The sequence below is a fragment of the Clostridium sp. BL-8 genome (genome assembly GCF_002006495.1).
In the GTDB taxonomy this organism is placed as follows: domain Bacteria; phylum Bacillota; class Clostridia; order Clostridiales; family Clostridiaceae; genus Clostridium.
In genome coordinates, this window is the sequence record NZ_LZZL01000025.1 from 1 (window position 1) to 57,671 (window position 57,671).

At 29.5% G+C, this 57,671-nt stretch carries 42 protein-coding genes, 4 pseudogenes and 1 riboswitch (1 of these 47 running past the window's edge); of the genes and pseudogenes, 9 read left to right on the forward strand and 37 right to left on the reverse strand.

The annotated features are described in order from the left end of the window. Positions 1-109: 109 nt before the first annotated feature. A complete protein-coding gene (locus tag CLOBL_RS10390) occupies positions 110-709 on the reverse strand; it encodes a tyrosine-type recombinase/integrase (RefSeq protein WP_077858966.1) in 600 nt (199 codons plus the stop codon). 407 nt (positions 710-1,116) lie between these two features. On the opposite strand from CLOBL_RS10390, the gene CLOBL_RS10395 reads away from it, so the two are divergent. Further along, positions 1,117-2,832, forward strand: a complete 1,716-nt coding sequence (locus CLOBL_RS10395; protein WP_077858967.1) for a methyl-accepting chemotaxis protein — start codon at positions 1,117-1,119, stop codon at positions 2,830-2,832. 51 nt (positions 2,833-2,883) lie between these two features. Here the strand turns inward: CLOBL_RS10395 and CLOBL_RS10400 are convergent, their stop codons facing one another. From CLOBL_RS10400 to CLOBL_RS10440, 9 genes and pseudogenes are all read right to left on the reverse strand, one after another. Continuing rightward, positions 2,884-3,183, reverse strand: a complete 300-nt coding sequence (locus CLOBL_RS10400) for a SoxR reducing system RseC family protein (RefSeq protein ID WP_077858968.1) — start codon at positions 3,181-3,183, stop codon at positions 2,884-2,886. Between the two features lie 163 nt (positions 3,184-3,346). After that, entirely contained in the window at positions 3,347-3,817 is a 471-nt protein-coding gene (locus tag CLOBL_RS10405; RefSeq protein ID WP_077858969.1) for a hypothetical protein, read from the reverse strand. A 101-nt stretch (positions 3,818-3,918) separates the two neighbouring features. Beyond that, entirely contained in the window at positions 3,919-4,530 is a 612-nt protein-coding gene (locus CLOBL_RS10410) for a sugar O-acetyltransferase (protein ID WP_077858970.1), read from the reverse strand. Between the two features lie 186 nt (positions 4,531-4,716). Next, on the reverse strand, positions 4,717-5,829 hold the full coding sequence (locus CLOBL_RS10415) for a tetratricopeptide repeat protein (RefSeq protein ID WP_077858971.1): 1,113 nt from the start codon (positions 5,827-5,829) through the stop codon (positions 4,717-4,719). Between the two features lie 288 nt (positions 5,830-6,117). Further along, positions 6,118-6,501, reverse strand: a pseudogene (locus CLOBL_RS10420) (MBL fold metallo-hydrolase); the annotation flags it as partial. A gap of 116 nt (positions 6,502-6,617) precedes the next feature. Then, entirely contained in the window at positions 6,618-7,223 is a 606-nt protein-coding gene (locus CLOBL_RS10425) for an HD domain-containing protein (protein WP_077858972.1), read from the reverse strand. Next, positions 7,223-8,887, reverse strand: coding sequence for an iron ABC transporter permease (locus CLOBL_RS10430; protein WP_077858973.1), 1,665 nt, complete (start codon positions 8,885-8,887; stop codon positions 7,223-7,225). The genes CLOBL_RS10425 and CLOBL_RS10430 overlap by 1 nt, the downstream gene beginning before the upstream one ends. Positions 8,888-8,910: 23 nt before the next feature. After that, positions 8,911-9,948 carry an ABC transporter substrate-binding protein gene (locus CLOBL_RS10435; protein WP_077858974.1) on the reverse strand — a complete coding sequence of 346 codons (1,038 nt, stop codon included), beginning with the start codon at positions 9,946-9,948 and terminating at the stop codon, positions 8,911-8,913. Between the two features lie 87 nt (positions 9,949-10,035). Beyond that, complete coding sequence (locus CLOBL_RS10440) at positions 10,036-11,010, reverse strand: ABC transporter ATP-binding protein (RefSeq protein ID WP_077858975.1); 975 nt, start codon at positions 11,008-11,010, stop codon at positions 10,036-10,038. A gap of 180 nt (positions 11,011-11,190) precedes the next feature. Between CLOBL_RS10440 and CLOBL_RS10445 the strand changes: the two genes are divergently transcribed. Then, entirely contained in the window at positions 11,191-12,096 is a 906-nt protein-coding gene (locus CLOBL_RS10445) for a LysR family transcriptional regulator (protein ID WP_077858976.1), read from the forward strand. 195 nt (positions 12,097-12,291) lie between these two features. Continuing rightward, positions 12,292-14,034, forward strand: a complete 1,743-nt coding sequence (locus CLOBL_RS10450) for an FtsH/Yme1/Tma family ATP-dependent metallopeptidase (RefSeq protein ID WP_077858977.1) — start codon at positions 12,292-12,294, stop codon at positions 14,032-14,034. Positions 14,035-14,182: 148 nt separating this feature from the next. Here CLOBL_RS10450 and CLOBL_RS10455 read toward each other — a convergent pair whose 3' ends face one another. The 5 genes and pseudogenes from CLOBL_RS10455 to CLOBL_RS10475 form a co-directional block, all read right to left on the reverse strand. Then, entirely contained in the window at positions 14,183-15,943 is a 1,761-nt protein-coding gene (locus CLOBL_RS10455; RefSeq protein WP_077858978.1) for an HD domain-containing phosphohydrolase, read from the reverse strand. Between the two features lie 216 nt (positions 15,944-16,159). Further along, positions 16,160-17,923 carry an arginine--tRNA ligase gene (gene argS, locus CLOBL_RS10460; RefSeq protein ID WP_077858979.1) on the reverse strand — a complete coding sequence of 588 codons (1,764 nt, stop codon included), beginning with the start codon at positions 17,921-17,923 and terminating at the stop codon, positions 16,160-16,162. Between the two features lie 523 nt (positions 17,924-18,446). Beyond that, positions 18,447-19,255 (reverse strand): annotated as a pseudogene (locus CLOBL_RS10465) (DUF2935 domain-containing protein). Between the two features lie 89 nt (positions 19,256-19,344). After that, entirely contained in the window at positions 19,345-20,202 is an 858-nt protein-coding gene (locus CLOBL_RS10470) for a 4Fe-4S binding protein (protein ID WP_077859010.1), read from the reverse strand. A 241-nt stretch (positions 20,203-20,443) separates the two neighbouring features. Then, positions 20,444-21,574, reverse strand: a complete 1,131-nt coding sequence (locus CLOBL_RS10475; protein WP_077858980.1) for an SGNH/GDSL hydrolase family protein — start codon at positions 21,572-21,574, stop codon at positions 20,444-20,446. 471 nt (positions 21,575-22,045) lie between these two features. Between CLOBL_RS10475 and nrdJ the strand changes: the two genes are divergently transcribed. Next, positions 22,046-24,139, forward strand: coding sequence for a ribonucleoside-triphosphate reductase, adenosylcobalamin-dependent (nrdJ, locus tag CLOBL_RS10480; protein WP_077858981.1), 2,094 nt, complete (start codon positions 22,046-22,048; stop codon positions 24,137-24,139). Between the two features lie 164 nt (positions 24,140-24,303). Here nrdJ and CLOBL_RS10485 read toward each other — a convergent pair whose 3' ends face one another. From CLOBL_RS10485 to CLOBL_RS10490, 3 genes and pseudogenes are all read right to left on the reverse strand, one after another. Continuing rightward, positions 24,304-24,855, reverse strand: coding sequence for a 3D domain-containing protein (locus CLOBL_RS10485; protein WP_077858982.1), 552 nt, complete (start codon positions 24,853-24,855; stop codon positions 24,304-24,306). A gap of 277 nt (positions 24,856-25,132) precedes the next feature. After that, a complete protein-coding gene (locus CLOBL_RS27955) occupies positions 25,133-25,297 on the reverse strand; it encodes a hypothetical protein (protein ID WP_179117731.1) in 165 nt (54 codons plus the stop codon). A gap of 120 nt (positions 25,298-25,417) precedes the next feature. Then, positions 25,418-25,981 (reverse strand): annotated as a pseudogene (locus CLOBL_RS10490) (spore coat protein). Between the two features lie 214 nt (positions 25,982-26,195). Here CLOBL_RS10490 and pknB point away from each other — a divergent pair. Continuing rightward, complete coding sequence (gene pknB, locus CLOBL_RS10495; RefSeq protein ID WP_077858983.1) at positions 26,196-27,683, forward strand: Stk1 family PASTA domain-containing Ser/Thr kinase; 1,488 nt, start codon at positions 26,196-26,198, stop codon at positions 27,681-27,683. A 481-nt stretch (positions 27,684-28,164) separates the two neighbouring features. Then, positions 28,165-28,800, forward strand: a complete 636-nt coding sequence (locus CLOBL_RS10500; protein WP_179117732.1) for an aldehyde dehydrogenase family protein — start codon at positions 28,165-28,167, stop codon at positions 28,798-28,800. A 279-nt stretch (positions 28,801-29,079) separates the two neighbouring features. On the opposite strand, the gene CLOBL_RS10505 is transcribed toward CLOBL_RS10500, so the two are convergent. The 3 genes from CLOBL_RS10505 to CLOBL_RS10515 all read right to left on the reverse strand — a co-directional run bounded on the left by CLOBL_RS10505 (position 29,080) and on the right by CLOBL_RS10515 (position 33,431). Next, complete coding sequence (locus CLOBL_RS10505) at positions 29,080-29,442, reverse strand: response regulator (RefSeq protein ID WP_077858984.1); 363 nt, start codon at positions 29,440-29,442, stop codon at positions 29,080-29,082. A gap of 63 nt (positions 29,443-29,505) precedes the next feature. Next, entirely contained in the window at positions 29,506-32,328 is a 2,823-nt protein-coding gene (locus tag CLOBL_RS10510) for a response regulator (protein ID WP_242953817.1), read from the reverse strand. Between the two features lie 32 nt (positions 32,329-32,360). Next, the gene (locus CLOBL_RS10515) at positions 32,361-33,431 is read right to left on the reverse strand and encodes an HD domain-containing phosphohydrolase (protein WP_077858986.1); all 1,071 of its coding nucleotides are present in this window, start codon (positions 33,429-33,431) and stop codon (positions 32,361-32,363) included. A 603-nt stretch (positions 33,432-34,034) separates the two neighbouring features. On the opposite strand from CLOBL_RS10515, the gene CLOBL_RS10520 reads away from it, so the two are divergent. Further along, positions 34,035-36,377 (forward strand): ATP-binding protein, encoded by a 2,343-nt coding sequence (locus tag CLOBL_RS10520; RefSeq protein WP_077858987.1) that lies wholly within the window; start codon positions 34,035-34,037, stop codon positions 36,375-36,377. Positions 36,378-36,469: 92 nt separating this feature from the next. On the opposite strand, the pseudogene CLOBL_RS10525 reads toward CLOBL_RS10520, so the two are convergent. From CLOBL_RS10525 to CLOBL_RS28935, 4 genes and pseudogenes are all read right to left on the reverse strand, one after another. After that, positions 36,470-38,349: pseudogene (locus CLOBL_RS10525) on the reverse strand (glycosyltransferase family 39 protein). A 224-nt stretch (positions 38,350-38,573) separates the two neighbouring features. Next, the gene (locus CLOBL_RS10535) at positions 38,574-39,500 is read right to left on the reverse strand and encodes an exonuclease domain-containing protein (protein WP_077858989.1); all 927 of its coding nucleotides are present in this window, start codon (positions 39,498-39,500) and stop codon (positions 38,574-38,576) included. Between the two features lie 71 nt (positions 39,501-39,571). After that, complete coding sequence (locus CLOBL_RS10540) at positions 39,572-40,258, reverse strand: YukJ family protein (RefSeq protein ID WP_077858990.1); 687 nt, start codon at positions 40,256-40,258, stop codon at positions 39,572-39,574. A 121-nt stretch (positions 40,259-40,379) separates the two neighbouring features. Further along, complete coding sequence (locus tag CLOBL_RS28935; protein WP_278281328.1) at positions 40,380-40,508, reverse strand: hypothetical protein; 129 nt, start codon at positions 40,506-40,508, stop codon at positions 40,380-40,382. A gap of 250 nt (positions 40,509-40,758) precedes the next feature. On the opposite strand from CLOBL_RS28935, the gene CLOBL_RS10545 reads away from it, so the two are divergent. Both CLOBL_RS10545 and CLOBL_RS10550 read left to right on the forward strand, forming a co-directional pair. Further along, entirely contained in the window at positions 40,759-42,342 is a 1,584-nt protein-coding gene (locus tag CLOBL_RS10545) for a glycosyltransferase family 39 protein (protein WP_077858991.1), read from the forward strand. 4 nt (positions 42,343-42,346) lie between these two features. After that, positions 42,347-42,637 carry a hypothetical protein gene (locus CLOBL_RS10550; protein WP_077858992.1) on the forward strand — a complete coding sequence of 97 codons (291 nt, stop codon included), beginning with the start codon at positions 42,347-42,349 and terminating at the stop codon, positions 42,635-42,637. A 67-nt stretch (positions 42,638-42,704) separates the two neighbouring features. On the opposite strand, the gene CLOBL_RS10555 is transcribed toward CLOBL_RS10550, so the two are convergent. From CLOBL_RS10555 to CLOBL_RS10610, 12 genes are all read right to left on the reverse strand, one after another. After that, a complete protein-coding gene (locus CLOBL_RS10555) occupies positions 42,705-44,537 on the reverse strand; it encodes a HAMP domain-containing methyl-accepting chemotaxis protein (RefSeq protein WP_077858993.1) in 1,833 nt (610 codons plus the stop codon). Between the two features lie 36 nt (positions 44,538-44,573). Then, complete coding sequence (locus tag CLOBL_RS10560) at positions 44,574-45,068, reverse strand: chemotaxis protein CheW (protein ID WP_077858994.1); 495 nt, start codon at positions 45,066-45,068, stop codon at positions 44,574-44,576. A 21-nt stretch (positions 45,069-45,089) separates the two neighbouring features. Continuing rightward, a complete protein-coding gene (locus CLOBL_RS10565) occupies positions 45,090-47,243 on the reverse strand; it encodes a chemotaxis protein CheA (protein WP_077858995.1) in 2,154 nt (717 codons plus the stop codon). 29 nt (positions 47,244-47,272) lie between these two features. Further along, a complete protein-coding gene (locus tag CLOBL_RS10570; RefSeq protein ID WP_077858996.1) occupies positions 47,273-47,635 on the reverse strand; it encodes a response regulator in 363 nt (120 codons plus the stop codon). Positions 47,636-47,711: 76 nt separating this feature from the next. Continuing rightward, positions 47,712-47,800, reverse strand: a riboswitch (cyclic di-GMP riboswitch). A 318-nt stretch (positions 47,801-48,118) separates the two neighbouring features. Next, positions 48,119-49,561 carry a HAMP domain-containing sensor histidine kinase gene (locus tag CLOBL_RS10575; RefSeq protein WP_077858997.1) on the reverse strand — a complete coding sequence of 481 codons (1,443 nt, stop codon included), beginning with the start codon at positions 49,559-49,561 and terminating at the stop codon, positions 48,119-48,121. Positions 49,562-49,882: 321 nt separating this feature from the next. Then, positions 49,883-50,134, reverse strand: a complete 252-nt coding sequence (locus CLOBL_RS10580) for a hypothetical protein (protein ID WP_077858998.1) — start codon at positions 50,132-50,134, stop codon at positions 49,883-49,885. A gap of 40 nt (positions 50,135-50,174) precedes the next feature. Beyond that, positions 50,175-50,936: an EFR1 family ferrodoxin gene (locus CLOBL_RS10585; protein WP_077858999.1), complete on the reverse strand. Its 762-nt coding sequence runs from the start codon at positions 50,934-50,936 to the stop codon at positions 50,175-50,177. A 132-nt stretch (positions 50,937-51,068) separates the two neighbouring features. After that, positions 51,069-51,251 carry a hypothetical protein gene (locus CLOBL_RS10590; RefSeq protein WP_242953818.1) on the reverse strand — a complete coding sequence of 61 codons (183 nt, stop codon included), beginning with the start codon at positions 51,249-51,251 and terminating at the stop codon, positions 51,069-51,071. Positions 51,252-51,255: 4 nt separating this feature from the next. Further along, complete coding sequence (locus tag CLOBL_RS10595; protein ID WP_077859000.1) at positions 51,256-52,893, reverse strand: thiamine pyrophosphate-binding protein; 1,638 nt, start codon at positions 52,891-52,893, stop codon at positions 51,256-51,258. 80 nt (positions 52,894-52,973) lie between these two features. Continuing rightward, positions 52,974-54,419, reverse strand: a complete 1,446-nt coding sequence (locus CLOBL_RS10600; protein ID WP_077859001.1) for an ATP-binding protein — start codon at positions 54,417-54,419, stop codon at positions 52,974-52,976. 359 nt (positions 54,420-54,778) lie between these two features. Beyond that, the gene (locus CLOBL_RS10605) at positions 54,779-55,336 is read right to left on the reverse strand and encodes a hypothetical protein (RefSeq protein ID WP_077859002.1); all 558 of its coding nucleotides are present in this window, start codon (positions 55,334-55,336) and stop codon (positions 54,779-54,781) included. 145 nt (positions 55,337-55,481) lie between these two features. After that, on the reverse strand, positions 55,482-57,671 hold the 3' portion of the coding sequence (locus CLOBL_RS10610) for an EAL domain-containing protein (RefSeq protein WP_278281329.1). 252 nt of this gene lie beyond the right edge of the window; the window shows 2,190 of its 2,442 coding nt (coding positions 253-2,442); its start codon lies beyond the right edge, outside the window — the gene reads right to left on this strand; the stop codon is at positions 55,482-55,484.

Genomic DNA, 57,671 nt, shown 5'->3' on the forward strand with positions numbered 1-57,671 from the left:
TGATGAAAAATATTCAAGGCAACCTTGGACCTGTTATTTATTTTCATGTGCCTAAACATCAATATCTATTTAAACTTTTAATATAAATACTACATTGGTAAACTTTTACTTAAACCATTTCACTTTTATGAGAAAGCTTTAGATACATTCTTTCCTGCTGCTTTGTAGTAAATTGAAAGTATATTTCAGTATTAGTAACAGATTTATGTCCAAGCCACCACTGTAATTCTTTAATATCCATATCAGATTCTGCTAAATGTACAGCTGTAGTATGTTTAATCGCATGAAAGTGATGCTTACTCTTATCAGCAATATTAGCAATTTCACAGTATTTTTTTATTAAATAATCAAGTGTCTGCCTGGAAATCGGATTATTTTTTTGACTTTTAAATATAGATTCATTATCAACTATTATATTACTTTCTTCAATATACTTATCTAATACAAATTTTGTTTTATCATCAAGTCTTATTGTATTATTTTTACTGCCCTTTAATCTTTTACAATATATTTCACCTTTAGCCTTGTTATAATCTTGTAATGTTATTAATGCAATTTCTGATGCTCTTAAACCACATCTATATGCAACTCTAAAAATTGCCAAATCCCTAACTATATGTATACTCTTTAAACTTTCTATAGCGTCAAAAAGTCTTTTAGTCTCTTGTTGAGTGAAATATTTAATTTTAGTATCATCATTTCTCACAATAATATTCTCCTTCGTAAAAATTAGACAATATAAATATTTTGTTTAATTTATTATAGCATAATAGTATATGGATTCCAACATTTGATATTTTTTTGCATATTATAGGATAATAATTTGTGACTTTTTAGGTTTGATTTCCTTGATGTGGATTTTTTTATTAAAATTATTGATTTAAATTTAAGATACATGCTATCTAATAAGACAAAATATTTATATTGTCCATATACATGATACATTCAATCAAAATAACTGTCAAAGAGAATATATGCCATTATAATTCTTAACTTAAAATGAACTTTTCCATTATAACTTGGAAGGAGGTGGAAACAAATTCAACTTACATATATTACAATATAAATATTTACTAAAATAAGGCTTACATAATATGAATTTAAGGAGTAAAATTTATGAAATGGTTTAAAGATCTAAAAATAGCCCCTAAATTAATATCATCTTTCATCTTAGTTGCATTATTGATATGCTTAGTTGGAGTTAACGGACTTCGTAACATGAATACAATAAACTCCAATGCTGGCAGCATGCATGATTATAATTTAGAATCAATTAAAGCATTAAATACCATAAAGTTAAATTTCGGAGATATTCGTTCAGATTTATTAAAGCTTGTTTATCAACAGAATAAAAATAATCAAAATGAAAGCATAAAAAAAGAGATATCTCAGTTACTTAATGAAAATAATGACCTAATTAGTAAATATGAGACTTCTCTACTTTCAAAATCAGAAGAATCTGCCTTTTCGGACTTAAAATTAAATAGAGATTCATATTCTTCTAACATAAATACAATAGTATCATTAATCGATAAAAATGATTATGAGGCAGCAGATGCAAATTTTGATAAAATTACTGAGATAAGAAAAAAAATATATGATGACATGGATAAATTAATACAGAATAATGTCTCTCAGTCAGATGATGCTTACAATAAAAATAATTTAACATATAAAAATTCTTTTATTAGTATAACTTTGATAATAATAATAGGTTTAGTTCTTGCAATTGTATTAGGTTTATTAATATCATTGATGATTTCTAAGCAGGTAAATAAAGTCCTCTTATTTGCTGAAGCGCTTGGACAAGGTGATTTAACTAAATCGATAGCTATTGATACTAAAGATGAAATAGGAAATCTTTCAAAAGCACTAAATTCAGCAAAGGAAAATATCCAAAAATTAATTTTGGAAATAATGAATAGCTCAAGTGACATAAGCGCAACCAGTGAAGAACTTTCCGCTACCACTGAAGAAATTTCTTCAAAAATGGAAGTAGTAAGCGAATCTACAGAACAAATATCTAAAGGTGTTCAAGATCTAAGTGCGACCTCCGAAGAAGTAACTGCCTCAACCGAGGAAATAACTTCTACTACCAGCATATTAGCTAAAGAAGCTGATAAGGCAATAACATCTATAACTGAGATAAAGAATCGTGCCATTGATATAAAAATGAAAGCATCACAAAATATTAAGCAAGGTAATTCAATTTATGAAGAAAATCGTTCAAATATTTTAAATGCTATAAAAGACGCCAAAGTAGTTGAAGAGGTTAAGACTATGGCTGACTCCATTGGAAGTATTGCAGAACAAACTAACCTATTAGCTTTAAATGCAGCTATAGAAGCTGCAAGAGCTGGAGAACAAGGCAAAGGTTTTGCAGTTGTTGCAGATGAAGTTAGAAAACTCGCCGAGCAATCTTCTGAAGCTGTAAGTAGCATTCAAAATATGGTATCACAAGTCCAAGCAGCTTTCGAAAGACTTTCGAAAAGTGGACAAGATGTTCTTGAATTTATGTCTAATAATGTAAAGCCTAATTATGAACTTCTTATGAATACCGGACTGCAATATGAAAAAGATTCCGAGTTTATGAATGATATTATAAAAAACTTTGCCTCATCTTCCAAACAAATAGATGAATTAATCATGCAGGTAAGTAGTGCAGTACAAAATGTATCAGCTGTAGCTCAAGAATCCGCAAGTGGTACTGAAGAAATTTCTAGCAGCGTTAATGAAGTGACTGTTGCTGTAAGTGATGTTGCAAAATCATCTCAAAGTCAGGCTGAACTTTCGCAAAAACTTAGTGAAATGATTCAAAAATTTAAAATATAGTTTTCTAAAAAACAGCTGCCCTATACTTAATTTTGAGGCAGCCTGTTTCTTTTATAAATCATCCCAATGAATCTTTTCAGCATTTTTATCTATTTTAGAAGATTTGTCAAATATCTTTATTATAATTCCGGCTATTATAAGACCTACTACTCCACCAATAATTTTGAAGCTCATAATTGGCCCATTAACAGCCTCCCCTATACTTTCTCCTATAAATACTCCAACAAATATGATTATTATAGGCAAAATAAAAATCATAAATGCAGCTAATATCATGTTGCTATTCTTTTTACTCTGCACGATTCTTTCATTATTTTTACTGTTAATTTCTTTTTGCTGCACTGCCTTCATACCGATCACCTTCCTAAAAATAATTATTTTAAGATCTAATAAATATTTTATTTTCATCTCATCCTTTAATTTACATTATAACATATAATTCCAATTGCTTTAAGTAAACAGCAATTAATTATCTTTCTATAAAACTGCAAATATACAGTATCAAAAGACTTTATCATTTACTTAAATTTACGTTAAAATTATACTTTTTCATCAATGCACTTATGCTGATTACCCTTTCCACCCCAAAAATATGAATTGCAGCATTAAATAAATATTTATCTTCTGTTACAAGTATAAGATCATCATATATATTGCAAGTATAAAGAAGTATTAAATCATTTTCCGACAGCTTTTCCGTATCATTGTAATATGCATTTCCCTTTTTAGAATACTTTATATTTAGCGATACATAGAATTCTTTAATATCTTTCTTATCTACCTTTATAATCAAAGGCAACAACTTGCAGAATCTTTCTGACAATACACGTTGTCCATTATATTCTTGTATTTCTTTTAAAGCCAATTCTTGACTAACTTCCTCTAATATTTTAATCTTAGTATCTTGTATCAATTTGTTAATCATGCTTGGGCAATACTTCCAAAGGTATATTACTACATTAGTATCCATTAAATAGCTATCCATAATTAATACTCCTACAATATTTATACTATTTCTTACTTCGTTTATATTATACTTTCTAAAAAACAAATAAATATACAAAAATAATATTGGAGTTTATTTAACTATTTGTAATCGTCAACATCAAAAATATTATTTTTATAGTAATATTTCCGGTCTTCTTCTGTAATTTCACGAATAATTTTGCATGGATTGCCAGCTGCAATCATGTTGTCAGGTATATCTTTAGTAACTACACTTCCTGAACCAATAACTACATTATTACCAATATGCACTCCTGGATTAACTATAACATTTCCTCCAAGCCAAACATTATTACCAATAGTTATACTTATTCCATACTCGTATCCAGAATTTCTTGAGTCAGGATGAATTGGATGTCCTGCAGTATATAATGCTACATTAGGTGCAAATTGCACATTATCTCCTATGATTACCTTCCCCACATCTAAAATAGTGCAGTTATAGTTTGCAAAGAAATTGTCTCCAATTTGAATATTTTTACCATAATCACAGTGAAATGGTGCTTCAATATTAACATTAGACCCCACCTTATATAAAATTTCTCTTGTCAACTTTTCTATTTTTTCTTTTTCATTTGGTCTGCACAAGTTAAACTCATATATCTTCTGCTTATTTTCCATTCGTTCTTCTATCAATCCATCTAACCATGCTTTATATGGAAGTCCCGATAACATTCTTTCTTTTTGATTCATAATAAAGTTCCCTTCTTCATATATTTTCAATTTAAAGATTTTTATTATAATCCTTATCTTAAATTTATATCTTATACTATTTTTACCATTAACTGACTATAAAATCAATTATTAATATTATGCCATAAGCAGAAGAGACAGCATTTATCTGCTGTCTCTTCTACTTATTGTTCATTTACAATTAATCTAATTCCCTATTTGACTTATCATCATTTTAGCATTTGAAACATATGTTGATTTAGGATAGTTATCTATTACTTTATGAAAATATATAAGAGCATTCCCATAATCTTTAGTTTCCTTATAACACATTCCCACTTGGAAAGTGGCCCAAGGTATAATATCTAAATCAGGATTGATTTCAGAAGCTATTTTAATTTTAGGTAATGCCTCCTCATAATTCCCTTTCTTATATAGTTGATTTCCATCATTATATATACTCCATACCTTACTAGTACTTATATCCTGCCATAATCTATCAAACTTTAATTTTGTTTCATTATCTAAATTCATATTTCTAATGCTTATTAATATATTAGCTGATTTTTCATAATCTCCGTCATTAAAATATGTCTCCGCTTCACTTATCATATTGATAGTGTTATTTTCATCCTTATTACCATTTACATTAGACTTTGTACTATCCAAATCTTTTGTAGGGATTTCATTTTTTTCATAAGTAGAATCTTTTTTTTCTGATTCAGGTGAACTATTATTTTCATCTAAGTTTTCATTATCTTTTTCATCAGAAGAGATTGCTTCATTTCCATATTGAAATTTTCCTAAAGCTTCTTTAATATTTAATGGATTAAAATAATCAATATAAACTCCTGCTATAGCAATCACAATAATTGATAATGCAAGAATGATACCTTTTATTGGTGTGCTCTTTTTATTAATTGCTTCATTATAGATATGATTAACTTCTACTATATCTCCTGAAGTTTTAGATACAATTTGTTTAAATTCTATATTCTCTAGGTATTCTTTTGCTAGCTCTTTAAACATCTCATTTTTAGCTAACTTTTTAAATATCTTTTTAGCCTTTCTGTATTCTCCAATATTAATATAACATAATCCAATAAATTTGCTTGCTTCAAAAAAACTTTTATTATATGATAAAGCTTTTTTCAAATCATCTATTGCTAAATTTAACTTATTTTTTTTCATCTCTCCAATTGCCGTATTATATAAAATAATAGACTTTTTAATCTTTTCATCTATTTTATATGAAGTAAATTCAAAATTTTTTATATTGATTGGCTGCATCTTTTCAATTTCTAGATCAAAATCAAGCAAGTAGTTTCCCCCTTAAAAGCTTATATAAAAAATATTAATTTATACACACACCGTATAAATGATAATTGAATGTTAATTAATATTTACATAAAATTATTTTGAAGTATATACTCATACTAGCAAATTGTGACATAAAATTCAACATAAAGTCATATTGTTAAAATTATTATTAAACTTACAGTTTATTCTTAATGGTATGATGAATCTATAATTTTACATATTTTTCACGTAAAGAAACGGCTAAAAATTCTATCTTTAGCCGTTCTTGCCTTGCTACATTTATATTGCTTAATTTTCTTTTTTAATAGTTTTTTTATCTTGGCTTCCTAGTACATCTGAATTTTTTTCTACTGGATTGACATTAAACTTTATATCCTTACCATTTGAAGTTACTACTATTGTTCCTTCCAAATCAGTTCTAAATACGTTAATATTTTTTGCATTAAGTTTATCTAAAGTTTCCTTGTGAGGATGTCCATAGTCATTTGCTTTCCCACAGCTTATTACAGCATACTTTGGATTTACCTTATCTAAAAATGCCTTTGTAGTTGAGGAACTACTGCCGTGATGCCCACTTTCAAAACATCGGCTTGAATATCAAGCTGTTTTTTTAAGTATTTCACTTTCACTTATATCTTCAGCATCTCCCATAAATATAAAACTTGTATTTCCATTATTGCATATTTTCCCTATATTTTGTCAATGATAGAATATGGAAAACTCCTCAACCACAAATAGAGATAGTCTTAGTTTTTATATACTATCTCTATTTCTTATTATAGTTTACTTTAAAAAGTCTCAAATGTATTTTGGACTATATTAGGAAGCAGCTTATAAATTGAGCATCCAATTTCATCTTCAAAATATTTTTTTATATCCATAACCGCACTCCATTTATATACAATCAAATTATTAATTCCAGATCTCAAAGCAGTATTCACAAATCTTTTTTCAATTAATACAAACCCAGCAGGCATCGAAAGTGAATCACATAATTGTATTAGAAGATCATAATCATCATATTCAATACCTTTAATATATTTTTCTACGATTTCTGCTTCTTCCCTTTGGTAACCCCAATCACCATAAATTGCATTCACATCTTTATACGGAAATGTATGCGTCATGCAAATTCTTGCAATCTCTTCATGACCCTTTTCCTTCATAAAAGCATGACCATGTAACACGTGCTCCATCCCACTTATGCATTTCCGTCTTCCTATATCATGTAATAATCCTAATATATAAGCTTTTTCACTATTTAGCACCTGGTCTTTATCTGCTATTAATCTTGCAGCTAGCGCAACATTTTTCGAATGTTCTATCCATGACCCAGGATTTAATCCTTCAGCTTCTCTTAAAATTTCTTCTGCTTCTTTTATTCCTAATTTCATTAAATTGTTCCTCCAAGCTTTAGCATGTAGCTTACCTTATTTATTGCTATTAACATGATTAAGGTGATTATGACACAGATCACAGCCATAGCCATTCCCAAAGATAGGTTTCCCTGCTCAAACTGTGCATATATATAAGTTGAGGCTGTAGCCATTGAAGGAGGCAATATCATTAAAGGTGCCACTAATTCCCTAATTGAAATCATGAATGTCATCATCCAGCCCGCTAGAATTCCTGGTATCAATAAGGGCGCAGTAATTCTCCTTAAAACATAAATTCTACTACCTCCTAATACTTTTCCTGCATTAAACAGACTCTCATCAAGCTGTACATAACTCGCTTTAACATATTGAACTGTATATGGAAGGAATAATACTACATAGGTCAATATCACCATTCCATAAGTGTTATAAATAGGTATTGCCATCCAAGAGGCATTCCAAAATAATATTAATCCGACTACCATGACTATTCCAGGTATTGTATTTGGAAGAATGGTAAATAAGTCTATTATTTTTTCTGAAAGCTTTTTAGACTTATTAATAGAAATCGCAAGAACTGTCCCTAAAATAGCACAAATGCAAGTCGCTGCAATAGACAAAACAAGAGTATTTAAAAGGGCTTCCATACCTTGAGAGCCAAAACTTAAAAGTTTTGTATAATACTCAAAGGTAAAATTACTTATGGAAAGTCCTCCACTTCTAAGCTTCATAATAGATGCAGCTAAGATAGAAAAGTATGGAACTCCTATGGATATAACTAAAATTCCTATTACATATGACCAAGCCAATAAGTTCTGCCAAAATTTCAGCTTATATATTTTTTCCCGCATTCCCTTTCCACTAACTAAATTATAGGAATACTTTCTATTAACTAAAGAGCTTACATACCAGATACCAAGGCAAATTGTTAAAAGCATTGAGGCAACAGAAGTAGCCTTAGAAAAATCAATTGGCCAGCTTGATATATATTGATGTATTTCTGTAGTTAAAACAAAAAATCCGATTTTTCTGCCAAAGGTAGCAGGTGTTCCAAACTCAGCTATAGCTTTTATAAAAACTAATAATGCTCCTAAGGCATAACTTGAAAGTAGCAGCGGTAATACAACTCTTCTAAATGTATAGAAGCTTTTTCCACCATGAATGTATGCAGCTTCTTCTCTACTTCCACCTATTTTTACCAAAGCATTTTTTAAGATTAAATAAAGAAAGGGGAATGTTTGCAAACTCATTATTATAACCATTCCTGATAAACCAAAAAAATGTTCATTCAAATTAATTGGAAGCTTAATAAATTCATCATAATAGCCATTAGGCTGCATGAATAATATCCATCCCATAGCTCCTATATAAGGTGGTGTCATAAAAGGAATCATAAATATAACTTCAAGCCACTTGTGTTTTCTAATAGAGGTTTTAACCATTATCATTGCAAGGGGCATAGCAAATACAGTAGACATTATAACCACTAAGAAACCCAATAATATTGTATTTGTAAAAACCTTTTTTATTTCTCCATTAGATAAAATTAGAAATGGTGCACATATATCCAGTTTACTATCTGGATATATGCTGGTTAATATAATAAGGGCTGCAGGCATAACTATCAGTGTTGTAAGAAGCAGAATTATTAAAGCTTTACTTATGCCTTCTAAATTTTTCAAAGAAATCAACTCCATTTACTCTATTAATTTTTAAATATTTTTGTAAATTTATCTATAACATCTTTTTGGTTTGCATTCATCCAGTCAGAATCAGTCTTAAATGTTGGAATTTCACTTCCACTTGGCCTTCCTTCTGTTTTTATGTCACTTCTTCCTGGAAGTAAATATGCATCTGCAACCATCTTCTGAGCTTCATCAGATAACAAGTAATCTATAAAGGCTTTTGCATTTTCAACATTACTGCTTGACTTTAAAATCAAAGCTGGTCTGGCACTTATTATCGTTCCCTCAGACGGATATACTAAATCAACAGCCTCTCCTCTAGCCTTAGCCTGATAGGTCATATAATCCACACTTGCAGCAGCCATGGTTTTAGCTCCTGTGATAACTGGATCTAAAGCTTCTTGATTTGCTCCTGCCATGGAACCTCCATTATCCTTTAACTTCTTAAAGAAATCCCAGCCTGCATCACCTTTTGCATTTACAAAACCTGTAGCAAATTCTGCTGCTGAGCCTGAAAGGGATGGATCTGGAATATTAACTTTGTCTTTTAAATCTTCCTTAGTTAATTCATCCCAGCTTTTAGGTGGGTTCTTTACCAATTTTGTATTATAAGCTATCCCTAGTGCTGATAGGCTGTAATTGAAATAGTTTCCGTCTTTTTCAACCCATTGTGTGAAAAGCTTATCAGCATTTTTTGCTTCCTTATATGGCAAAGTCATCCCATCCTTCATTAAACCTTGTGCAGAAGATAAAGATGCTAATACTACAACATCTGCCACCGGCTTATCCTTTTCTGCTTCTAATCTCGATAATATTTTTCCATTGGTACTTTTAAACAATTCTACTTTAACTCCAGTTTTCTTTTCAAAACCTTTTTGAATATTTTCAGACAGCTCATCTGGGCCTGCACTATATACTACGAGCTTACCACTTAACTTTGGTGTTCCTCCATTGTTTTCGGCAGAAGTAGCCTGTACCGCGCTTTTACCACAGCCAGCTAAACTAGCACCGCTTATTGCCATAACTAAAATTATTGCTAAAGCCTTTTTTAATTTCATTTTCAACACTCCTTCTTCTTTTATATAATTTTACTGCTTACAATTACAAACAAATTAACAACATACTCATATTTTTACAGATCCTTTCTAGCCTTCAATCTCATATATATCTTTTTTCTTAATAAACAGCTTTATCTTTTCTCCCTGTCCAATCTTATATGAACTATATATTAAAAATTTTTCAGCTTCCATAACTTCTACTAATATTTCATATCTATCTCCAAGATAACTTACGGTTTTTACCACCCCATCATGGGTTTCAACCTCTTCACCCAAACCTTCGTATTTCAAATGTATATGTTCAGGCCTTACTAATCTTTTGTTTTTAATCAGCCAATTGGATTTTCCAATAAATCTTGCCACAAAAGGTTTCATCGGCTTGTTGTAGACATTTTCAGGTGTATCATTTTGAAGAATCGTACCTTTATTCATAACTACAATTTCATCAGACATGGTTAACGCTTCACTTTGATCATGAGTGACATAAATAGCAGTAGACCCTATGTTATGTACTAAATTAATTATTTCTAATCTCATCTCTTCTCTTAATATGGCATCTAAAGCACTAAGTGGCTCATCAAAGAGCACTAACTGCGGCTTTAAAACAACAGCTCTCGCAAAAGCTACTCTTTGCTGCTGCCCTCCAGATAACTCGTGAGGAAATCGCTTTTCCATTCCCTGAAGCCTTACCATATCTATTGCTTCCATAACTCTTTTCCTTAAATCCTTCTTCTGTCCTGTGGCTCTAAGTCCAAACGCTATATTTTCAAATACTGTCATATGAGGCCATAATGCAAAATCTTGAAAAACCATGCCAAAGTTTCTTAAATTTATGGCTTTATTTATTTTCTTTTCTCTTGAAAACAAACATTCCTCTCCCATATATATTTCCCCTTCATCCGGTTCTTCAAGTCCTGCAATGCACCTTAATAGTGTCGTTTTTCCACATCCAGATGGCCCTAAAAGAGTAGTGAAACTTCCTTTATTTATAATTAAATTTATTGACTCTAATGCTTGTACATTATTGAAAGATTTTTTAATACCTTCTATTCTTAACTGCATATCTATCTCCTTATCTAATAACTTCTACTTTTTCAGTATAAATTCCAAAATTTATCTTAATGTTATGAATAAGTAAATATACAGTTAAGTTTTTCTATAAAAACTATTATATGCTATAGATTTTTTCTATAATGTTTTTGAGAATACATAATTATCTATTAAAATTACAAGGAGAAAAATATGAATATTAATTTAATCAAATTTCAAATATTAGAAGAACTATACAAATCACAAAAAATAACCACTGTTGCACAAAAATTAAATCTTAAGCAGCCTACTATTACATTTCATTTAAAAGCAATGGAAAAAGAGTTTAAAGTTAAATTATTTGAAAATAGATATGGGAAAATTTTTCTTACTGAAGCTGGTGAAGCTCTTTATCACTATGCAGCTAAAATCAATGCTTTAACCTTAGAAGCTGCCAGAGTTGTGAAAGAATATGAACATGGTAAAGGAACAATAAAAATTGGTGCCAGTTATGTCCCCGCAACATATCTATTACCACGCATACTTTCTAATTATTCACAAGAAAATCCAAAACTTTCACTTTCTTTAAAGGTAAAACCTGCGCCAACAGTCCTTAATATGCTTCAAAATCACGAAATTGATGTTTGTATTATATCTTCTGAACCCTTTGAGCTTCCCAATATAATGAGTCAAGCTTTATTAAAAGATGATATGGTTGTATTCTTTTCAAATACTCATCCCCTGGCAGGAGAGCCCTGTTTAAATACAGAATTACTAAAGAAAAGTTCCTTAATTATTCATGGTGAAAACTCCACTACCAGAAACATAACCTTAAAGTGGCTAAATTACCTTGGAATTAAAATTGATACTCTTATTGAATTAGATTCTCTTGAAGCAATTAAGCATATAGTACTTCTTGGACAACACATATCTGTTATATCAAAGCTTGCAATAAAAACTGAACTTACTGAAGGCAGCTTATTATGTCATGAAATTCCTTCTAAAGAAGCTTTTATTGCTCAAAGAAATATATATTATGCTATTAATTTAGATAGAAAAAGCTCTTCTTCTTTAACAAATTTTATTAATTATTTATCCAATACAGCTATATCAAAGTAAAAAAATGATTAATGTATGATCTAGTTTAATACTTAAAGCTTTGAAATACCTATTTATATCGTTAATGTGCCTAAAGATTTAAATTCTTAATCCTCCAAAAATTACATTGGTAAAAACGTAGAAAGAAATTAGACTTCTATATTTAATCATGTATAATCAAAATAAAGTTATCTTTTAAGATATAGGAGGTATTTAATGAATAAAATTAAAAAATATTACATTGTAATTCCTATAATTACTGCATTACTATCACTTACGTTCCTGATAATTTCAACTTTTAATACTACTGTAGTTACTAAAAGTTATTCTATATTTACAGAGGATCTAAATTCTAAAAATGTATCTACAGTCATATTGGATTCTTCTCCTAAAATGACTATAGTCCTAAATAATGGCGATAAATATTATACAGATAATCCTCATACAGATACTTTAAAAGAGAAATTATTACTTAACGGAATAGAGGTTAAAGACCAAACCACTCCCCCTCTTACTAAATCTATACCTACTGGTATTTTGATGCTATCAATTGTTGCAATAGCAATTATGACCACACAAAAATTTAGAGGAGGGACCTCTTCAATAACAGCTATGGATATGCAAGATTTTAGCAAGGATAAAAAAACTGCTTCAAATTTTGATGCAGTTGCTGGTAATGAGGAAGCAAAAGAAAGTTTGATGGATATTGTTGATTTCCTTAGAAATCCCGAAAAATATCAAAAATACGGTGCAAGAATGCCTAAAGGAGTAATTCTCTATGGTGACCCTGGTACAGGTAAAACCTTACTTGCAAAGGCTGTAGCAGGTGAAGCTGGTGTACCATTCTATGCTCTTAGTGGTTCTGACTTTGTTCAAGTATACGTTGGTGTAGGAGCCGCAAGAGTAAGAAATCTATTTAAAAAAGCAAAATCTCATGGAAAAGCAGTAATATTTATCGATGAGATTGATGCTATAGGTAAAGCAAGAAGTAATGGTAAAAATGGTTCTGGAAATGATGAAAAAGATCAAACTCTAAATGCTCTTTTAACTGAAATGTCTGGTTTTGGACAAGAAGAAGGAATAGTAGTAATTGCTGCTACAAATAGGTTGGACATGCTAGATAGCGCCCTTTTAAGACCTGGAAGATTTGATAGACATATAGAAGTATCACTTCCAGATGTTAATGCTAGGGAAAAAATATTATCTCTGCATTTAAAAAACAAACCTCATGAAAATATTAATATAAAGGAGCTCGCTAAAAAAACTGCCTATTTCTCCGGTGCAAAATTAGAAAGTTTAGTAAATGAAAGCGCTATTTTGGCTGCAAAGGATAATAGTAATTCTATTACCTCTAATCATATTGAAGCTGCCTATTCAATAACTTTGGCTGGGCATGAAAAGAAAGAAAGAAGTTACCTTAAGGAAGAAGATAAGCTTCTAACCTCCTATCATGAAGCTGGGCACGGATTGGTTAATATGCTGCTACTCCCTCAAGATAAAGTCTCAAAAATAACAATTATACCAACTACAAAAGGTGCTGGCGGCTATACATTAACTATTCCCGAAGACCATAGCTACCATCGAATTGATTATTTAAAAAATAAGATTAAAGTTTCTCTTGGAGGAAGAGCTGCTGAAGAAATTATTTTTGGAAAAGATAAAATTTCTACCGGAGCATATGGGGATATTTCTCAGTCTACTGATATTGCATTAAAAATGATTACTGAATACGGAATGGGAGAAACCTTAGGTCTCATAAAACTTTCAAGTGTTGGCTCTTTATATAGCAGTTATGGAAACCCTGTTATTGAAGAATGTAAAAACCTTGTTAATGAATTATATGAAGAAACCTTAAAACTTTTAAAAGAAAATATAACTTCTCTTGAGAAGATAGCCTTAAAGCTATTGGAAGAAGAAACTTTATATGAAGATGGACTAAAAAAGTTACTATGTAGATAATATAAATTAAAAGCTGTGCCCATTTATTCATCTATCTTGAATTAATTTCAAGAACATAAATAAATGGGCACAAAACTATTCCAGACTCTAAGCCTCAAATCTCATAATACTATTAATCATTGTATAAAATTTTTAATTATTTATCTTATCATTTTCCTTGAGCCAAGACTTTTTCTATGAATACATTTACTAAATAAGGATCAAATTGAATACCTGCATTTCTTCTTATTTCTTCTACTGCAAATTCTTTTGATAATGCTTTGCGGTAACTTCTATCACTAATAATAGCATCATATACATCTGCTATAGCTATTATCCTGGATTCAAGTGGTATAGCTTCTCCTTTTAATTCTTTAGGATACCCTTCTCCATTCCATTTTTCATGATGTAGAAGTACATATTCTGCTATTTCAGATAATTCATTTACTGTACTCAATATTCTATAACCTATTTCTGGATGTCTTTTGATTTCTTTTAATTCTTCCTGGTCTAGTTTACCAGCTTTATTAAGGATACTTTCTTCTATAGCTATTTTTCCTATGTCATGGAGTAATCCTGCTGTCTTAAGTTCATGAATCTTTCTTTCAGGCAGCTCAAGAACTTCTCCCATCTTTTTACATAGTTCTGAAACTCTAACTGAATGCTGCTCTTCTCTCTTATTTTTTTCATTAAGAGTATTAATTATTGTTTCTATCGTCTTTCCTCTAGTGCATGAACTTTCAAAAAGCTTTCTCTTATACATATAATTTTCAGCTTTCCTAAATACATCTTGAATATCTTCTTCTTCATACCTCTTAGTCTCATAACCAAAAGATATTGATACGTCTAAATTTTGTACTTTTTCCTTTACTGCTGATTTATTAATACTTTTAATTATTTTTTCTGTTTCATCTGCATCTGTATTAGGTAGCAAGATAACGAATTCATCTCCTCCTAATCTAGCAACAACATCGTTAGGTCTGCATTCTTTTTCTATAATTTCTGCAATTTTATGTATAAGTTCGTCTCCTGCTATATGCCCAAAAGAATCATTAATTAACTTCAATCCATTTGCATCACCTAAAACAATAGTTAACGGTAGATTCTCTTTCACATCTAGCCTCTTTAATTCTTCTTCATAAAACCTTCTGCTCTTTACTCCAGTGAGTTGATCATTGTAACTTAAATACTCTAGATTTCTTTCCAATTCTTTACTTCTGGTAATATTTCTAACTATTGCAAGAACTTCATCTTTTCCCTTAATAACCATTCTGCATTCATAGTATTTCACTATATTTTCATTAATCAATTTACATTCAAAGCTACATAAATTACCACTTTTAATAACTAGCTCTAAATTTTTATAAGCAAGTTCTGCAACTTCTCTAGGCATGATTTCAGCTATTGTTTTTCCAATAAGTTCTTCTTTATTATTTACTAATATATTCTCCTCATTTACTTCATAATCCATAAGAATACCTTCGAAGTTAATAATAAATAGTGTATCCGGCATTGCTTTAATGATTGCTCTATTTTTTTCCTCACTTTTGATCAGTTGTTGTTCGTCTTTACATATCTTCTTATACTGGATTCTCAATTTTTCTTTGCTTATAGCCAGTTGCTGTATGTATGCTTCAAGTTCCATATTACTATTTTTAAGTTCTTTTTCCCTTAAAATAATTATACTTAAAAATTTTTTCATCAAGAAATAAAGAATAAATGACGTTATGATTATAAATATATATCCTTTATACATGTTTGCTGTGAGAAGGTTATTTCCACTGCAAAAAAATAAATACGTAATTCTTTCCGAAAAGTAAATCCAAATAAATCCACATAATAAATATATTAAACTTATTTTAAAGGTTGCATATCTTAATCTATTTTCATTTAATAATGAAGTAATTTTTTCTTTAGTTAATCTAGACATATTTGTTCCTCAATTCTATTCTAAATTCATGTAATTATTAAAGCCATAAAATATTTTAATAGAGTCTACTAGTTTTTTCGACTAATTATGCTATATTCTTTAATGTTTTATTGCAATATTTCAATATATATTTAATATTTTAAAAAATCCTCCACATTATTTAATTGAATAATGTGGAGGAAAGTTATTATATAAAAACTATTTACTTTTTTAAGATTACATTCTTTCAGGTATTTCCATTCCTAGTAAATCTAAAGCAGTTTCTAGTATACTTACAGTTAAAGCCAATAAATTTAACCATGAAAGTTTCTTTTCTTTATCCTCTTCACTTAATATTCTGTTCTCATTATAAAATCTATTGAATAAATTTGAAACTTCATAAATAAATTCACATAACCTATTAGGTGATTTATCTCTAAATGCACCTTCAACAACATCATTAAATCTTATAAATGCAAGCATTAAATCTCTTTCAACGCTGGTAGCTGGCATTTTTATATCGCCTGCAAAATCTCTAAGTTCTTCCTTAGCTTTATTAAGAATAGATTTAATTCTAACTGCAGTGTATAAAATATACGGACCTGTATTTCCTTCAAATGAAGAAAATTTATCAATATCAAATATATAATCCTTTGTAGGTATATTTGATAAATCTCCATACTTTAACGCAGCTAATCCAACTATTCTTGCTATTTCATCGCCTTCTTCAGCTGATATCTTGTCATTATTGTTAACTCTTTCTTTTACATTACCTTTAATTATAGAGATAAGGTCTTGAAGCCTCATAACTCCGCCTTCTCTTGTTTTAAATGGCTTTCCATCTTTACCATTCATAGTTCCAAATCCTACAAACTCGAATTTCATATCATCTGAAACTAATTTAGTCTTTCTTGCGCATCTAAATACCTGTTCAAAATGAAGGCCTTGACGCTTATCAACTACATATATTATTTCATTTGGATTGTAATCCTTAACTCTTTCAATTATAGTAGCTAAATCGGTAGTTCCATAAAGCGCTGCACCATCTGATTTTTGTATTATAATTGGCGGCATTGGTTTCTTATCAGTTTCCTCCTCAACATCTATAACAAGAGCGCCTTCACTTAAATGAGTATAATTATTATCTTTAAAATATTTAACCATATCATTTATATAAGGGTTCGCATCACTTTCACCCTTCCATAAATCAAATTCAACATTAAGAGCAGCGTAATTTTTCTTTAAATCAGAAACCGAAACATTTATTATGTGCTTCCAAAGAGCAATATAGCCTCTTCTTCCTTCTTGAAGCTCTGCTGTAGCCTTCTTAGCAAGTGCCATAGCTTCCTCATCACTTTTAGCAAGCTTACTTGCAGCTGGATATATATCTTCGAGTTCATCAATAGTAAATGGTGCTTCTGTAGGATATTCACCAGTAAAACTTTCATCAAAATATTCAAGGTTTGGTTTTCTTCTTTGAACTTCTGTAATAACCATACCTATTTGAAGCCCCCAGTCTCCTAAGTGAACATCTCCAGTTACTGTATGACCTAAAAATCTACCAATTCTTTTTATTGATTCACCAATAATAGCTGAACGTAAATGTCCAACATGCAACGGCTTAGCAATATTAGCTCCGCCATAATCAACTACTATACTCATAGGCTTTTCTGAAGCTGTACATCCAAACTTTTCATCCTTATAAATTTCATTTATGTACTTAGTTAAGAAACTATCCTTTATATTTATATTAATAAAGCCTGGAGCAACTGCTGTAACATCGTCAAAAATTTCTTCCTGTTTTAAAATTTCAGCCACCTCATTTGCTATTGCTATAGGTGCCTTTTTATAAATCTTTGCTGCTTTTAATGCTCCGTTACATTGATACTGACATAAATCAGGTCTATTAGATATCTCTACTCTTCCGTATTCCTTATCATACCCTAAACTTTCAAATTTTGATTGAACTAATTCCGTTAATTGAATAACTAAATTTTTCATTGAAACCTCCTAATGTTATTGATGTTAAAATACATAATAAATAACGATCACAATAATTCGTTATTTTATTCTATACCAAAATGCACTTAGTTTCAGTGCCATATTTAAATTCTAGATTGATGAGCCTGTCAGGCTTCAAAACTCTATAATTTATTAGAAATTCAAAAAGTCTCTTATTAATATAAGAGACAAAACAAAGGCGAACAATTCTCATTACTTCGCTTCATTATTAAATGAATCTGTCTTACAATATTTTTATTGTAATGCTGGGAATCATTTCTGTCAATAATTGAGTTGTCTAATAATCTTCATTCTTTATTTTCATCACGTTTTTCAAGCTCTCTATTTATACTTTCAGCTTCTTCTTTATCCAATTTGTAAAAATGAGAATTAGTTAAACTACAGATAATAATAAGACAGTAGCTAATTTCATAAAAGAACTAGTTACTGTCCCAATAAATTTGCACTATGTTTATTTCTAAAATTTGAATAAAAATATTTGTTCCTAATTCCTTTTTTATATTCAATCTTCAATCCTAGGTTTTGTCGAATCACAATTTGGAGCTTCAATATTAGATACCATTGAAAGCTTTATAAGATAATAGCATTCTTCTCTAAACATATGGTCAAGCATTAAAGGATATATGGTACCTAAAACCTTTTTTTCTTGAACTGCAGTTTCTAATTCTTTCAAGAAATTTTTGAAGCAGCTCATCACCTCATTAGCATCAATATTATGCTTTTTTAATGCTGGGAATTCACAAATATCAGTTCTTGTATATCCCCTGTACTCTATTGTTCTTAAGTATAAATCAGTAAATATTTTTGAATATTCCTTGCTGGTTTTTATTAATTCCTTCTGTGTCATATCCAGAGTGCTAGCTATAGTTTGTGCATGACCACTTCCATCAAGAAGCCAAAGTAAATGAAGATTTAAATCGCTTATTTGTGGTATATTTCCTTTAATTAAATCATTTAAAATAGTAAGATATTCTTCTAGTTCGTTAAGCATATGATTTATAAATGTAGGTGGAAGATTAATGTAAATTTTATCTTCAATTTGTTTAGATAGAATAATTAATTTGAATTCTCTTATCTTCATTGCAGCAGAATATGCCTTATAATTTAGTTCATGAAGATTTTCATTTGAAATTAGCTTACATGATTTTGCCAACAAATTATCAAATAAATTAATAAATTCATTAGCTTTATGAACAAAATGATTTTCCTTTGGTGAAAGTGAATTCAAAATAAATCTCGAATGATCTCCTAAAATTTGTAACCAAAACAATGTTCAAAAAGTGAAATCTCCTTAATATTATTTTCTATCAAAATTGCCCTCCAAAAAATTTATTATTAATATTTATGACAATTATTTATAATTTAACACATTAGAATGTTATATTGGGTTAATCTTTTATTTACTGTTTTTCAATATTTAAAGTATCACTTATATGCTTCCATCCTAATCTATCAATTGTACTACCTAGTCTTTCACCTTTGTTCGCATTGGCTTTATAATAATCAATGACTTTTCCAGTAAACTCTGACAATTCATCTATATTAAAAATTTTACTAATTCTGTCACCTATCCTTAATTGTCTTCCGCCCTTACCTCCTACATAAATTGCTATTCCTTCCTTTTTCAGCTTCATTGACTTGAATGGACATACTTTTATACATTGACCACAAGAAATACATTTATCATAATTTATCTTAGCCTTTTTATCTATTATTTCAATTGCATTTACCTTACAAGCGCGTTCACATATTCTGCATCCTTTACAAATATCTTCTTTAACTCTAGGTTCATTTTGAGCCATAAACCCCAAGTCACTCAGTGGCGCTTTTACGCAATTATTAGGACATGCGCTTATTCCAATTTTAAATTTACCCGGAACATCCATTCCTAAAAACTTTTCTTCCAATTTTCTTGATAATTCTTGTGAATCTATTAATCCATATTTACAAAGAACACCCTTACAAGCTGCTACAGCAATAACCCTATAGCCTGTCCCTCCAGTTGTAATATGCGCCTCTTTAATGGCTCTTTTAACTTCAGGAATAGACTCCTCTTTTATCCATGGTATTTCTATACACTGTCTTGTTGTAAATCCAATATATCCTCTGCCATACTTGTCCGCTATATCTGATAAACAGCGCACCTTACCTGAATTTAAGTTTCCTGCTGAAGTAAGAACTCTAAGTGAAAAATACCCTTTATCCTGCTGCTGCATATAACCTTCTAATTTTAGTAAATTAAGTTCTTCTTTATTCAATTGTTTTCCAATCCTTTCTCCACAAAAAATATATAATACACTCAAAAAGTTATAATATCACTCTTTCACATGTATAACTGTGATTTTAATCACATTCTGAAGGATTTCTGTAATTATACATTTAATTAACAGGAAATATAATTTTCAGAGCCCTTAAATAATAAAAGGAAGTTCTGCTATTTATATAGTTAAACCATTAATTTATTCACTCTGCAGAGATTACCATTAGATCTTTTAATCTTCACTTATCCATTAAAATTTCCTTTATAAATTCGGTTAATTCCCTTGCTGCCTTTTCATGAGCTAAAAGTCCTGGATGACTTCTAGCACCAACTGTTTCACTTGTTGTATTAGGTAGTTGAAAAACAGAAATCATCCTGTCATTTGTACTTTTCACATAAGAATCTACCGCGCGATAAATATATGGCATAAGTTGCAAACCTAACATTCCATACACCCATATAATATGTGCTTTCCTATTATATTTTCTAAGCTTAACAATGAAATTTTCTACTGCCCTTTCAAAGGCTTCTATGTCTTCTTCATTAAAACTTCCATCATCATTTAATCTTTGCTTATAAATCTCTCCTGTTATTTCATCTTTCCATTCTGGATAATCAAACGCACCAGCATCATTTGTTCCGAGGTTAACTACGATGATGTCTGGCTGCCATAAACTAAAATCATTTTCATTTAATACACCTAATGCTTTATTTTTCTCACCCTTAAGAACTCCACAGACTTTCTCATAATACTCAGGAATATTTTCATGTGGGTTATTATTCCAACTGGTTAGTACTCCCCAGCCACTTTGGGAAATAATTCTGTACTCTGCATTTAATGCTTCTGCTATTATTGCTGTATAATTATTTACTGAACTAAAAAACATAGGAATCCAATCCTCTTCTTCTTTAGCCCCTATTGCTCCTTCTCCTGAAGTAATGCTATCTCCTATAAATTCAATTTTATATGACTTATCTTTAATAGGTAAAGATTCTCCATCAAATTTTGCTCTATGTATCTGCATATAGCAGTTTATATCTTCACTCATAGGCTGAACCTCCTTTATTATACGAACATTTTTCATAGCCTTTTCATCCATACCTCTAAATACACAAATCCAATATCTTCCCTTGTTTAACATTTGCCTGCTTACAGGAATTGAATTAATGACTATGCTTATCCATTGTTCAAATATATCATAATCCGACTCTACTTCAATCCATAACTCCGAACCTTTTACATTTAATTCAATTGCGCTTCCAGTCCAAAATAATGTTAATGGCTCAAGGCATCCAGTTGTTCTTCCATGAATTTTTAAATTGTTAATATCAGATAATTTATATACTTTTAATCTCTCATTTTCTTTCATTTTCTCTTCCTCCTATTAATTTATTTGATACTATCTATCATTTGATTTTATTAACATAAAAATTTACAATTAGATTTTCATATATAATTACATTTCTTATTACTCTAATACATATCATAATACTTTCTTACAACTTCTTCCACCAATCCTTATTAACCACATGCTTTTTTCTTTAATTAATTAGATTTATTTTTTGATAAATATCCATACTTTCTTTCAAAATATGGATATAGTTTTCTCATAAATTTTATTTTATTCTATAAATTTTATGAATCCTAGCATAAATCAAACCTGAGGACATGTCCATATATAGTGTCGTTTTTTTTTTACAGTACAACATATTGTATTTATCAAATAAATGTTTTAAAATAATAATATCTTTTTCATATGAAAATATTATAACTAGAAATAATATAAGGTTTTATAAGAAATTCTTAGGCTATATAAAAACTTATACTTGGAGGAATATACATGAGTAAAATATTATCGGAAAAATTCTTGAGTAAATATAGAGAGGCTGAAAAAACACCTTTAAGTAATATTGGTGAATTCGTATATTTAAGAACTTACTCAAGATATTTAAATGACAAAAAAAGAAGAGAAAATTGGTTTGAAACAGTTCTTAGAACAACAGAATATAATATTGAACTTGGTATTGAATTTAAAAAGAAGCATGGATTAGATATAAATCTACAAAATGAAACAAAGGAAGCTGAACTTTTATTTGATAACTTATACAATTTAAGAACTTTTACATCAGGAAGAACTCTCTATATGGGTGGAACAGATATAGTAAAGGAATACCCTCTTTCAAATTATAACTGCTCTTTTACAATGATTGAAAAGTTCCATGATTTTGTAGATGTATTTTATCTTCTTATGGTTGGCTCTGGTGTAGGAGTTAGAATTGATAGTGACTTAATCTCTAAGATGCCTAAAATAAGAAAAATAGCATTGCTTGGACAATATACTGAAGATGTTCATAAATATATGCCAAAAGAATATATGGAAGACACAAAGCTTATTATAGATGATAAAGATTCATCTGTTGCTGCCATTAAGGTTGGTGATAGCAAAGAAGGCTGGTGCGCTGCTCTAGAAACATATTTTCAATTAATTACAGCCCCTGAGTATGAAAACATACATAAAATCATAATTGATTATAGTTATGTCAGACCAGAAGGTGAACGCTTAAAGAGATTTGGTGGCAGGGCGTCTGGGCACAATTCATTAAAAAGAATGTTTGAAAAGATTAATAAAGTCTGCAATAAGCTCACAGATGGCAGCTTAAAGTCACTTGATGTTTTAGATATAGCAACAATAATAAGTGAAAATGTAGTTTCTGGTGGTGTACGTCGTAGTGCCATGATGATTATCTGTGATGAGGATGATTATGATGTAATAAATGCCAAAAGTAATCTTTACAAAATAGTTGATGGAAATTGGATTGAGAACTCAGAAGTTTCTCATAGAAAAATGAGCAACAATTCTGTATTGTACAAAGAGAAACCTTCATTAGATAAAATAAAGGAAATATTAAACTCCATAAAAATTAATGGTGAACCGGGCTTTATTAATGGGATGGAAGCGGAAAAAAGAAAATCTACTTTTAAGGGATGCAACCCATGTGGAGAAATTTTACTCAATTCACATCAATGTTGCAACTTATCTACAAATAATTTAGTATCCTTTGTAAATAACGATCATGAATTAGATATTAAACACTTGGAAGAAATAATAAAATTATCTGCAAGAGTGGCTATAAGAATGACCTTAGTAAATGTTGAACTTCCAGATTGGGATAAGATTATGCAGGCTGATAGGATAGTCGGAATTTCCTTAACTGGCATAATGGATATGATAAACAAAACTAATATGAGCTATCAAGAGTTGGGAAAATTATTAAAGCACCTCCGAGAAATTGTAAAGAATGAAGGTAATAGATATTGCGCCGAGCTTGAAATTTCAGCCCCAGAACTTATGACTACAATTAAACCAGAAGGTTCACTTTCAACACTTCCATGTGTAAGTTCTGGAATACACTATTCACATTCTAATTATTATATTAGAAGAGTTAGAATTTCCGTATCTGATCCATTATACAAAATGATAGAAAAATTAAAATGCTATCCTATTTATAATGAAAATGGGCAAAGCGATGAAAACTGTACAACAAAAGTTATAGAGTTTCCAATAAAAGCTCCTGACGGAAAAACAAAATATGATGTTGGAGCTATAGAACAACTTGAACTTTACAAACTTTCAATGATAAACTGGACCGATCATAACACTTCAATAACTGTACATGTAAGAGATGACGAATGGGAATCTGTTGCAAATTGGTTATATGAAAACTTTGATTATGTGGTTGGTATAACTTTCCTTCCGCTGATGGATGAAACTTATCCTCTTTTACCTTATGAATCTACAACAAAAGAAGATTATGAGGAACGTGTAAAAAATATTAAACCTATAGACTATGAACTACTTGCAGAACTAGATGACGATGAAGAGCATGAAATTATTGATAAAGAATGTGCTAATGGAGTTTGCCCTGTAAGATAATAAAAATTTATAATTTTAGCCAGCACCTTGTAACGGTGCTGGCTTTCACATTAGATTATTAAAAATAATCTTTAGGCATCTTAATCCAACGTCAATCAAAATTCCTGCATGGAATTACGAATTTTTACTCAAGAATTATATTCCTCTCAATTCACTTGTAGATACTACTCTAATAAATAGATTGTTGTATATTTTCTTCCGAATTCTTCGGCTTCTTCATAAGTTGGCACCCATACATCGATTACGTAAGTACCATCTTTCTTTATTTTAATTGCTCCACCTCTATCTTCAACATCAAATATACCATCGGCTTTATAATTTGTTAAGTCTGGAATGTAAATTTTACTTCCAAGTGGTATTTTCGATGGAGCTGCAATAACCCCTAACCTAGTTTTCGTCTGCATTGCTGTTTGTGCTCCCCAGTTTCCTGAACATTTTGGATCATTAGAGTATGCAGTTAATTCAGCCTTTATTGGCACACCTATCGGTTTTTGGTTTTCTTGAGCTTTTGTCGGTGCAGCTTCAACTTTTTCAGTTTCTGCTGGTGTTTCTTTTATGTCATTCGCTGAAATTTCAGTGTTTTCCTCCGCTGGATCTTCATGCCTTTCTGTTTCAGCATTTTCCATCTCAGAACTATCGCCATATTTGCTTGTAACAGTTTTATTTATAATAAAATCTTTTTGTTTAACATTCAAATAATCTGCTCCGAGATTCATATGAAATACTACTAAAAGAAATATTACTTCTAGTAAATTTCAATTAAATTTTATCAAACAACCACTCCTTGTGTTTTATTTGCAGTTTGCAAACTTATACATTTTTCGACTGCATTAGTCACCGATATGGCATTTCCACTTATTATAATCTAATATTTTTTTTAAGTCAAGGGTAAACTTTGTTATATATAGAAAAAAGTTATAATTATATTAAATTTAATGCTTGTATTTTAGTGATAAACATACAACTAACAAAACCCAAAATATCACTAAGAAATCACTTTTTTAATTTCTTGGTATTTTCAAAGAATTTCAATACCCCCATTGAAATTAAGCCACCATACATTATAAACCCTTCAAAAGCCCCGTAGCCAAATATACTCCCAATCTGACGACAATTACTATAAATATAATTAAATACCTTCATATCTAGACCAAACATATTTTTTCATTCCTTATAAATTTATATCTATGTAAAATATATGTGTTAGGAATATAAACTTTACTAACTGTTTGTCATTTTCATACTATATATTAACTAATCTCAATACACAGATTTTTTCTAAACTAATTCTAGCTCACGAACTTCATCATATATAGCTGAAATGGTGTCAAGTGTATTCTGGGGTTCCGTATCCAATGGATAATACCCTTTTCTGACCATCTATTGCCAAACTTCATATGCATGATTACAGCTCATAGTAAAAGCATCCTTCAAAAATTCTCTTACCTGTGGACTGCTTGCTTCCATCGCTGACCATGCGTATTCTCTTCCTGCTCTCTTCAAAGTTAGAAGATATGCAGTTGCTATTTCCCTGCCATTCATCTCATATACTTGTGTTCTTGGTGTTATTTTGGGAAAATTATTAGTTGGTGATTTAGTATAATCCTGTAATGTTTTACTCAATTGAGGAACATTAAGTTTTTGTGTTAAACCATTATTTTTACTTAAAAATTCAACCTTCATATTATAATCTTGAATATGTGCTGGAAAATGAGATTGTATCATTGCTTTTAATTCCATATCTTGAGCTGCGCTTATAAACATAGCCATGTTCGTTATAGAATTTACTCAGCTTATAGTTAATTCATGTAAATCATGCATTTCGTGACCACCTAATTGCATAACAATTACCTCCTAATTTAATATTATTGTTTATACAACAAATAATTTGCCACTAGAAGATTATTTTTATACTATTATTTCTCATAATAATAAGAATGTATTTAATTTTGTTTTTCTTAAGGATATATTATATAAAATAATTTTTTCCTACCTTAGTCCATAGAATTAGTTGTGATATAATACATACATTACTGTTTTTAGTAGGAGGACATATATGATAGGGACATTAATTTCAAATAGATATAAAATAATCGAAAAAATTGCTGAAGGTGGCATGGGAGTTGTTTATAAAGCCAAATGCACTTTACTAAATAGATTTGTGGCTATAAAGATATTAAAATCAGAATTGTGCGATAATAAAGATTTTATTAATAGATTTAAAAGAGAAGCCAATTCAATTGCCAGCTTATCGCATCAAAACATAGTTAATATTTATGATGTAGGTATAGATAATGATATAAATTATATAGTTATGGAATATATTAAAGGAAAAACATTGAAACAAATAGTGATAGAGAATGGAAAGCTTAATCTTCAGAAAACTTTGGATATAACTTTGCAAATCTCTAGAGCTCTAGAATATGCTCATAATAATACTATAATTCATCGGGATATAAAACCCGATAATATTTTAATTACTGAAGATAATATTGTTAAATTGATGGATTTTGGGATTGCTAAAGTAGGTAATTCTATAACCATAACCGGTTCTCACAATATAATAGGCTCTGTACATTACTTTTCTCCTGAGCAAGCTAAAGGAAAATTAGTAGATGCCAGAACTGATATATATGCATTAGGTGTTGTTATGTATGAAATGATTACTGGACAAGTTCCTTTTAATGGTGACTCTCCTATTTCCATAGCCATTATGCATATTGATAAATCTGTTATCCCTCCAAAAGAAATTGCTGATAATATACCAGAAAATATAAATGCAGTAATCCTAAAAGCTTTAGAAAAAGAACCTGTTAATAGATTCCAAACTGCTAAGGAGCTTTCTGATATTATAAGTAAAATTAAAGAAGATAATAATTTCAAAGTTAACTTTAATAATAAATCACTTGATTCAACAACTATTTTAATGGCTGAAACAAATAAAGATTTATCTCATATGATTTACAATTCTACTGTTATTATGAGCGAAAGAATAATTCCCAAGACTATGATATTAGATAATGATAAAAGAATATCATCTAACTCTACTGTTAAAAGAAAAAACAAAAAAATCCCCTTAGCTATAGGGATAATTATTTTATTTACAATTTGCGGTATGCTTGGCGGATTTCTTTATAAACAATCTACTTTTAAAGATACTACTACAGCTTCAAATACATTGAATAATGAAAAAGATAGCACTAATAATACAGATGATAAAAGCATTACTAAAGAAGATGATAAAGCAGAATTGCCACAAGAGAAAAAGATTTCTGTCCCTTCACTTATTGGAAAAACTCAAGATACAGCTGAAAATATTATAAATTCAAACGGATTTCTACCTGGTGCTATTACAGCTGAATATAATGATAATATTCCAAAAGGTTTAATTATCAGACAATCTCCTGTTGCCGGTACATACTGTGATAAAAGTCAAAAAATTGATTTAGTTATTAGTCAAGGCGAACAGCCTGCTCAAGTAGCTCCACAACATAAACAAAACGGTAATGGAAAAGATAAAGAAAAAAAAATCAAAAGCAAATGATTTATTTAAATTAGCACAAATACTCATAAGTTTATTATAGAAGAATTATTATATTGGATAGAAATATAAGGTGCAGTGACTAAAAGAACTGCATTTTTTATTTCAAATCATTTATAAAGAATTATTATTCCGATACTATTATATAATAAAACATTTTCACATCCTAATTTAAATAACTTGCAGACTTTGTTAAAACATTGATTATTATATCAATAATGATAGCTTTGCTCTAAAACACACTCTCTAATTGGTTAGTTTTTTAACAAGTCTGAACAAAATTTCAGAAAATTCTAAATATCCTATTGAATTAATAGTAACATATTGTTATAATATTGAATAAGATATAGAGAAATCAATATATATTTTTTCTTTATAATTGTTAAAATATTAACGTTAATTATTTAACTTTATTCTATTTTTTCGCAATACTATAACTTTTATAAAAATTATATTTATTAATTAGGGAAAAGGGGAGATAAAAATGATGATAATAAAGAAACCACTTCAATATGCAACTGTAATAGATCGTCAAGGGGACTGCGGTGTATTTGACACTATGGATGATGCCATTAGATTAGCCTGTGTAGCCGCAGAAGAATACTCTAATCTTGATACTAACAAAAGGAATGATATCACAAATGCAGCTATTAGCACACTAAATAATCACCTCGAGGAACTCAGCACCATGTTCTGCAAAGAAATAGGACAAGATTCATATGATGAAATTCTTCATGATAACATTGCTGCATTGAATAATTACAAAAACTATTCAATACTATCTACGAATAATAAATTAAATGCTTATAATGATTCTTGCTTAGTTAGCGGAATAATAGTTGAATCTTCAAATTCACTTGAAACTATAATTCAAAATAGCATTTTAACTCTTAAAGCTGGAAATGCGATTGTATTTTCATCAAATAAAAATATGAAAAATGTGTTTTCTTACGCTATTAAACTCATCAATAATGCCATAGAAGCTATAGGTGGCCCTAAAAATCTTGTAGTTACAGTGAAAGAACCTAGTAACGAAAGTACTAATATCTTAATTGAAAACGAAAAGGTAACCTTAATCTCCGCAATAAATAGTTGTAATGCAGAAAAGGTAGCTCTTTAATATGATAACAATAATTAAATTTCTCACAAGGAAATTTAATTCACTTTTGAAACTCTGAGTGAAATATATAATGGAAAACCATATCATAAATAATGATATAAAAAGTTTACTTTATCCATTATATTTTCACTTTTTTTAAATAATTACATTTTTACCAAGTTAGAAATTATGTTTTTAATATAAAAAGCCATCCTTTCAGGGATAGCTTTTCGTTTATCATCTTTAATTATGTACGCAACTATTTATTATGTATGAAGTTCATTTAAAACACTGTTCTAATTATTTATATTTTTCTAACAACTGTAATAATTCCTCAGTTTCAAAAGGTTTCTTAAGGTAACTCTTTGCTCCAAGCTCTATACACTCATCTTTTACATCTTCATATCCAACTGCTGAAATAACAATTACAACCGCTTCAGGATTTATTCTCATTATTTCTGTTAATACATCAATTCCATCTTTTCTAAGCTCAGACATATTCAGATCTAAAATAACAATTTCTGGATTTGCACTGTTAAATGTCTCAATCGCCTCATCCTTAGTGGATGCTTCAAGCATTATATATGTACCACCTTTTTTAACTATCTTTTTTACAAACATCCTCATGTACGACGAATCATCTACTATTAATACCTTTTTCATATTAAAAACTCCTTTGTACCTTTTAATTTTTAAATCTATTTATTAATTTTTAATATCTGTTTACTAAAATAAATCATTGATTTGCTTGAAAAACTCATGGCATCCTTTTATATCATGATTCAAAGCCTCTACTTCAAGTTTTACTGCCAATTCATGAATGGAAGTTATTCTCAAAGTTCCAGAAGAGCCCTTTAACTCATGCGTCAATTTTGCCAACTTCTCAAATTCATTATTTTTAATAGCTTCATCAATACCTGATATTAAATCCGGAAGACACTTTATATAATCCTCAAATATTTCTATCGCATCATCTTTATCCAATCCCGTAACTTCAACAAAGCGATCAATATTATCATCTATTATCTTATTATAATTGGGCTCATCATTTCCATATTTCATATTTTCTTCTATCATCTTAAACATTTTATCAAAATCAATCGGTTTACTTATGTAAGCATCCATTCCAGCCTTAATACATTTTTCACAATCTCCAGCCATTGCATTAGCAGTCATCGCAATAATTGTAGTATGTTTCTTATCCCCTTCAAGGTGCCTTATTCTTGCCGTGCTTTCATATCCATCCATAACTGGCATCTGACAATCCATAAAAACAACATCATAATCTTTTTTAGACACTGCATCTAACGCATCACTTCCATTTATCGCCACATCACAAGTCATATTACGAGATTTAAGCATCCTTATAACTATTTTACGATTTACTTCATTGTCTTCAACCAATAAGATCTTTGGGTTTAATGCATTATTAAAATTTTTAATATTATGTTTTATTATGGCTTGCTCTTCTTCATTTTCCAAACCTAGTGTTTTAGCAATACAACTTAACAAGTCATCTTTCTTAACAGGTTTAGCTAGAAGAGTTGAAAATCCATATTCTTTTATAGACTTTACATCTACCTTTTGCGTAACAGATGTTAAAAGTATTAACTGAATATCCTTTGCAAATGGCATTGTCCTTAATGTTGTTGCAAGTTCATATCCATTCATTCCTGGCATTTGATAGTCTATAAGAGCAATATTTATTTTATTTTCTGTATTTGCCTTTGAAATAATTGTAGTAATGGCGCTAGTGGCACCTTCAGCTTGAAATATATTTAGACCTGTCTTTTCAAGGTGTGAACTAAAAATATTCCTATTATTTTCATTATCATCTACAATTAGAACATTAATATTCTTAAATTTTTCAAAATCAAATTTCTGTTTATTAGCTCTTTTCGCTATTTTTAATCTCACATTAAACTTAAATGTAGAACCTTCCCCAAATACACTCTGAGCCCAAATTTCTCCACCCATCATTTTAACTAATTCATTACATATGGCAAGTCCAAGTCCTGTCCCTCCATATTTTCTTGTTGTAGATGCATCTGCTTGACTAAATGATTTAAATATCTTATTAATATCTTCTTTACGTATTCCAATTCCAGTGTCTTTCACCTCGAAATTCAATAGCGCCATCTCATTTTCTTCCTCTAAGTAATTTACAGAAACAGAAATTTCACCTTCCGTTGTAAATTTCACGGCATTGCTTATAAGATTATTTAATATTTGCCTAAGCCTTGATGGATCACCAATAACTTCTTCTGGCACACCTGATTTAATCATAGCATAAAGTTCGATTCCTTTTGTAGCAGCTTTTGGCGCTATCAATGAAACAGCGTCTTCAATTGTAGTCCTTAAATTAAACTTTATATTCTCCATATTAAGTTTTTTAGCTTCGATTTTTGAAAAATCCAGTATATCATTAACAATATCTAATAATATGTCAGATGCAGATTTAGCTTCACGTATAAATTCTCTTTGTTCAGTTGACAAATCAGTTGACTGCAGCAATTCAAGAAAACCAAATATTCCATTCATTGGTGTTCTTATTTCATGAGACATATTAGCAATGAACTGACTCTTTGCTATATTGGCAGCTTCAGCCTGTTCTTTCGCTTTATAAAGTTCAGTTTCAGCTTTCCTTTGTTCTGTAATGTCATTAGCTGTACAAATTAGATACATTATATTTCCCACTTCATCTAATTGAGGTTTACTTTTTATTTTTAATAATCTATTTTCGCCTTTCCAATTCTTAATCTCAAGTTCCTTTATAATAGGCATATTACTTTGAAACAATTCCCAGTTAAATTCCGAAAGTTTATTAGCAGTATTTATGTCAAATACATCATATAAATCCTGAAAGTCCATATCCCCTTTGTTCTTTCCAAAAAACTTTGCGTGGGCTTCATTAACAGTTGCATATGAAGTAACATTTTTCAATGCCCATATTTGTGATTCAGAATTATTAAGTAAAATCGCTTGTCCATTAATTGTCGACTTATAAGTTTTTTCCTTCTCTATTCTTGCTTTCGTATATGAAAAAACTTTCGAAATGTCTTTTAATGCCTTCATACTATTTTTTTCCCATGTTATATACCTAGACAAGCTTTCATAACCTATAAAACCAACTAATTTATCTTCATCTTCTAATGGAATTGTAAGAGAAGATTTTATTCCCTCCATTCTAAAAGCCTCTGCTTCCAACATGGCTTCATCAGGAATATCCTCCTTGTTATTTATTGCAACAAATCCATTGTTTTTAATTTCTCGAATAAGCCAAGGAAATGCGTAAACCGCCTCCTCTTCTTCCACTTCTCTTTTAGGTTTTACATTTTCTTTATTCCACTGACAATCTATCCGCATAAAAGTAGGATCTTTAGAAAAATAATAAATATAAATCCTATCAAGATCAAAGAGCTTACCTATTTCTTCAAATGATCTTTTAAACTCACTTTGATAATTAGTGCTATGTATATATGAGAACTTTTGAAAAGTATTATAAATTAACTTTTCATATTCATCTGAATCCCTAATAATTTCATACATATCCTTATCCCCCATAAAACTCTTCCCCTAAACTAAATTTCACAAGCCTTTGAAATAAATAATGTTAATTCTTTTAATAAATCAACTTCATACGGTTTTGAAATTGTATTTCCACTTTTATCATATATAACTTTTACTACTGGACGCAGCGGCATAGAAGTATTTTGCTTTATTACTAAGCCCTTTTCGTTTGAGCTTAAAATCACAGCACTTCCTGTTGGGAATGCAGCTATATTCCTAGTAAATTTTTTTACGATTTCCCCATCAAAATAAATATTACTCATTCCTACAAGATATTCAATAACTTCATTTACACTTTTAGGCTCAGATCCATTCTTACCAGTTATCAAATTATCAAACTCATCACATATTGATACTATTTTTGCAATTTCATTTATTTCATTACCTTTTAATTTTAACGGATAACCACTGCCATCACTTCTTTCATGGTGCATTAGTGCAGTTACCTTTACATAGGCATTCCATTGATGCTGCTCACCTAAAAAATCATAGCCGACTTTTGGATGATGAAGTTCAATATATGCATCCAATTCTTCCCTAGTTTTAAATTCTGATATGATTTTCTTATCATTCATTATTTTTATTCTACCTATATCATGCAGCATTGCAGCTGCTGCTACATCTTTAAGCTTTGACATGGTATACCCCATATGCGTTCCTATTATTGTAGCTAATACACAAACATTCACAGAATGAGTATATATATTATTGTCGCTTGCACTTATTTCTGCAACATTTATTAAAACATCTTTATTTGAAAGTATATCCTCAATAACTGAGTTTACTGAATTCATGACACTTTTATTATCAGTTTTTCCTTCACGACAATATATTTGAATCATCTCTTTTACCGCATGCTTACTCATTTGCCTTGTTTTATCAGAAATACTCTCCTCAATTTCTATATTCTTTGATATTTCGTCATCAATATATACAGAAATGATTCCAAGTTCTTTAATTCTTTCAATATAATAGGGTCTAAGTTTTACTCCAACACTAAGTAAGACTCTTCCTGATTCATCGAAAATTTGTTTTCCAAGTATTTCATCTCCTTTTAGGCTGGAGACATTAACAACTCTCATAGAAACCTCCAAATGAATAATTACCTTATCTAATAGACAATTTAAATTATTTAATCATTATATTAAATGTAGTATTATCCTACCAATCAAGCCCGAAATGGCATATTGGTAGTATTAATACTTTCTTTAATTATATTAGCATATTATTACACATTTGGCTACAATAAAGGAGTGAATTAAAAGGTTTACCAAGTTAACTAGTTAAAGTTATAAAAATCCAATATCTCTTTTAACCTTATCCTAAAATTTTAGTACAGTATAATATATGAATGTATAAATCAATATAGCAAATACTGCAAATATAGAAAAATAAACTATAAATTTTGACATGTATCAAACTCCTTTCACATAATGTATATTTTAATATTAATCTAATTATTTTGCAATTAAATAAAAATAGAGGCAAATCAATCATTTCTACTTAATTTGTCTCTAAAATTATTATTATTTTTTTATAACAAATTAGTATTATATTTATAAATTATACAGTTTTCATTATTTTTCTTCTAATTCAAAATATAGTAAAGCATATTCTTATATGGTATTATATTTTTATACTAAAATGCAATTTAAATCTATTTCTATACTAATGGGGGGAGTACTTTGAATAATGATTTATTATATCATGTACGAAAATCTATAATTAAAGAAAGGAATGACATTATATTAGATGTAAACGACAATTTTTTAGATCTAACACAATTCAGTAAGAACGAATTATGTGGAAAAAACATTACTGATGTATTACAAACGTTATTTAGGGGTAACTATAAAATCAACATAACTGAGGAGGAATTTGATTCTGTAATATTTACTAAAAGCTTTGCTGTAAGATTTATCAAGGTAAAAAAATATAAAAACTTTAACAATAACAGTACTTTATATATTTTTAATGAATTAGAAGACTCAAGATTAGACAATAAACTGCTTTTCATTGAAAACTTAATAAACGATAATAAAATAGGTATAGGAATTTATACTGCTAATGACTTAAAACTTATTAAGGCAAATCAAAAATACTTAGATTACATGCCAAAACCTTTTAATAAAAAGGAACTTGTTTATGGAAAATGCATACATGAATTTATAGATAACATTGAAAAATATGGCACAAGGAATACTTTTTTTAAAACTATAAAAGATAATAAACCTACATACTTAACCGAATTGCCAGAATTTCTTTTAGACCATAATGATTACTGGGACAACACTATTACTCCAATTTCTGAAAATGGAGAAGTAAAATTTGTTATGTCTATGTTAGAAAACGTTACTGATAGAGTCCTTAGCCGAAAACATATACAAGCAAAAAACAAACAATTAGGGGCTATTATTGAAGGTGTTGAAGATATAATTTCAATAGTTGATAAACATGGGAAATACATAACGAAAAGCAACATATTTAAAAACTTGTTTGATAATATTGATAATAAGGATGATGATTTAGAACATTTAATTAAATCTGGCATCTATTATGATTTACATAACAATCCATTATCTTCAGAAGATCTATGTTTTAATAAATTATTAAAAGGAATAAAAGTGAAAGATCAAAAGCTAAAATATATATCACTAAATAAAGAATATTATTTTTCCTGTAATACAATACCTATTTTTGATGACAATAATAAATTCGAAACAGGGATTATAGTGACACAAGATATTACTGAACTCGTAAAAAACACAAAGCTTATGTATAATCAAAAAAAAGAACTTGAAGTAATATTTGATAACATATACGATGGTATAGCAATAATAAACAAAAGTGGTAAATACACAAAAACCAATAAATTTTTTACGAACGTCCTAACGGCAGATAACAGCCTGGTAACTTTGGATAGAATTGGAGAAACTTTGATTAAAGGGCAAAAATATTATAATGAAAATGATGAAGAACTAACTATAGAAGATTTGCCATCATATAAGGTTTTGAAAGGCGAAATTGTAAAAGACCAACGAGTAATACTAAAAAAGAAGTACGGAAAAACTTATCTTGATTTTAATGGAATTCCTATTTTGGATGAAAATAAAAATTTTCAGTGTGGTATAATTCTTTCACATGATATATCACATATTATAAAAAATAATATTAGATTAAAAGAAGAACAACTTCTCATTCTTAAAGCAGAACATGAAAAGTTAGAAGAAGCTGAAAAAAACATTGTAATGAAAGATGAATTTATAAGCTTAATTTCTCATGAATTCAAAACGCCATTAAATGTAATATTTTCTGCAATTCAATTAATTGAAAGTGCATACATAAATGATATACCTGATAAAGTAAAGAGTTTAATAAAAAATATAAAACAAAACACATTTAGACAGCTGCGACTTGTAAATAATTTATTAGATATTACTAGATTAAATTCAGGACAATTTAAATTACATATACAAAATATTGATATTGTATCTTTAACAAAACAAATTTCTCATTCCGTAAAATTATATTCAAATCAAAAAAATATTAAGTTACTTTTTAAATGTAGTTTATTATATAAAAAAATCGCTATTGATGATGAGAAATTTGAACGCATCATGTTAAATCTTCTTTCTAATGCAATAAAGTTTACAGATGAAGGAGGTACCGTTTCTGTAAGCCTTGATGAAAATATAGACACAAATTCTATAATAATCGAGGTATCTGATACAGGAATAGGTATCCCAAAGCAGAAACAAAATCTTATATTTGAAAGATTTGGCCAAGTGGAAAGCAATTTATCAAGGCCTGCTGAAGGAACAGGAATTGGATTATTTCTTGTAAAAAAATTAGTAGACGCTCTAAATGGAGAAATAGCATTGGAGAGCGAACCTAATAGCGGAAGCACTTTTAGAATAACTTTACCAGCAAATCAATATCTAGATATTGAGAACTCAGAATTATTTAATGGCGGAAATAATACATTAGTTAATGCACTAAATGTTGAGTTTTCAGACGTATATTTATAACAAAAGGGCATGTAAGCCCTTTTGTGTTATAAATATTTTTCACTTCATATAACGAAAAAATATTCTTTTAACACTCCAATAAACATTTAATTTTATTTCAAATCGTATAATTGAGATCCTTCATTTATATCTAAATTTTCATTATTTGAGTCAGATGCATCCTGCCATTCATTTATATCAACGCGTTTTCCATTTGATTCGATCCAATCTGTGAGAGGATGATTGGGATTTCCAAAATTAAAACTTTCACTATTAGCACCTTCTTTAACAATAGCATATCTTAATGCTCCGCTATCAACTAATTGTTTAAATTCATCTATATTAATTATTTTATCTGACCCACTGAATCCACCTATTGTCATTATTGGTTCACCAGTTTTTAATATCAAATCCGAAGCATAATTCATCGCACTCGGCACTGCCACAAGATATTTTTCATTTGCTTTATTAGTCTTTAAGAAATTTATAAGCTTTGAATCATTAATTATACCTTCATCTTCTATAGTACTTACAAGCTCTAATCCTGCCGATGGGCTACTTCCATTCATCTTATAAAATATTGGAGTAAACGACCAAACTATTGGTGCAATTAGAATTCCTAATAATCCAACTGATACTAATATCTTATCTGATATTCCATTCTTATTTACTTTATAATTTTCTCTGTCATTCCCTTCGTGAATATCTTTCTTACTCCTAATTTTACTAAGATTAAGTATAACTAGAATTATTGATGGTATAAAGGACATAATTAATGTTGCTAAAGTTGTAGCCTTATATCCGTTCGATTTATTATAGTTATAGGATAAAATAAGCGTTTCAGTACTTCCATTTATAATGAATGTTATTGGAAGCATCCATGATTTCCATGTATCTTCTTTATAAAATTCCAACATAGTAGTGATCCCTATTCCTGTAAGAGCTGCAATAGATGGTGCCATCATTGTTAGATAATAAGTATGAAAAGAACTTTTAGTACTACTAAAATATATAAATTCCGGAGCTAACCATAAAAACCAAAACACTATAGATATCTTTTTCCTATTATTAAATTGAAACTTCAATCTTTCATGCATTATTACTGCCAAAAATCCAAGTAAAGCAAATGGTAATAGCCAGCTTATTTGATCTGAAATATTATTATTAGAAAATAATCTAAAAATGCCAGCTTTCGACTTATCATCTAGCCCAATTCTTTCTAAGCCATTATGACCTATTATGAGTTCCATAACACTATTATTTGTACTGCTTCCTATAAATGGCCTTTTTACTGGTGGAATTGAATCTACTGTCAAAGCCCAGCATAATGATACTAATAAAAGAATAATTGTACTCAAAGCAAGATGTTTCACTTTTTTTTTAAAGGAATCGCAGAAGATAAAAGATATGTTATATATATAGCTGGAATAACCATATATGCCTCAATCATTTTTATGTTAAAACCTATTCCTATAAAAATTATACTTATTATAAGATATATGAATTTTCCTTCTTCTGCTGCTATTAACAAAGCCCAGCAGGAAAGTAATAAAGTTAAAACTAAAATATTATCTATTGTGTTATTTCTACTAGCTGCAACAAATATTGGAGTTACCGCAAGACATAGCGCTGCAATTATTCCTGCTATATTCCCAAAAGATCTTTTAACCAAAAAATATATAACCCAAACAGATATTACTCCTGAAATAGCTTGTGGAAAAATTATGCTCCATCCACTAAACCCAAATATTTTTGCACATATGGCTTGAATCCAAAAGCCTATAGGTGGCTTATCTATAGTCACAAATCCAGATGGATCAGATGATACAAAGAAAAAGTTTTTGAAATTCATAAGCATGCTCTTTACACCAGCTGCATAATAGATATTTGCATATCCCTCTATTCCTAAATTCCAAAAATTTAATACTCCAGATAGAATTAATACGGGTATTACTAAATATTCTTCCCTCATAAACTTTGCTTTTTCCTTCAACTTCACTGCCTCCTCAAATAAATTTTAGTGTCATTGATATTTAATAAAATTTGTTATTTGAATTATTATGTTAACCGTACTTTTATTAATATATGCAATAATACTAAACAATATTTTTCCTAAGGCACTTCTATTTGTATTGAATAACTCAGTAATAATTTTTCCACTATTTATAAACGCTTCCTTATTTAATTTATGCATTATTATCAATAAGAAGCTAAACATCAATTGAAACATAACTTCAAAAATTCTTCTTCATTTAATATTCTTATATCTTGTCCTTTTTTCTTCAAATCCATAGTTTTTTTAAGCTTATTGCTCATCTCTTCTCTAGTCAAATCATACACATCTTTAGTATTGGTAATTAAACAGTTTGTCTTCTTTGTCACAGAACTCCCCACTACTCCCCCAAGCTTTTTTACTAGCCCTATTGCCTCATCTCTTGTCATAGATGCTAAACCACCTGTAAATACAACAACTTCATTTTCAAAGGTACTATAATTGAGATATTTCCCTGTTTCTTCATTTTTCTTTGACGGGTGCTTGCTTGATCTACTAATGATTCTTCCTTTTGTTGACGAGGGAATGTATCCATTTTTATCAACACTTCCTAAAGTAACTCCAGTCATTATTGATATTTCATTAATATCTTTTGTTCCTAATTCTTCTGCTATGTTAATCAGAATATTAGTACAAGCTATTGCATCAGCTAAAGCATCATGATGTTTAAATTCAAAGCCTAAGAATTTATTTACCGTATTAAGCCTTGCATTATCAAGTTCACTATAAAAATTTCTAGAAAGCTTCATTGTACATATATACTGAAAGCTTGGTGCTTCTATATTATAAAGTTCTAATGTGTTTCTTAATACTGATATATCAAATGATGCATTATGGGCTATAACTAAATTATCATTGAAATAATGCTTAATTTTCTCCCATACTTCATTAAATTCCAATTCATCTCGAACCATACTTGGCCGTATTCCATGGATTCCAATATTTATTGGCATAAATCTCATTTCCTTAGGTTTTATTAAGTAATGTACTTTTTCTATCATTTTTCCATTTTCTATAACTGCTATTCCTATAGAGCATGGGCTAGTTCTCTTCTCATTAGCCGTTTCAAAATCTATACTTACAAAATTCATTTATTTTCTCCTGCTTCATACTATGATAAATTATTATACACTATAATTTATAACACTTTCATCATTGTATTTTATTTATTTCTGCAGGCTTTACTATTTATATGATTACATTCTGACACTGGTTTTATTGCATTACCATTGTCACATGTGCACCAAGATTGTGATTGGAAGGCCAAAAATATTCCTACCCATCTATTAGTTTTTTCGAAGTAAATAAGTATTCCTCCATCCTGCCATATACCATTATCTTTTTTCCAGTTATCTGTACTCCCTTGATTCATATGAATATCATGAATTCCATTTCCTGGTTCAAACTTAAAATATTTATCACTTTTATTTTCTGGTCCCCACTTTTCTCCATATGCATAAATTACTGATTCAGTACCTATAGCCTTTTTTATATAGAAATCAATTTTTTCATTTAGATCATTATCAGGACCAGTCACCCTAGAAGCAAGAGGTATCATTTTTGATGATTCGAATAAATCCCCTCTTATATAATCTAATGCCATGTTTAAAGAATTACTTTGTATTTCTGTAAATCCGGATTTCAGCTTTAGAAATTTATCAATATTTTTCCACTTAAAATCTTCATTAATAAAATACAATACCTCTGATGGGTATTCCTCTGATTTAACATTAATAGCAATTCTATACTTCACATCATTTTCATCTTTGACAAGAACTTGATAATGAAATTTACCCATTTGTGAGTTAATAGCTTTTGCTTTGAGTACTCCATAGTTTTTTAATGACAATCAAATCACTCCCTAATAGAAATTTTCACCAAAATAATAAAATAGCACAATATAATAACTATATGTTTGGTAATTATATTGTGCTTAATACTTGATAGTATTATATAGATTTATTAAATTATTATTTTTCCAGACGTGGAAGTCCCCTTATTGGCTTATGCCTTTTTCTATTTTTTGCTGGCATTGATGTGTCTGAAGAAGTATTTTCACTCTCATCATTATCTGATGTAATAAATTTGTATTTTGTCATTTTTTTCACCTCAATTTTACTTTTTGCATTTTATATGTTTTATATTCATAGTTTAAGTATCGATTCATTAAAATTTCATAAATTATGCCTTTACTTAAAAACTGAACTCATATTATCTACAATCTACAACCATATTGATACATTATATACAAGAAATAATAATATTTATCTGTAACAAAATTGTAATAATTAAGGAGTAATATATAAATGTCTTTAACTAAAATTACATTGTTATAAAGGAGTTCATCATATGCTAGTATTTATAAAAAAAACAATATATGTAATACTTATTTTTTTTATGGGACTTTTTATAGTATCCTCATTTTTTGTCAGAGCAAAGTACAATTCTTATGTTTATGGTGATAGACCTATTCTTCAAAGACAGAATCTTGGTATTTTCATATTACTTATAACAGTAATAATTATATTAAACATAATCCTATATAAATTATCCTTAAAATTAAATAAATATAGAAAAAAATTCGTAATTTCATTAACATTGCTCTTTAGCTTTTTCATTCAAATAATTATCATATTTTTATTTACAAAATTACCTGAAGCTGATTCCAAGACAGTACTTTCATTAGCTTTAAATATGCTATATAAAAATGATTATTCTTCATTTCAACATGGTGGATATCTTTATATGTTCCCTTTTAATTATTCAACTGTATTATATTTAAAAGGATTGTTATCAATATTTCCAAATAACTATTTAGTTATAAAAATTTTCAATATAGTATTTACACTTGTTACAACTTTTATGATTTACCTAATATATAAAGAAATAAATCATAAATCAAAAGACAATGACTATGGCATATTAATATTTGCTGCAGCATATATACCATCCTTACTTATGAGCAATTACATATATAATGATATTATAGCAACAACACTATTAACCACGGCTATATACTTTTTAATAAGATTTGTAAAAGAAAAAGCTTTTAAAGATATTATTATTTCTTCAATCCTTTTATCTATTGGAAATTATTTTAGAAGTATAGGTGTTCTTATTTTAATAGCTGGAGTTATATATATTTTACTAAATACAACAGAAATTGGCCGTAAGCAAGTTTTAAAAGCCCTCTGTGTGCTAGTTCTGTTATTTAACATTCCAAACTTAATTCAAAATATTTCCCTACAGGCTACTGGTGTTGTAAGTGAATCAGTCTCAAAAAATTCTGCTCCTATTTATATGTGGCTAAATATGGGTATGAATAAAGACACCTTTGGTTATTGGGATAATATGAAAAGCTACACCATATACCAAAGGCAGGGAAACTATGATAAAGAAAAAAGTACAGAATTGTTTAAATCAGAAATTAGTAATAAATTATCCAGTATGTCCTTTAGTGATCTAGTAAATCTATACTATAATAAATTAATCTGGACCTGGACTGAAGGTACCTACCAAATTGAAACCTATGGAATCGGTAATGGAGCGTCATCTAATTCTAGACAAAGGATAGCGAGAGAAAATACTGGGTATAGCTATCCTACTTTTGCCACCAATTTGTTTAAAGGAGATTCAAAATATAGAAGCGGATTAAATTGGATATTGTATGTAACTAACTTCTTAATGTATTGTTTTATTTTTACACGCTTGATAAGTTCCTTAAGATCAAAGAGATATGACGAAGTATTCTTAAACTTAGTTATTTTAGGCTTTATAGGTTTCTATATCTTGTGGGAGATTAAGTCTAGATATCTTTATCCAATATACCCTTTATTGATAATATTATCTTATATGGGATTTAAAGATGTATATGAATTTATATTAAAGAAAAATTTCCTACAATTTATATCACCATTCAGAAAGAAGGCATAACAATATGAAGAAAATATTCTATACTATGTTTGTAATTGTATTGCTCATTACATGTTCCATGTTATTTGTATCCTGCGCGGCAATTACAGCTCAAAATATAGATCCCAATTCTTTTTCTGGAGCAAATGGCGGCATTTTGGGTATAAATGGTGATCTACGACCAGGAATAATAAATAATAATCCAAGAATGAATGCTAGTCCAGGTAGAGACAGTAATCCAGGCATTAATGCTGATAGATCAGGATCAAACAAAAATGCAAATAGAAGTTTCATGAAGGGAAAGATTGTTTCCTAAGAATCTCAGAACTCTGAATTCTATTAACAAAGAAAAGGCTTTAGCAATTTCTGCTAAAGCCTTTTCTTTAATACTTTCCAAAATCCATGTCATCTAATACAATCTTAGTCTTTGGTGTAGAAGCTTCTTTGTATGTATCATTTACATATGATTTACCCTTATTTTCTGCCATTTCCTCAAGCAACTTTATTACTTCTGGATTTAATTCAGACAAATTTCTATACGATCTAACATTTTGCTTTAATTTAAATTTGCTTACCATTTCTCTAAGCAATTCAGCTTGAGTTGATAGTTCTTCACTTGCTGTAGCCCCTTCTTCAGAAGTAGCTGAATTACTTTGAACAACCTGTGATACTTCCATAATCCCTTGATTAATTTGACCAAGACCAGAAGCCTGCTCGTTTGATGCAATAGCAATTTCATTGACAAGATTAGCTACATTTTCGACATCCGTTACTATTTCGCTAAGAGCAGTAGCTGTATCCATTGCTATCTTTGTACCACCTTCAGATTTCTTAATAGAATTTTCAATCATATCAGTTGTTTCCTTTGCAGCATTTGCTGAACGTGCAGCAAGATTCCTCACTTCTTCAGCCACAACTGCAAATCCTTTACCGTGTTGTCCTGCTCTTGCTGCTTCAACAGCAGCATTAAGTGCTAGAATATTAGTTTGAAATGCAATATCATCAATTACTTTAATGATTTTTGAAATATTGCTTGATGCATTATTTATTTCCTCCATGGCTTTAAGCATTTCCTGCATCTGTTCATTACCTTGTATAGCATTTGCCTTAGCTCCTTCAGCTAATTCATTTGCCTTGTTAGCATTTTGAGCATTTAATTGGGTTTGAGAAGATATTTCTTCAAGAGATGCAGTTAATTCTTCAATTGCACTTGCCTGCTCTGTTGCACCTTGAGAAAGTGCTATACTTGAATCAGATATCTGTTTCGAACCTGAGGCCACTTGCTCTGACGCATCGTTAATGCTCCCTAGGATTTCATTATTCTTTTCAATCATTTCAGATAACTTCTTACCAAGAAGATCCTGTTCTGATTTAATCTTAACATCAAAGCTTAAATCACCAGAAGCTATTCTTTCAGCTGCACGAGCCTGTTCTCTGATATTTTCTATCATTCTTACAAAAGATTCTGCAAGACTTCCTATTTCATCTTTTGTATCTGCTTCAACATTAGCATTTATATCGCCCATCGAAAGTTTATCTGCCGCCTCAACCATTTTCTTTATAGGCCTGCTTATAATATTTGATATAAGTATACCAAGACCAACTGCAATAATTATCCCAATAACTATTACAACTAGCATTGTTACAGTTGCCGTATTTGCAGAAGCTGAATTGGTATCTGATGCCTCTTTTGCTAAATCCGTCGTTAGCTTTGTTAAATTATCGATGGTTTCTTGCACATTATCAGAAGTTGCTGCTCCTTCATTGTACATAATATCAATTGCCTGTTGTTCTTGATTTGCTGTTATAAAATTTAGTTCCTTATCCCTTAATTGTCTAAATAAAGCTATTAAATTTTTTAAATCCGCTAGTTCTTTAATCACCTGATCCTCATGTGCATTATTTTCAAAATGAACTAAGCTGCTGTCTATCTCTTCATCTAGACTTCTCAATTTATTTGTGTTTTCTTGTTTTTTATTCCCATCCTTTACTATTAATAAATCCTTTATTAACCCTCTTTCCATTTCATAATCACTTGCTATATTTGTTAAATCTGGCATCGTTGCAGTATGATCTTCATATAATTCAGTATCAAGGCTGCTAATTTTATGAACATTCATAATTCCTACTGCTCCTACTACTCCTGCAATAAAAGCTACAATAATAAAACCAGTTATCAATTTTGTTGCAATCTTTAAATTATAGAACCATTTCATTATTTAATCCCCCCACAATATGCTTGCTTGTTATTTTTACAACGCTTCGTTTAGCTCCCCAAGCTCATCTTCTGTTAAAAGTTTTTCGCAGTCAAGAAGAAGCTTCACATCCTCACCAACCTTACCCATATTTTTTATATACCTATTCTTCATACCTTTATTCATTTGTGGCGGTTCTACAATATCTTGATCAGGAATTATAATTACTTCGGCCACTTTATCTACTATAAGCCCAATAGAAGTATTATTGATATCTACAATTATAACGCAGGTTCTATCATTATATTCAATAGGCTCTTTCTTAAAACGGAGTCTTACATCCATCACAGGAATTATCTTACCTCGAAGATTTATGATTCCTTTAATATACTCTGGAAGTTCAGGAATTTCTGTTATTGTCTGAATCCCTATTATTTCTATAACATATTTAATTTCCACTCCATATGTTTCTTTACCGATTGAAAATGTCAAATATCTGCTTTTTTGAGTATCTTCTTCAAATTCTAAATTTTCTTCGTACATATTATCCATACTTCTATTCACTCCTTCTCTCTAATACTTAACTAGTTCTGCAACATCAAGTATTAAACTGATGCTTCCATCACCTAATAGTGTACAACCTGATAATCCATTATTTGTTTTATTAAACTTCTTAATATATTCTGGCAGAGCCTTTACAACTACCTGCTGTTGGCCTATTAGTTCATCTGCAAATATACAAAGACTCTTATCATCACTGCTAACCATTATTATGATTCCATCAGGAATGTTTTCTACTTCAGTCTTCAATTTATGCAAACTATGTAATCTTAAGATTGGATAACATTTCCCTCTTATCATGATCATCTCATTGCCATCAGGATCAGTTATTATTTCCTCTTCCTTTGCTCTAAAAGATTCTTTAATACTTTTAATCGGTATTGTATAAGACGCTTTACCTACTTTTATTATCATTCCATCCATAATAGCAAGAGTTAAAGGTATTTTTAATGTCATAGTAGTTCCTATGTTAGGAGCACTGTCTACTGAAATAATTCCGCCAACTGACCCTATGTTTTTTGCCACTACATCCATTCCAACGCCACGCCCTGAAAATTCTGTTACTTTATCCTTAGTAGAAAAACCTGGTAAAAAAATGAATGTGAAAACTTCTTTATCAGTAATATCTTCTTCTGGTCTATTTATAAGCCCATTTTCTCTTGCTTTTGTAAGTAATTTTTCTCTGTTTAATCCCTTACCATCATCTCTAACGATTATAAATACATCACCGCCTTCATTTTTTGCTTCTAGTGTAATTGTCCCAATTTCAGGCTTACCTTTTGCAATTCTCTCCTCTGGAGATTCCAAACCATGATCTATGGAATTTCTCACTAAATGCATAAGTGGATCTGATATATGTTCTATTATATTTTTATCAACTTCAGTATCTTCTCCTATGATTTTTAGCTTTACTTCTTTTGACAGCTTTTTTGACATATCACGGACAATTCTATTCATTTTTTGGAAAGTCGCAACTAATGGTACCATTCTTATTGACATAACAATATCCTGTAGCTCACCAGTAATTTTTTCTAATTGACGTGATGCTTTTTGAAAATTTCCGAGGTTTAACCCTTTTAAATCTGGATTTTGAATAACCATGGCTTCTGAAATAACTAATTCCCCAATCATATCCATAAGCATATCAAGTTTAGATACATTTACACTAATAATGCTCTGATGAGAAGATCCAGATTTTTTATCTGTTTTTCCATCTTTTTTATCTTTGCTTACAGCTTCTGTAACCTTCTGATTCTCTGAAATTTTATTACTATCTAAAACCTTTTTATTATCTAAATCTCCTTTATCACTTTTGCTCTTTAAATCTTCTGAAATTTCTTTAGCTTCTAGAGCATTTTCACTCGCCTTATTAGATTCATTATGATCTTTAACTTCAGTAAGTTCTACCTCTCTGACTAAGATTGTCTCAGCTAAAAACTTACGTACTTCGTCATATTCTCTATCTGTGGTAAAAGATATAATAAAACCATCCTTACGAATAGTTTCTACACAATTATCATCTCCAAAAAGTTCTTTAGGAATATGGTGAATATTTTCTGATAATTCCTGCATACTATTTACTATTCCAAAGGCTCTAATATCTTCCATTTCGCAGCCTTCTTCAAAATAAACTTTAGCTTTAAAACTATTCTTTCCTAAATCCTTAGCCGTTTCTATATCTATTAAATTCTCAGTTTCATTAATACTTTCAATAATCTTTTCGTTAATTACTCTTTCCTCTGAGGATTCATTATTTCCTTTCAATTCTTCCAAAAATTTTTTTATATTTAAAATGAGTTCTGAATCATCTCCATCTGGATTTTTCTTTTCAATAACCTTATCTACTTCTGTTTTAATAAAATCAATTCCATCTAAAACAATATCTGAAAGTCTTGAATAATCAGTATCTTCACGTTTATTTTCACGGAGAAAATAGAATAAATCTTCTATTGAGTGTGCTACGGTTGTTATGTTATTAAACATCATCATAGCCGATGAGCCTTTTATAGTATGCATTATTCTAAAGACTTCATTAATAGCCTCTATTGTGAAAGATCCAGCTTTTTCATTATTTATTATGACCTGTTCAAGCTGCTCAATAAGCTGCGTAGTTTCAAATATGTAAATATCTAATAGCATTGGCTCTTGACTAAAATTATCCGACAATTACTCCACCCCATTCCTAAATACATAAATTAAAGCCCTAATACTTGCGTTAATGTCTTTACAACAAATTCCTCTTTATAAGGCTTTACTACAAAAGACTTCGCACCAGCTATTACGGCATCACGAATAGATTCTTCCTGACCCATTGCTGAGATCATAACTACCTTTGCTCCTGGGTCAACCTTTTTAATTTCTCTTAAAGCTGTTATTCCATCCATTTCAGGCATTGTAATATCCATAGTTACAACATCCGGATTTAATGCCATGTATTTTTGTACTCCAGCTATTCCGCTTTCTGCTTCACCAATTACTTCAAACCCATTTCTTTCAAGCATCGTCTTAAGTGTTACTCTCATAAATGCTGCATCATCAACTATCAAAACTCTTTTCATTAATTAAATCCCCTTTCAAATTTATAAAAAGGCAGACAATAAAAATATTGCCTGCCATGAATAAATCATTTTCAATTTTGGCAACCTGACTATCATGGCAATCGAAATTACTTTAGACTCATGGCTTTGCGTCTCCACCTTTCAGTGAATTTGCTATTTACATTTTACGTATTTAATTTTAATTCCACATAATTCTTATTATTGAAAACTTTAGCATTTAAACCACTAATTATATTCACTATCATCATGATAACATATCGTAAAAGTCGAATCAATAAATTTCATGACTAATTATGAAGTATATAGTAAATAATTTAAAATTTTTATGAATAATTATATATATTTACAATTATCCCAACAACAAGTTTGCTTGTAATTATATTTACAATAATTTTTTTCAAAAAAAAAAACGCAATACTGAATATTATATTCAGTACCACGCTTCTTACCTTTATGTATTAATAATAATTTCATATAAAAATATTAAAAATATATATCTGAAAATTCAACATTAATGGCATCTACCAAACCATTATCAGAAGCTATAAATACTTTATTTTCATCGTAATTCGCATTTTCTTTAATAGGTAATATTATAGTAAATGTACTGCCAACACCTAACTCACTATCTAGATTTATGCTTCCATTTAAAATTGTTACCAGCATTTTTACAAGTGCTAGCCCAATACCACTGCCTTCAGCCTGCCTTGAGAGGTTATTTTCAACCTGTCCAAATCTCTTAAATATCATCTCATGCTTTTCCTTTGGAATTCCTATTCCAGTATCACTTACAGCAATAGATATTGTCTTTTTCTTTTTGTTTTCTTTTACTTCAACATCTATTGTACCTCCCTCAGGAGTAAATTTTATGGCATTTGACAAAAGATTAAGAATAATCCGTTCATACTTTTCCTCATCTAATGCAATTTCTATGCTACTTATATTTGCTTTAAACTGAAGTTTTATTTTCTTTTGATCTGCATATATTTTTATTGACTCAGTAATTAATTTCGTTATAAATACAATATCAAACTTTTTTAAATTTAATTTAAACTGATTGGAATGTAGTCTTGTAATATCTAATAAGTTATTAACGAGTCTCAATTGCCTGAAAGTGTTTCGTTTTATACTTCCTAAAAGTTTTTCAACAGGCTGAGATACCTCATCAACGTATACGTGTTCTATCAGTTGTAGGGCTGAATATATAACATTTATTGGTGTTTTAAACTCATGAGTTATAAGTGTTATAAACTCATCCTTCATAATAAGATCTTTTTCAAGAAGCTCTCTCTGTTTTTTTTCAGATTGATATAATAATTCTTGCTGCCTGCTAATTTTGCGATTTTGTTTTCTAAGTATAAGCTCACGTTCTATAGCATCAACCACAGTAGTTAATGTCATCAAAAAAAATGGATTATGAAGTATTACAGTAGTCATTATACATATACTTCCAAGCAGATTATCATCATCTGAATAGTGAAATGGTACTCCATAACAAGCACTATTATGTAAATATGTATGATAGTGATTAGTTCCTATTAACTGCACTGGATGATTTTCCTTGAGAGTTAAACTAACTACATTTGTTCCCATATCTTCTTCATTAAACTGGATACCCGGCTTAATTCCTAATTGAGACATCGTTCCTCTTACATTTTCATCTCCTAATGTATCTAATAAATATCCGTTTTCATCAGAAATAGCAATTAATATCGAAGTTCCTTTTAAGGATTCAATCATTTTATTACTAAAAAATTTTACAACATCTAAAATTTCTTTATAAGTCTCTTTCTTTTGGGCCAACTCCAATTCTGACATAATGCTTTGAGGCATTCTAGGCACATTCGGATCCATACCTGCCTCTTTACATCTTTTTTTCGATTCTAAAATATAATCTGCTTCTTGCTCGAATATATGTTGAAACATATACCTTACCTCCTGAAAAGAAAATCAATTTAAAATGCAAAATCCATCAAAGATTTTGTCTATTTTTTCACTTTTTTCTACAATTACGTTTCTGTAATTATATCATATTTTGTCTTTTTAAGTATTTATTTTATTAAAATAAAAAAAGAATTGCAAATTATTTTTTTTACGACATAAAAAATCTATTTTTTATTATATTAATCATTAGAATTTATATAATTTGTTAAAATGCATAATATATATTATAGCAATCCCGATTTTTATAAATATTCTTATATAATAAAAAAGTCATGCTGTCTTAATAGCATGACTTTTTTTATGTTACTCTTGCACAAATCTAACTCCCATATCAAAAGCTTTTTGACAATCCACTGGAAAAATTTCACTATTTCTCTTTGCCTTTCCCTGAACATCAATACCAGATGTCTCATATTTAGAATAATCATCAAATTGATAAGTATCTGTGACTGCAAGAAATTCCGATGAACCAAAAATATTCTTCATTGTCATCTCTGTTCGTTTAAATTTATCTGTATATCCTACATCTTTTAAATAATTATCACTTACATTCATAGTATAAATAAAACCTGTTTTTATTTTTTTATTAAAGAGACTAGAGCAGCTCATTTAACTTAATATAAATATTTTTATATCTTTCTTTATTTATAGAATCCTGCTTAAATTCAATTGCCATTTGTGGGCATAAATGAATACATGCAAGACATTGCTCACAGTGATGCTTCCAAAAAGGTTTTTCATCTACAATATCAATATTTTCAGCTGGGCATACCTTAGAACATGTACCACAGCCATTGCACCTAGAACTAGTCCAAAAATTTTCATCTATATATTCTGGTTTAAACTCGTCATACATTTTTTCTTCCTGTTCTTTATTAGGCATAGATTCAATATCATTTGTAAATCCGTTATTAATCTTTTTTGCCACTTCTCTTGCAATATACGGCTCATTTTTCATTCTATTTACATAATCCTCTTTGGGATGTGGATAATACATGAACCACATATTTCCTGGCATTTCTATGCTAAAGTTTGCAGATAGAAATTTCCCCTTGCTTCGCAAAATATTATCAATCTGCTCAAATGTCAAAGCTGCATAACTTCCAAAATTCGCAACAGCAAAAAAATATTTCCCTGATTGAACATCTAGATTCTTTATAAAATTTTCCATCATCCTAGGCAGTCCCCTGTAATAGACTGGAAAAACAAATCCTATTCTTTCTGATATATCTTTTGTGATTTCCATGTTGCGTCTACATATGCGCCTAAGTTCACAGTTATTTATATCTTCTCTTAAATCCTTTGCTATTTTTAATGAATTACCGGTTCCAGTAAAGTAATAAATAGTTGTTCTCATATAAAACCTCCAACATAAAGTAATTCTTAATTTTATATCTTACTCATTTATAAAAGAAAAATCAAGAAAAAACATAACACAAAATGTTCAATTTTATGCTATGCTAATATTGCTTTTATTCTTGAATAATAATTACTTAATGCTATTTGTCTTTAAATCTAGATTTGGACGTGAATATATCTGACCAAATCCAAAGTCAATCATTTTTTCTTCAAAATCAGGAAATATTTTTCCTAAAGATTTTATGATCTCTATGCCTTTTTCATCTGTCATTTGCTTTAGTATATTCAGCCCTTTTTCATAATCTTTATTCATCTTACTATCCCCTTTTCATAGTTGGCGGTATTTCATATGGATCAACTATAACTTCTATTACAATTACTTCACTATGTAAATTTGAAATTTTTAAAGCTTCCCTTAATTCTGACTGATTGTAGCATTTATATGTTTTTGCTCCTAATGACTCCCCAAATTTTTTAACATCTAGTGGTACGTTATAAATGGTTCCAACCGCTTTTCCAAAGTGTTGCTGCATTCCTTTATCTACCATATCAAGCCTGCCATTATTTAATATTATAATGGTAACCGGAATGTTATAATTTACTGCAGTTGATATTTCACTACCTTGCATAAAAGTACATCCATCACCTGTTAAGCAAACAATCCTGGAATTATAATCCGCTAATTGTGCACCTATTGAATATCCTATAGCATGTCCCATAGCTCCAAATATATCATCAAAAAAAAATGTTCCAGCTTTCCTAATAGAAAAATACTTTATTGCATAAAATGAATGGCTTCCATCATCCCCAAATATAATAGAATCATCTGGCAATTCTTCTCTTATTATCTCCATGACTTCAATGGCAGAAAGATATGATGAATTATTATTTCTGTTATCCTTCAGTTCACATTCTTCTCTTAGTAAACTATACTTATTTTCTATTTTATGCTTATGCTGAACTTTATCTAATATCAATTGTAAATTTGTTTTTATATCGCCCAAAATAGATAATGTTTGAACTTGAAGTGATTTTTCTATAAATGTAAGATCGTAATCCATCTGTACAACTTCTTTAGGAAGATTATCTGATGAAATATCAACTAAAGACATGTCCGATAATTTACTTCCTATGACAATCATTAAATCTACATCTTTTTTGATATACCTACTTGATTTTTCTGTGCCACCTAAACCTAGACCACCAAGTGATAATGGGTGATCCTCAACAAATGTTCCTTTTCCTCCAGGAGTTGTCATAACAGGTACATTCCATAATTCAGCTACTTTTTTTACTTCCTCATAGGCTAAACTAGAATGTATCCCCTTGCCTGCCAAGATTACAGGTTTTTTAGCTTTATCGAGCTTATTAATAAATTCATCTAATTTTAAAGAAACTAATTTATTGTGTTCATCACATAAACTTATTTCAAATTCTTCTATTTCTTCATTAAGTATATCCATTGGTATAGATAAGTGAACTGGGCCTTTAACGCCAAAATATGCTTTTTCCAATGCATGTTGTAAGTATCTTTGAAACAAGTCAGCTCTTTCAACTCTTGCACTAAACTTAGTAACCGATTCAAACATTTTTACTAAATCTGTACCAAAAGCTGTAGAATCCTGCCCCAATGCTTTTCCAGAATTATATATAGGCTGCTGTCCTGTAATAAATAATACTGGTATATGATATGCTTTCGCTTGTCCTGCAGATGTTAATAAGTTGGTTCCCCCAGGCCCTGATGTTCCTATAGCTACACCTATCTTTTTACTCATCAGTGAATAACCAGCCGCCTCATAGCCAGCGCCATTTTCATGTTTGCTTAAAACAAAGTTTACATCTTGTTTGTCTAACTCTATAAGTAAAGGTATAAGTGGCTTTCCGGGTATCCCAAAGACATGATCGATTCCCCATCTTTTAAAATTCGAAACTAATATGGATGCTATACTTTTCATATATATCTCTCCTTTTCAATTTACATTAGTATTCTTATTTTAGCACCTTATATCTTTATTAATAGACAATCATGAAAATTTTAAAAATAAATATCCGAGAACTCAACATTAATGGCATTTACTAACCTGTTATCAGAAGCTTGAAGCATTTTATTTTCTTCCTCATTTATTTTTTTCTCATTAATAGGCAGTGTTATAGTAAATGTACTTCCAATATCTAACTCACTGTCTAATTCTATCTTTCCCTCAAGAATGATTACCAATAACTTTACAAGTGCTAAACCAATACCACTACCTTCCGCCTGCCTTGATAGATTATTTTCAACTTGACCAAATCGTTCAAAAATCATCTTATGCTTTTCTTTTGGAATTCCTATACCAGTATCACTTACAGCAACAGTCAATTTCTTATCTTTTCTAATTTCTTTGACCTCAACAGTTATGGAACCTCCCTCTGGAGTAAATTTTATAGCATTGGACAGAAGATTTAAAATTATACGTTCGTATTTTTCATCATCTATTATAGTATTAATGCTATTCACATTACTTTTAAAAGATAAATTAATCTTTTTCTGATTAGCATATATCTTTATCGAATCTGTAATTGATTTAGTTAAAAATATAATATCTATATTCTTCATATTCAATTTAAACTGATTTGAATTAAATTTTGTAATATCTAACAAATTATTTACAAGCCTTAATTGCCTGAACGTGTTTCGCTTTATACTTTTTATAAGTTTTGCTACTGGCTTGGAAATTTCATTACTATATATATACTCAATAAGTTGGATCGCAGAATAAATGACATTTATTGGCGTTTTAAATTCATGAGTAATAAGTGTTATGAAATCATCTTTCATAACAAGATCCTTTTCAAGTAATTCTCTTTGCCGTTTTTCTGACTTATATAACAATTCCTGCTGCTTACTTATTTGTCTATTTTGTTTTCTAAGTAATAGCTCCCTTTCTATTGCATCAACTACCATGGTTAATGTCATTAAGAAAAATGGATTATGAAGTATAACAGCAGTCATAATGCATATACTTCCAAGTAAATCCCCCTCATCTGAATAATGAAACGGTACTCCATAACATGCACACTCATGTAAATATCTATGATAATGATTAGTTCCTATTAATTGTATTGGTTTATTTTGTTTGAGTGTCAAGCTAACAACATTTGTCCCCATCTCTTCCTCTAGAAATTGAATTCCCGGCTTAATTCCTAATTTAGACATGGTTTCCCTTATCGTATCATCTCCAAGTACCTCAAGTAGATATCCCTTTTCATCTGTAATGGCTATTAGTACTGGAGTTCCTTCTAATGATTTGATCATTTTATTACTAAAAAATCTTACTACATCTAAAACTTCTTCATAAACATCTTTACGTCTACATAAATTTAATTTAGACATAACATTTTGGGGTATTCTGGGCTTATCTGGATCAAGCCCTAAATCTTTGCATCTCTTTTTAGATTCTAAAATATAACTTTCTTCATGTTCATGTGTTTGTTGAACCATATATTTATCCCCCTTAAAAAGAAAATAAATCATTACTTTATCTTAGAATACTATCTCATACTCTAATTATCTTGCAATCCACAATTATGAAAAATATTTTGCAGATAAAGTCATAACTTATTCATCCAAATAACACTTAAATATAAAAATTATTAGGTTCTATGTCTAATTTTTTACTATTTTGCATATTTTCCACTAATGCAATTATATCATTAATGTGTATTTCATGAAATATTTATTTTGTTTATGTCAGAGATATTTATTTATATAGATAGTTTTACACAAATTAACTCTAATCAAGATTTTATAAATTATAAGACCCCTTTGAAAATTCAAAGGGGTCTATTATTTTCTTTATCTTAGTTTCCATCATCTGTTTTTGCATTTTCATTTGAAACAGGCATTACAATAATACTCGAAATAGTTTCATTATCCTTATTTGAATATGTTATTCCAAGCCTATCTCCTACCTTTATATCACTAACAGTAAGATCCTTAGCTTGAGTTCCTCTGCCCATAGATTTAATCTGTATTCCATCGCCAAGTGTAATATCCTTGGTTTCACCTGTATATTCCACTTGTTTGTTCAATTGTCCCTTAGGCACTTGTTTATCTTGAGTATTTGCTTTCTTATCCGTCTTATCTCCGCTATCTTTATTTGCTTGTTTATCACCACCAGTTCCTTCCGGTCTTTCAGGTGCTTTTATCACTTTTAGTGTTACTTTGTTTCCATCAATACTTGCAACTTCTCCTTCTAAATCTGCTCTTTGAAAGTTCCTCTGCTTGCTTGTCCCATCATCAGTTGAAGCGTTTGAGGCTGTGTTATTACTTTGAGTATTTGCAGCATTAGCACCACATCCAACCATTAAAGTAGCTGTTAACGCTATACCAGTCAATACGTAAACAATTTTTTTCATCTTAGTTCCTCCAGTGTAAAATATTATAGTAATATCTCTATGTAAAAAATAATACACTACAAATGTAACAGTTAAGTTACAATTTTATAAATTAAGTGAAATATTATGATGTATGTAATATAATCTAAAAATTACGATTAGTAAATTACGTTTCTAATTTATTAATAAATTTATATTCAAACTCTGTTGCTTCCATAGGTTTCCCTATTAAATATCCTTGAATATAATCACATTCAAGTTCTTTTAAAATTTCAAGTTGTTTTTCTGTTTCAATCCCTTCTGCTATAATTTTAATATTTAGACTATGCCCCATTTCTACTATTGATTTAATAATCATAGTATTTTTATAGCTTTTTTCTAGATTAATTATAAGTGATCTATCAATCTTTATCTTATCAATAGGTAACTTATTTATATAGCTAAGAGATGAATAACCTGTTCCAAAATCATCTAATGAAATTTTAACTCCTATACTTTTTAATTGAGTTAATATATTTATTATTGTATCAAAGTCTTCCATAGCCTCATCTTCAGTAATCTCAAGATTTAAATACTCTTGTGGCAATGAATAGTTTTCTAATATATTCTTAACAAATGATACAAATCCAGGCTGTTTTAGTTGAGAATAAGATGTATTTACTGATATATTAACCTCACCCGAGCTAAGTTCATTCCATTTCTTACATTGCTCACAAGACTTTCTAAGCATCCAATTATCAATTGATATAATTTCTCCAACTTTTTTAGCTATTGGGATAAATTCTATAGGTGGAATAATTTTTTCTCCCTGTCTCCACCTTATGAGAGCCTCTGCATATAAAACTTTCATAGATTTTAAATCCATAATGGGCTGATAATAGGTTATAAATTCATCTTTTTTAACAGCTTTATTTAATTTCATTTTTATTTCTAATTTATCAATGGCGTTATCTTCCATTTCGGACGAATATATAGCATAATTATATCCACCATTACCTTTAACTTCATACATCGCAATATCAGCTTTTCTAATTAAAGTATCTGAGTCATCCCCATGCTGAGGAGCAATACTTATACCTATACTTGCTCCTATATTTAATAGTTCTTCATCATAAACAATAGGATTTTTCAGTTCTATTTGAATCTTCATTGCAATTTCTTGAATATATGAAACAAGTTTTGGACTTCTTAATATTATTATGAATTCATCTCCCCCTATTCTACTAATGCTATCTTGTGCCCCTATAATATTCTTTAATTTAACTGCTACATTTTTAAGAACCCAATCACCAACTTGATGCCCAAAATTATCATTTATATGTTTAAAACTATCTAAATCAATAAAAAGTATCGCAAATCCTTCCTTATTGTTTTCTAATAGCTTATTAAGATTTTCCAACATCATTTTCCTATTAGGAAGTTCTGTAAGTGCATCATAATATACATAATGAAGTATTTGCTTTTCCGCACGCATTTTATCCTCAATTTGATTTTTAAGTTTCAAGTTTGTTTCTTCTAATTTTAAAGTATATTCCTTTTCTATCTCTGAAAACTTTTTTCTTTCTGAAATATCATGAAGTAATATTAAAATTCCAAGCATATCATCATATTCATCATAAATTATTGTTCCTGATAATTCACATATTATATTGCTTCCATCTTTTTTCTGTAATCTAACCTCTACATTTTTAACATAGCTTTTCTCCATCATTTCATTAAAATCAAAATTTTCATAATATATAAATTCACCAAATATTTTTCCTTGTAGTTCATGAAATTCATACTGTGTTACATTAAACGAAGTCTTATTACAACTCTGAATAGTAAAATCTTCATTCAATATAAAAATCGGTTCATTAACAGTATCGTAAATATATTCCGATATATATCTAGGAGCAGTTAGCATAAACCTGTGCTTACTTATTGCATAACAAACTCCTCCCAGTGCTATTATTCCAGTCAAAACTGCTGATGGAAATAGAACCACTCCAAATATAGGTAAAACTATGTCTGTAAATATTCCTATAGAAATACTTATAATGCAGGTTGATAAAATAATTCTATTTTGCTTTTTTATTCGATTCTTTTTAGAATTCTTTCCTTGGAAAAATAGAACTACAATACCAGATATATAGAAAATGACAGCATATATGCTAAATGCAATCTGACCAAATGAATTTGGTGACACATCAATCCATCCATAATACTCCTTAATCATAGCTGAAGAAGGAGTAACTATGACATTGCACATAAATAATGCTATAGCAGGAACGTGAGCTAATATTATTATAGGAAAACTAAATTTATTTTTTTCCTCGCTATTTAATACAGATGCAAAATATAGCCAATGTCCTGA

Excerpts from the sequence above, each read along its gene's own strand:
- CLOBL_RS10395 (WP_077858967.1), top strand. The coding sequence starts at position 1,117 with ATGAAATGGTTTAAAGATCTAAAAATAGCCCCTAAATTAATATCATCT.
- CLOBL_RS10400 (WP_077858968.1), bottom strand. The coding sequence starts at position 3,183 with ATGAAGGCAGTGCAGCAAAAAGAAATTAACAGTAAAAATAATGAAAGA.
- CLOBL_RS10405 (WP_077858969.1), bottom strand. The coding sequence starts at position 3,817 with ATGGATAGCTATTTAATGGATACTAATGTAGTAATATACCTTTGGAAG.
- CLOBL_RS10410 (WP_077858970.1), bottom strand. The coding sequence starts at position 4,530 with ATGAATCAAAAAGAAAGAATGTTATCGGGACTTCCATATAAAGCATGG.
- CLOBL_RS10425 (WP_077858972.1), bottom strand. The coding sequence starts at position 7,223 with ATGAAATTAGGAATAAAAGAAGCAGAAGAAATTTTAAGAGAAGCTGAA.
- CLOBL_RS10435 (WP_077858974.1), bottom strand. The coding sequence starts at position 9,948 with ATGAAATTAAAAAAGGCTTTAGCAATAATTTTAGTTATGGCAATAAGC.
- CLOBL_RS10440 (WP_077858975.1), bottom strand. The coding sequence starts at position 11,010 with ATGCAGTTAAGAATAGAAGGTATTAAAAAATCTTTCAATAATGTACAA.
- CLOBL_RS10445 (WP_077858976.1), top strand. The coding sequence starts at position 11,191 with ATGAATATTAATTTAATCAAATTTCAAATATTAGAAGAACTATACAAA.
- CLOBL_RS10450 (WP_077858977.1), top strand. The coding sequence starts at position 12,292 with ATGAATAAAATTAAAAAATATTACATTGTAATTCCTATAATTACTGCA.
- CLOBL_RS10455 (WP_077858978.1), bottom strand. The coding sequence starts at position 15,943 with ATGTCTAGATTAACTAAAGAAAAAATTACTTCATTATTAAATGAAAAT.
- argS (WP_077858979.1), bottom strand. The coding sequence starts at position 17,923 with ATGAAAAATTTAGTTATTCAATTAACGGAATTAGTTCAATCAAAATTT.
- CLOBL_RS10475 (WP_077858980.1), bottom strand. The coding sequence starts at position 21,574 with ATGAAAGAAAATGAGAGATTAAAAGTATATAAATTATCTGATATTAAC.
- nrdJ (WP_077858981.1), top strand. The coding sequence starts at position 22,046 with ATGAGTAAAATATTATCGGAAAAATTCTTGAGTAAATATAGAGAGGCT.
- CLOBL_RS10485 (WP_077858982.1), bottom strand. The coding sequence starts at position 24,855 with ATGAATCTCGGAGCAGATTATTTGAATGTTAAACAAAAAGATTTTATT.
- CLOBL_RS27955 (WP_179117731.1), bottom strand. The coding sequence starts at position 25,297 with ATGTTTGGTCTAGATATGAAGGTATTTAATTATATTTATAGTAATTGT.
- pknB (WP_077858983.1), top strand. The coding sequence starts at position 26,196 with ATGATAGGGACATTAATTTCAAATAGATATAAAATAATCGAAAAAATT.
- CLOBL_RS10500 (WP_179117732.1), top strand. The coding sequence starts at position 28,165 with ATGATGATAATAAAGAAACCACTTCAATATGCAACTGTAATAGATCGT.
- CLOBL_RS10505 (WP_077858984.1), bottom strand. The coding sequence starts at position 29,442 with ATGAAAAAGGTATTAATAGTAGATGATTCGTCGTACATGAGGATGTTT.
- CLOBL_RS10510 (WP_242953817.1), bottom strand. The coding sequence starts at position 32,328 with ATGTATGAAATTATTAGGGATTCAGATGAATATGAAAAGTTAATTTAT.
- CLOBL_RS10515 (WP_077858986.1), bottom strand. The coding sequence starts at position 33,431 with ATGAGAGTTGTTAATGTCTCCAGCCTAAAAGGAGATGAAATACTTGGA.
- CLOBL_RS10535 (WP_077858989.1), bottom strand. The coding sequence starts at position 39,500 with ATGAATTTTGTAAGTATAGATTTTGAAACGGCTAATGAGAAGAGAACT.
- CLOBL_RS28935 (WP_278281328.1), bottom strand. The coding sequence starts at position 40,508 with ATGACAAAATACAAATTTATTACATCAGATAATGATGAGAGTGAAAAT.
- CLOBL_RS10545 (WP_077858991.1), top strand. The coding sequence starts at position 40,759 with ATGCTAGTATTTATAAAAAAAACAATATATGTAATACTTATTTTTTTT.
- CLOBL_RS10550 (WP_077858992.1), top strand. The coding sequence starts at position 42,347 with ATGAAGAAAATATTCTATACTATGTTTGTAATTGTATTGCTCATTACA.
- CLOBL_RS10555 (WP_077858993.1), bottom strand. The coding sequence starts at position 44,537 with ATGAAATGGTTCTATAATTTAAAGATTGCAACAAAATTGATAACTGGT.
- CLOBL_RS10560 (WP_077858994.1), bottom strand. The coding sequence starts at position 45,068 with ATGGATAATATGTACGAAGAAAATTTAGAATTTGAAGAAGATACTCAA.
- CLOBL_RS10570 (WP_077858996.1), bottom strand. The coding sequence starts at position 47,635 with ATGAAAAGAGTTTTGATAGTTGATGATGCAGCATTTATGAGAGTAACA.
- CLOBL_RS10575 (WP_077858997.1), bottom strand. The coding sequence starts at position 49,561 with ATGTTTCAACATATATTCGAGCAAGAAGCAGATTATATTTTAGAATCG.
- CLOBL_RS10580 (WP_077858998.1), bottom strand. The coding sequence starts at position 50,134 with ATGAATGTAAGTGATAATTATTTAAAAGATGTAGGATATACAGATAAA.
- CLOBL_RS10585 (WP_077858999.1), bottom strand. The coding sequence starts at position 50,936 with ATGAGAACAACTATTTATTACTTTACTGGAACCGGTAATTCATTAAAA.
- CLOBL_RS10590 (WP_242953818.1), bottom strand. The coding sequence starts at position 51,251 with ATGAATAAAGATTATGAAAAAGGGCTGAATATACTAAAGCAAATGACA.
- CLOBL_RS10595 (WP_077859000.1), bottom strand. The coding sequence starts at position 52,893 with ATGAAAAGTATAGCATCCATATTAGTTTCGAATTTTAAAAGATGGGGA.
- CLOBL_RS10600 (WP_077859001.1), bottom strand. The coding sequence starts at position 54,419 with ATGGTTCAACAAACACATGAACATGAAGAAAGTTATATTTTAGAATCT.
- CLOBL_RS10605 (WP_077859002.1), bottom strand. The coding sequence starts at position 55,336 with ATGAAAAAAATTGTTTACGTATTGACTGGTATAGCGTTAACAGCTACT.